Origin of the sequence: Mesorhizobium sp. M0074, from assembly GCF_040322975.1 — a bacterium.
Lineage (GTDB): Bacteria > Pseudomonadota > Alphaproteobacteria > Rhizobiales > Rhizobiaceae > Mesorhizobium.
This window is the reverse complement of sequence record NZ_JAMYUM010000013.1, coordinates 54,888-109,280: the sequence shown is the minus strand read 5'-3', so window position 1 is coordinate 109,280 and position 54,393 is coordinate 54,888. Positions and strand designations below refer to the sequence as shown.

Sequence of the window (54,393 nt, the reverse complement as noted above, 5' to 3'; positions counted from 1 at the left end):
TCGAAGACGGAGCCGACCAGGGTGCCGACGATCGGCGCGCGCCACCAGCTCTGCCGGCGCAGCCGGTTGAACACGGTGACGTCGAGCAACTGCGCGGTGAGAAAGGCCGCACCCGACGCCGCGGCAATACGCACCAGCCGGTCGGCGGCGGTCTCGAATTCGATCAGGCCGTGGCGAAACAGCAGCGGTGGGATGACGATCGAGCAGACCACCGCTGTCATGAAGCCGACAAAGACGATCCTGCGCGCCACCGCCGGCCCATAACGGCGATTGGCGAGATCGGTGACCAGGAAGGAGAACGGATAGGTGAAGGCGCCCCAGGTCAGGATGTCGGCCAGCGACAACCCGCCGATTGCACCCTGCATCGGGAACTGCACGAGGATGTTCGAGGCCACGACGACGAGCGCCATGGCCGCCACGAAGGGCAGGTACCGCGAGAGGAAAATCATTTTTTTATCCTGGGTAATGGAACCAGCGGAACGCGATCCGGAACCCGGTCGCGCCCTGGAAGGCGGCCGCCGCCGAAAAACTCAGGCGGCCGGCTGTTCGGCGAGCTTCTTGGCGATCTGCTTCTTCAACAGGCGGGCGCGCTGCGACAATTCCTTGGCATCGGCCTTGGCCAGGAAGGCATCGAGGCCGCCGCGATGCTCGACCGAACGCAGCGCGTTGGCCGAAATGCGCAGGCGCACATTCTGGTTCAGCGCTTCCGAGATCAGCGTCACATTGACGAGATTGGGCAGGAAGCGACGCTTGGTTTTGTTGTTGGCGTGGCTCACATTGTTGCCGGACATGACTGCCTTGGCAGTGAGTTCGCAGGTGCGGGACATGGTTCTAACCTTCGGTTCTCGGTCCTGGCCAAACATTCGACCCGCGCCGGGTGGCGCGCGGTTTCGGTCAGGCGGCCTTATGGAAAAAGTTGGCGTTCCATAGTTGCATTTCGCCGAGGCGTCAAGCTTGGGGTTGGTTAGTTCCAAGGGAATCAATCAAAAGATGACCGATGCCGGCGCTGCCCCTCATCCGCCTGCCGGCACCTTCTCCCCGTATAGTGACGGGGAGAAGGGGCTGGGCCGCAGGCTCGGCGCTTTCTGCAACTCCGCAAATTGGCGAAACCCTTTGCAAGGCGACCTTCTCCCCGTCCCTATACGGGGAGAAGTGCCCGGCAGGGCGATGAGGGGCTGCGCAAACCTGTCGCGATTTTCCAGGTGGCCACATTTTGTTCTTGCTTTGTGCCGGCAGCTATGCTACTAATTTCGGTATGGTGCTAATTGGCTCCAACGACCCGCCCGCCGAGGCGGGTTTTTTATTTTGGCCGTCGACCAGCCCCAACGTTGCCTGCCGACGGCGCCTTTCACATTAAGGCCGGAATTCAGCCTATAAGCGGTCGCACAGGGACATGCCAGACCGGAGCCGCCCGTCCGGTCGACAATCAAGGACCCGCCATGCCTCGTTCTTTCCTCCATGCCCTGGTCGTGCTGATGGCCGTCGCGCTTTCGACGACGGTTTCGGCCGCTGAGCCGCAATCCTTCACGGGCGAATATTCGGTGTCGTTCCTCGGCCTCTCCGTGGCCAAGGCGAAATTCTCCAGCCATTACGAGGGTGACACCTATTCGATCGAGGGCAGCGTTTCCGCCGCCGGGCTCGCCACTTTGTTCGACGATACGCGAGGCACGATCTCGTCGAAGGGCAAGATTTCGGGCAAGCAGTTGCAGCCGCAAGCGTTCCACGCCGACTACACGTCCGGCAAGAAGGCATCGATGATCGACATCCAGTTTGCCAACGGCGTCGTCACCTCGACCAAGGTCGTGCCTGAGCCGAAGAAGCGCAATCCCGAGAATTGGATACCGCTGGTCGGCAGCCATCTCGTATCGGTCCTCGATCCGATGGCCGCCACCGTCATCCATGCCGACAGCCTCGACCAGGTCTGCGGGCGCACGGTGAAGCTCTATGACGGCGAAATGCGTGCCGATCTGAAACTGAGCTACGAGTCCAAAGGGTCGATCTCGGTGACCGGCTACAAGGGCGATACGGTCACCTGCAGGCTGGGCTTCGAGCCGGTGGCCGGCTACCGCAAGAATCGCAAGGCGCTGAACTACCTGAAGAAACGCAGCCGCATCATGGTGACGTTTGCACCGGTCGGCCAAAGCGGCGTATATGCGCCGATCCGCGCCACGGTCAGCACGCAAATCGGCCCGTTGACGATCAGCGCGGAGCGGTTCGAAGCGAACGAATAGGCGTGATGGTGCGCCGCCAACGATGGGCAGGGGGCGACGGGTATGGCGCGCGCAACACTGATCGGCTTCTCCGCGGTCGCCATGTGGGCGCTGCTGGCGCTGCTTACGGATGCTTCGGGCGCCGTGCCGCCGTTCCTGCTTTCGGCAATCACCTTTACGATCGGCACTTGCGTCGGGCTGGTTGCCCGGCTGTTCATGCCGGCAGCCGATGGCGCCGCGAAGATACCGCGCCAGGTTTGGGTGATCGGCATTGCCGGCCTGTTCGGCTACCACTTCTTCTACTTCACCGCGCTGCGCAATGCGCCGGCCGTCGAGGCCAGCCTGATCGCCTATCTGTGGCCGCTGCTGATCGTGCTCGGATCGGCGCTGATGCCTGGCGAGCGGCTGGCCTGGAACCACGTCGCCGGCGCGCTGCTCGGCCTTGCCGGCACGGTCCTGATCGTCACCAAGGGCGGCGGGCTTGCCTTCGACGCGCGTTATGCCTTCGGCTACGCCATGGCCGGCGTCTGCGCGGTGCTGTGGTCGTCCTATTCGCTGTTGTCGCGGCGCTTCCCGTCGGTGCCGACCAGCATCGTCACCTGGTTCTGCGCCGTCACCGCGGCGCTTTCGCTGGTCTGCCATCTGTTGCTTGAACAGACGGTGCTGCCCGCCGGCGCCGGCCAGTGGCTGGCCGTGCTCGGCCTGGGTCTGATGCCGGTGGGGGCGGCGTTCTATGCCTGGGACATCGGCGTCAAGCGCGGCAGCATCCAGGTGCTGGGGGCGGCGAGCTATGCCGCGCCGCTGCTGTCCACTCTGGTGCTGATCGCCGCCGGCTTCGCCGAGCCGTCATGGCGCATCCTCGCCGCCTGCGTGCTGATCACCGGCGGCGCGGCACTGGCGGCGAAATCGCTGTTCCTCCGCAAGAGGGCCGCGAGCGAGGCAAACGCATGATGCCGTTTCCCGGCGGCATCGATGCCAATGCCAATGCGACGCTGCTGTTTTCGCTGGCGGCAGCGGTGATTTACGCGTTCAGCCTCGGCATGCCGCCGCGCCTTTCGCTGTCGGCGGCAAGGACATTGGCGGTGGCGATGCTGGCGGTGCTGGTCGCACAGCAGGGCGGCCCATGGCTGCTCGTCGCCGCGCTCGGCGTCAGTGCCGTCGGCGACGCCTTCTTGTCGCGCGACGGCGAGAAGGCATTTCTTGGCGGCACGGCCAGTTTTCTTGCCGCGCACGTGCTTTACGTCGTGCTGTTCCTGCGTGCCGGCGGCGGCCTCGGGCTGCTTTCGACCGAGCCGTGGCGGGCAGCGATCGTGCTGGCGATGATCGTGTCGGTGCTGGCCATGCTTTTCGCGCTCCGGCGCCGCATCGGCCCGGCCTTGCGTTTGCCGATTGGCATCCATGCCGCGGCACTGCTTGCCATGAGCCTTGCGGCGCTCACCCTGAACAGCGTCGGGGTCGTAGGCGGCGTCGTCCTGCTCATCCTGTCCGACGGGCTGCTCGCCGCGGAAAATTTCCTGCTGCCCGCCATCTCGCCGCACCGCATTTGGGTGCGCTATGGGGTCTGGGCACTGTACTACGCCGGCCAGCTGGCGATCACGCTGGGTTTCCTGCTGGGCTAGGTGCCTAGGGCGTGCCCGGCAGCCAGCCTGGTTCGGCAAGTTCGAAGGCGGCGAAATCGAAGCCCGGCGCCACGGTGCAGCCGACCAGGGTCCATTCGCCGAGGCTGCGTGCCGACTGCCACCAGCCTGCCGGCACGACGATCTGCGGCCGCTCGCCCGCGGCAAGCGCCGTACCGAGGATCTCCTCGATGACGGTACCGCCTTCTCGATGTATCGACAGCGCCAGCGGCGCACCGTCATAGAAATGCCAGACCTCGGCCGCGTCCTTGACCCGGTGCCAGGCCGACAATTGGTCCTTCTCGAGGAGGAAATAGATCGCCGTCGAATGGCCGCGGGCGCCTGCCGCGCCGTCGCGAAAGGTCTCGGCATACCAGCCGCCTTCCGGATGCGGCTTCAGGCCGAGCAGGGCGATGATTTCGGCGGAACTGGTCATCGCTGTTGCGCTCAGAAATTGTCCTTGCGCTTGCGGATCTCGGCGAACACTTCGGCGTCGGAGGCGTTCTCGAGGCCGAGATGCCTGCGGATCGCCGGATCGTGCCAGCGCAGGAACGGATTGGTCGACAGTTCCTCGCCGATGGTCGTCGGCAGCGTCGGTTTGCCGTCGGCGCGCAGCGCCTCGACCTTGGCGGCGCGCTCTTTTAGCGCCGAATTGGTCGGGTCGACGGTCAGCGCGAAACGGGCATTGGCCAGCGTATACTCATGGCCGCAATAGACGACCGTCTCGGCCGGCAGCGCCGCGAGCTTCTTCAGGGATTCGTACATCACCGGCGGCTTGCATTCGAGCAGCCGCCCACAGCCGAGCGCAAACAGCGTGTCGGCGGCGAATGCCACTTTCGACGCCGGCAGATGATAGGTGACATGGCCGGCGGTATGGCCGGGTGTGGCGATGACCTCGATCCGCTCGTCGCCGAGATGGACGACCGAGCCTTGCTCGACGGTTTCGTCGATGCCGGGAATCTTCGCCTTTTCGGCTTCCGGCCCGACAATGCGCAGCTTGAAACGCTCCTTCAGCGCCAGATTGGCCTCGACATGGTCGAGATGGTGGTGAGTGGTCAGGATCATCGTCGGGGTCCAGCCGGTGCGCTTGATCGCCGCCAGGATCGGCGCCTCCTCGGGCGCATCGATGAGCGCCGTCTGACCGCTTTTCGGGTCGTGCACCAGCACGCCGAAATTGTCGCTGCGGCACATGAATTGTTCGATCTCGACCGGCATCGCATCTCTCCCTTTATTGCCGCAGACATAGGGCGCCTGCCAGCCGATGTCATCTGCCTTTGTTGAACTTGGACTGCTTCGAAGCTACCGTCCCGCGCATGCATTCAGACATTGTCGATCTCCGTTCGTTTTATTCGACCACGCTCGGCCGCCTGGCCGAACGCTCGATCACCATGGCGCTGTCCTCGATATGGGCCGTCGTGCCCAACGAGCGGCTGGTCGGCCTCGGCTACACCTTGCCGTGGCTGGAGCGCTTCGGCAGCGATGCCGAGCGCGTCTTTGCCTTTATGCCGGCAACGCAGGGCGCGGTGGTGTGGCCGGCGACGGGGCCGACGGCGACCGCCCTGGTCTTCGATGAGGAACTGCCGCTGGTCGATTCCTGCATCGACCGCATGCTCCTCGTCCATTCGCTCGAACATGTCGAGAACCCACGCGAGACGCTGAACGAGATCTGGCGGGTGCTGTCGCCGGCCGGCCGTGTCGTCATCGTCGTGCCCAACCGGCGCGGCGTCTGGGCACGCTTCGAGCGTACGCCTTTCGGCAATGGCCGGCCGTTCTCGCGCGGCCAGCTGACCGAATTGCTGCGCGAAGCGAATTTCACGCCGGCGGCGTGGTCCGATGCGCTGTTCTTCCCGCCGTCGCCGCGACGTTTCATGATGCAGTTCCACAATGTGCTGGAACGTGCCGGCCGGCGCTTCTGGCCGATCTTTTCGGGCGTTATCGTCGTCGAGGCGCAGAAGCGGCTCTATCAAGGCGTGCCGGTCGCCCAGCGCGCGTCCCGCCGCGTCTTCGTGCCGGTTCTCTCGCCGCATGGCGCGCCGACGCTTGGCCGGCTGTCGCGGGCCGAACACCCGGCACCGCCAGGATGACGCGTTCGTGATCCGAGACGTGCTTTTTCACGCCTATCTGACGATATCAGGTTTGCTGTCCGATTGAAGGCCGTGCGGCCGATCCCTATGACCGGTTTGGCATTGCTGCGAATGCAAGGATTTAACCGATGGATGATCGTCCGGATGTCGAGGCCAGCGCCCAGAAGCTTGCCACGTCGATCGAAGCCAGCAGCCTGCGTGAGCAGCTGGCAACAATCAAATTGGCACTGACCAGCTCGCCGGTGCGAAAACAATTGCTTTGGGCAGCGATCGGCATCGTCGCCGTCATCGTGGCGAGCTCGATCGGGCAGGTTCTGCTCAATCGCTGGAACCAGCCTTTCTACGACGCGCTGGCGCGGCGCGACATGCCGGCTTTCCTGCATCAGCTACTGGTCTTTGCCGGCATCGCCGGCGGGCTTGTGGTGCTCAATGTCGGCCAGACCTGGCTCGACCAGATGCTCCGCCTGAAGCTGCGCGAGGCGCTGACGCTCGACCTGATCGACGAATGGATGCGGCCGGCGCGTGCCTTCCGGCTGACCCATGCCGGCGCCATCGGCGTCAATCCCGACCAGCGCCTGCAGCAGGATGCCGGGCATCTCTCCGATCTTTCCACCGGTCTTGGCATCGGCCTGCTGCAGTCCTGCATCCTGCTTGCCTCGTTCGTTGGGGTCCTGTGGTCGCTGTCTTCCGGCTTCGTCTTCCACATAGGCGGCCATTCGCTGGCCATACCCGGCTACATGGTCTGGGCGGCGATCCTTTATGCTGGCACCGCCTCCTGGTTGAGCTGGCTGGTCGGGCGACCGTTGATCCGCTTCAACAACGATCGCTATACGCGTGAGGCGGAGCTGCGCTCCTCGGTGGTTCGCGTCAACGAGAATGTCGATGCCATCGCGCTGGCGCATGGCGAGGCCGATGCCAGGCGCCGGCTCGAATTCGATCTCGGCACGGTGCTGGGCGCCATGCGGCGCATCTACAGCGCCCAGATCAATCTTTCCTGGGTTACCGACACCTATGGCTGGATCACTGTCGTCGCGCCGATTCTGGTCGCCTCACCGGTCTATTTCGCCGGCGATATCAGCTTTGGCGGCTTGATGATGGCAGTCGGCGCTTTCAACCAGGTCCATTCGTCGCTGCGCTGGTTCATCAACAATATCGGCGGCATCGCCGATTGGCGCGCTACGCTGATGCGGGTCGCCGACTTTCGCATCGCACTTGGCGACACCGACGCGCTGCACCATACGGAAAGGCGCATTTCGTTCGGCGAAAACCCGGACGGCAGCCTGACCTTCGAGAAACTCGAGGTCGCCTCGCCGGAGGGATGCACCAAGCTTGCCGAGCCGCATGTCGAAATCCGCGCCGGCGACCGGGTCATGATCACCGGAGATCCGGGCGCCGGCAAGACGCTGTTCTTCCGGGCCATTGCCGGTCTGTGGCCATGGGGCAGCGGACGCATCGGCATGCCGGCCGGAGAAGCGCCGATCTTTGTTCCGCGTACCCCCTATTTCCCGCTCGGCAAGCTGCGCGAGGTGCTCAACCATTCAGACGGCGCGGCGGAGGCGAGCGATGCCGAGATCTCGGAGGTGCTGGCCGATGTCGGGCTGCAACGCCTGTCGTCCTCGCTCGATCGCTCGGCGCGCTGGGAGCGTGAGCTCAGCGACGACGAGCAGCGTCTGCTGGCCTTTGCCAGGCTGGCCTTGCGACGGCCGAAATGGGTGATCATCGACGAGGCGCTGGACGCGTTCGACGGCCCAACGCTGAGGCAAGTGCTGTCGATGCTGGAGAAGCGCCTTCCCGACGCCGCGATCCTCAATATCGGCCGCGGCCAGCACAATGCCCGCTTCTTCCGGCGGGCGTTGACCATCGTCAAGGATGCCGGCCAGCCGCCACTCAAGCCGGCCCGTATCAGGGCAGGTGCCATCGAACCGCCCCCGGTTGTCGTTTCGGCTGGCCGAAAGAAATAGAAGGCAAGCTTTATTTCGCCGCGATCGCGGCGAAAAACTGTCGCGATCGTTTCAGATGGGAACGTTCCGATCGGCCATGCTTGACGCTCTCGCCCTGCTCGCCTGCCTTGCCTGCACCCCGGCGGCACCTGCGGCCGCGCCGGCCAATGCAATTGCCGTCGATGTCGAGCTGGTGCTGGCCGTCGACATCTCGCAGTCAATGGATGAAAGGGAGTTTGCCCTGCAGCGCGCCGGCTATGTCGCGGCGCTGCGCCACCCCGACTTCATCAACGCCGTGCGTGCCGGCACCTTCGGCCGCATCGCCATCGCCTATTTCGAATGGGCCGGCACCATCCGCGACGATGCGGTCATTGCCTGGCAGGTCGTCGACAGCAAGGAGAGCGCCAACGCTTTCGCCGACAAGATCGCGGCCCGCCCGTTCAGGAGCTTTCGCGGCACCTCGATTTCCGGTGCTGTGGCTTTCGGCGCCGAGCTTTTCAACGGCACGGCCTTCACCGGCAAACGCCGCGTCATCGACGTCTCGGGGGACGGCCCAAACAACACCGGCTTGCCGGTCACAACGGCACGCGATGCGGCGCTGGCGAAGGGCATCGTCATCAACGGGCTGCCGATCCTGATCAGCCCGTCACCCACCTTCAGCCATCTCGACCGGTATTATGCCGAATGCGTAACCGGCGGGCCGGGCTCGTTCGTGCTGCCGATCTATGCTGCTTCCGAATTCGCCACCGCCACTCGCCGCAAACTGATCCTCGAGGTCAGCGGCATCGAGTATCCCAAGGTGGATCCGAGGACGATCCGCATCGACGCACCGATCGACTGCCTGCAAGGCGAGCGCGACCGGCGGTTTTTCTCGGACCCATATTTCCCGGAACTCGACCGATAAGGCTGGCCCAGGGGTAAGCTAGGCTGGTGGCAGGCCGAAGGCCGGGAACAGAGATGGCCCGAGCGGCCCTATGAAGATCGTCAAGGAAGCGATCCCGCCCTCGGCTGCGTCGAACACATGCAGGGAATGGGCCCGCCATTCAGGGCCATCGTGGCTGCGGGAATAAACCCCGACCGCCGGCTGGGCATTGGCGCGGGTGGCCAGCGTGCGGAAGCCGCCAAACCTCGGCCAGACGGTCTCGAAGAAACCGCGGATCGCTTCGCGGCCTTGATACCATTCACGCCAAGGCGGCATGGTATAGATGGCGTCCTCACGCAGCAGCTCGATCAAGCCGTCGAGATTGGCGGCCTGCCAGGCCTGCATGTAGCGTTCGAGCAGCAGGCCTTCTTCGGGGCTGGGCCGTGATCGGCTGCCCGGCCGTCCCTGAGGATAGCGCGCTGCAAGGGTTGCGCGGGCGCGCTGCAACGCGCTGTTGATCGAAGCCGTCGATCCGCCCAGCAAACGCGCCGTCTCGACGGCCGACCATCCCAGGACGTCGGCAAGCAGCAGCGCGGCGCGCTGCCTGGGCGGCAGATCCTGGATCGCCGCGACGAAGGCGAGCTGGACGGCCTCGCGGCTCTCGTAACGGGCTTCCGGACCTGGCTCGCTGCCGGCAACGTCTGGAAGCTCGGCGTCGGGGTAGGGCTCCAGCCAGGCGATGTCGGCTACGGGCCCGCCTATGGCCGCCCCGTGCGAGGGCTGCCGTCCGGGTTCCCGGAGAATGCGACGCGCCCTCGACCTCGCCTTGATGGCGTTGAGGCAAGCGTTGGTCGCGATCATGTAGAGCCAACCGCGAACCGAACCTCGCCCGTCGAACTCCGATCTTGCGCGCCAGGCGCGAAGCAACGTGTCCTGGACGAGGTCGTCGGCCTCGTGCAGCGAACCCATCATGCGATAACAATGCAGCTTGAGCTCGCGGCGATGCGCGGCCGTGACCTTCTCGAAGGCCAGCCGATCGAGGATCGGCTGGCGTGCTGGTTCCAGAGGTGGTTGAGCGTCTGTCATGTGGCTTGTGCGGTTACGAGCGAGCGTTGCATTACGCGCCGCTCAGGCGGCCGGGGCAAGCCCGCTACCGCTCACCATGAAGGAACTGCCTTGCGGCTGGCCGGTGGCGAGTGCGACCACCGCCCGTCCGACATCGGCCGGCGTTTGCATGTCGGTCATGGCGGCGATGAAGTCCGCCGGCTGGATGCCCATATAGGCCGCTATGCTGTCGACGCCGGCCTTGCCCACGCCGGTTTCGGGCATGATGCGCATCGGCGCGAGCGCCATGAAGCGCAGGCCGAGGCCAAGCCGGTCGGCCTCCTTCTGGCTATGACCGGCCAGGAACATCTGCATGCGTTTCGCGCCGGCATAGCCGCCGGCGTTCGGTGGTCCGCCGGTCAAGGCCGCGCCGCTGGAGATCAGAACGATCCGGGTCCCCGGCTTGAGCGGACGCCGCAGAGCGGCCCGGCAAAACAGGAACGACGCCTTGACGTCCGTGTCCCAATTTGCCGAGAACGCCTTCCAGTTCTGTTCATGCACCGGCGCAGAAGGCGCCAGCGCACCTGCGCAGATCACCAGCACGTCCGGCTCAAGCGCGGCGAAGACCTTATCCGGGGCGGAGTCCACCGTAGCATCGACCGCGAGCGTCTTCACGCCCGAGACCTCCCAGGCAAATTGCGCCAGGGCCTGTTTTCCGCGGGCGACGGCCAGCACCGTCGCTTTCTCCTTGAGAGCGGCCTCCGCGATCGAGCGGCCGACACCACGGCTGCCTCCGACGACGACGACATTCTGATTTTGCAACGATCCCATGGATCACCTCTCGTTCCCGGCCGCCGGACCATCCAGGCGCGCTCATCGATAAGGACAGCGCAGGTGGGTGGAAATCATCGGTGCCAGGCGGAAATATCTTTCAGGTGACGGCAGCCGCGCGTCGGTTTTTGTATTCAGTGTCATTACCTCTGGGGTAATCGACCAGCGCACTACGTCTCGGCAAAATGCTCCCATCAAGCCGGTTGTCCGGCCTTCGACCACAAGGAGACACGCCATGACCGCCTACGCCGTCGCCCATATGCGCCAGGTCACGCCGGGGCCGCAGATCGTCGAGTACCTGCACAAGATCGATGCCACGCTGGAACCGTTTGGCGGCCGCTTCGTGGTGCACGGAGGCGAGGTGGAAATCGTTGAAAACACCTGGCCGGGCTATCTCATAGTCATCGAGTTTCCCAACCGGCAGCAGGCACGTGCATGGTACGACTCGCCCGCCTATCAGGAGATATTGCCGCTGCGCACCGGCAATTCCCAGTCCGACGTGGTCTTCGTCGACGGCGTCCAGCACCCCCACAAGGCCACGGACGTGCCTGAATAGGGGGAATGATCGGGTACAACCGGCGTCTATGGTGCCGCCATCTATCTGGCGGCACCGAATTTGGATCGCGTCTGCATCGGCAGCTTCACCGCCCCTGCAGCACCTTGATCGCGTTGGACATGTCGCCATGCGACAATGCAGCCAGGTAATCCGAGTAGTTGATCCTCCCGTTCGCGAAGCCGTTCATCAATCGCGTGCAGAACGTGTGTTCCAATCCGGCATCCGGGACGTTCATGAGCGCGGCGAGGTTTGCCCTTTCAACCTTGCCGAACCGCATCTTGAATTTGGTCATGCACCGCTGGATCGCCTGCCGTTTCAGCGCCGGGCTGCCGCTCAACGCGACTTGTCCATTCTGGAAATCGGTCTTCGACGTCGTGCATCCGGAAATCAAAGTGGCCGACATCAAAGCTGTTGCTAATACTAACGTCTTCATTGCTTCCCCCAAACCAACCCGTTTGAGACCTGTTAAAGCAACAAAGAATGCCGGGCAACTTCATTGGATTGAAAATTGAAAATATGGTTTCTTGCGCAGGTCTGAGGTTCGTTGCTTCTGCCTGTCAAACCTATCGTTTCAGCAGGAATACCGCTTGCTGGCCGAAAAAGTTCCAGAACCACCAAGGCATGGAGAAGCCGATCCGCTGGCCGTTGGCGTCGAGCGCGGTTGCCTTTTCCACCGTCGCGCCAAGCTCGTCGCACAGATTGACGAAGTCGCGAATGGTGCAGAAATGGATGTTGGGCGTGTCGTACCAGGAATAGGGCAGGTCCTTGGTCACCGGCATGCGGCCGTTGAAGAGCAGCGAAAGGCGCACCCGCCAGTGGCCGAAATTCGGGAATGAGACGATGGCGCGGTTGCCGATCCGGAGCAGTTCGTCGAGCACCAGCTTCGGATTGCGGGTCGCCTGCAAGGTCTGCGACAGAACGACGAAGTCGAAACCCTTGTCGGGATAGAATTGGAGATCCTTGTCGGCATCGCCTTGAATAACCGACAGGCCGCGCGCCACGCATTCGTTGACGCCGCGCTGCGACAGTTCCAGGCCGCGACCGTCGACCTTCTTGGTCGCCTGCAGCAATTCGAGCAGCAGGCCGTCGCCGGAACCGACATCCAGCACCCGCGACTGCGGCGGGATGAGATCGGCGACGACTTCGAGGTCGACGCGCTGGGCGCGGTTGACGCTCATGCGTTCGCCTCTTGCCTGACGCATGACCCTGATCCGAAAAGCCTGCAACTTTTCGGGGTCATGCGCTGATGCCTGGCACATGGTCCTGATCCGAACAATCCGCAACTTTTCGGGGTCATGCGCCGAGCCCTCTCGCCCGCGCGGCCGAGGCGATGAAGCCCTTGATGGCGGCGAACAGTTCCGGTTCGTCGAGCAGGAAGGCGTCGTGGCCGCGGTCGGTCTCGATCTCGACGAACGAGACCGAAGCGCCGGCCGCGTTCAGCGCGTGCACGACCGAGCGGCTCTCCTCGGTCGGGAACAGCCAGTCGCTGGTGAACGAAACCAGGCAGAAGCGCGTCTTGGTGCCGGCGAAGGCATCGGCCAACCGGCCGCCATGGTCGGCGGCGAGATCGAAATAGTCCATCGCCCGGGTCATGTAGAGATAGGAGTTGGCATCGAAGCGATCGACGAAGGTCATGCCCTGATGGCGCAGATAGCTCTCGATCTGGAAGTCGGCATCGAAACCAAAGGTCAGGGCTTCGCGGTCCTGCAGGTTGCGGCCGAACTTGCGGTGCAGCGCTGCTTCCGACAGATAGGTGATGTGGGCGGCCATGCGCGCCACCGCCAGCCCCTTTTCCGGCCGCTTGCTGTGCTCGAAATACTTGCCGCCATGCCAGTCCGGGTCGGCCATCACCGCCTGCCTGCCGACCTCGTGGAAAGCGATGTTCTGCGAGGAATGGCGGGCGCCGGTGGCGATCGGCAGCGCCGAGAAGACGCGCTCCGGATAGCTGGAGGCCCATTGCAGCACCTGCATGCCGCCCATCGAGCCGCCAAGCACGCTGAACAGCTGTTCGATGCCGAAATGCTCGACCAGCATCAGCTGCGCCCGCACCATGTCGCGGATGGTGATGATCGGCAGGTCGAGCCCGTAGGGCTTGGCGGTGGCGGGATTGGTCGAGGCGGGGCCGGTGGAGCCGAGACAGCCGCCGATGACGTTTGACGAGATGACGAAGAAACGGTCGGTATCGATGATCTTGCCGGGACCGATCAGCACTTCCCACCAGCCCGGCTTGCCGGTCACCGGATTGGTGTTGGCGACATGCTGGTCGCCGGTCAGCGCATGGCAGACGAGGATGGCGTTGGAGCGCGCGTCGTTGAGCGTGCCATAGGTCTGGTAGGCGATCTGGAATGGCGACAGCAGCGTGCCGGCGTCGAGCTTGAGCGGCTTGTCGGCGCCGAAACGCAACACCGGGCTCGACGGCTGGTCGGCCTCGTTGTTGGTTTTTCGCGCGCGCAAAGCGACCATCACATCTCCTTGCCCGGCCTTCAGTTGTCCACCGGTCTGGGCAACAAAAAACCGGCCATGCCTTCGCAAAGCCGGTTACAAGATGCAAACGGCCCTTTAGCAAGTTGTTTAACGTGGCTGCAAGCCGACCGGCCAAATCACCACGGAACTGTAGCCGTTCTTCTATGACTCGCGCATGGCTTCGTCAACGGCAAGTTCTTGATCCCGAATTGCCGGCCCCTCGACATTCCGGGCCACGGCTTGTATTTCCGCTGCGGCTTCCGGATGGAGGCACTCTCGACGGATTTCATGAAATGAGCCAGACACCGGATCAGACACGTCCAAGGCCCCGCGCCGGCATCATGGACATCGAAGCCTATGTGCCCGGCAAGAGCGCGGCGCCTGAAGGTGTCGCCAAGGTCCATAAATTGTCGGCGAACGAGAACCCGCTCGGTCCTTCGCCAAAGGCGATAGAGGCCGCGCGCGCGGTCGCCGACAAGCTCGCGGTCTATCCCGACGGCAGCGCCAGGCGCCTGAGGGAAGCGATCGCCGAGGTGCACGGGCTCAACCCGGCGAACATCGTCTGCTCCAACGGCTCCGACGAGATTCTGGGCCTGCTGGCGCAGACCTACCTCGCGCCCGGCGACGAAGCCATCATCACCGAACACGGCTTCATGGTCTACAAGATCTACATACAGTCGGCCGGTGCCGTCCCGGTGACGGTCAAGGAGACCGATGAACGCGCCGATATCGATGCGATCCTCGCCGCGGTGACGCCGGCTACCCGGATCATCTTCCTTGCCAATCCAAACAATCCAACCGGCACCTACGTGCCGTTCCAGGAGGTCCGCCGCCTGCATGCCGGCCTGCCGCGAAACGTGCTTCTGGTGCTGGATGCAGCTTACGCCGAATATGTCCGGCGCAACGATTATGAAGCCGGCGTCGAGTTGGTGGGCAGCGCGGAAAACGTGGTCATGACCCGCACTTTCTCCAAATTGGGCCTGGGCGGGGCGCGGATCGGCTGGATGTATGCGCCAATGCACGTCATCGACGCGATCAACCGCGTGCGGGGACCCTTCAACGTCAATGCGACGGCAATCGAGGCCGGCATCGCGGCGATCCGCGACCGTGCCCACATCGAACGCAGCGTCGCGCACAACGAGACCTGGCTGGCCTGGCTGAGCGAGCAATTAAGCGGGCTCGGGCTGCGGGTGACGCCGAGCGTCGGCAATTTCATCCTCATCCACTTTCCCGAGGACAAAAAGCATTCGGCGGCGGCCGCCGACGACTACCTCAGTGCGCGCGGCTACATATTGCGGCGCGTTTCCGGCTACGGTTTTCCGAACGCGCTGCGCATGAGCATCGGCACCGAAGAGGCCAATCGCGGCGTTGTCGCAGCACTCGCGACATTCCTGAAAAGCTAGAACACCATGACCTCACCGATGTTCGAAAAGATCGCGCTGGTCGGCATCGGCCTGATCGGCTCGTCGCTGGCCCGCGTCATCCGCCGCGAGGGACTCGCCGGCCAAGTCGCGATTTCGACGCGCAGCGACGCGACGCTGGCACGGGCGAGCCAACTCGGCCTTGGCGACACCTATACGACGGATGCGAAAGAGGCGGTTCGCGATGCTGATCTGGTTATCGTTTCGGTGCCGGTCGGCTCTTCAGGCACGGTCGCCGCGGAGATCGCGCCGGCGCTGAAGAAGGGCGCCATCCTCACCGATGTCGGCTCGACCAAGGCATCGGTGATCGCGCAGATGCAGCCGCATGTGCCTGATGGCGTGCACTTCATCCCCGGCCATCCTTTGGCCGGCACCGAAAAATCGGGACCGGACGCCGGTTTTGCCGAACTGTTCGAGAACCGCTGGTGCATTTTCACGCCTCTGCCCGGTACCGATCCCGCAGCACTGGAAAAGCTCTCGGAATTCTGGCGCCGCTGCGGCTCCAACATCGACACGATGGACCCGCAGCATCACGACATGACGCTGGCCATCGTTTCGCACCTGCCGCATATCATCGCTTACAACATCGTCGGTACCGCCGACGATCTGGAGTCGGTGACCAAGTCCGAGGTCATCAAATACTCGGCTTCCGGCTTTCGCGACTTCACCCGTCTCGCGGCGTCCGACCCGACCATGTGGCGCGACGTCTGCCTGCACAACAAGGACGCCATTCTCGAAATGCTGGCGCGGTTTTCCGAGGATCTGTCCTCGCTGCAGCGGGCGATCCGCTGGGGCGACGGCGAAAAACTGTTCGACCTGTTCACCCGCACCCGCGCCGTCCGCCGCTCGATCATCGAGGCCGGCCAGGATATCGACGTACCGGATTTCGGCCGCCAGGCAGTCGAACACCCGCCGAAGGGATAAGCCGCGGCAGGCCGATCGCAGGCCAGCCTGGCTTACAGCGGTTCATCGTTTCACAGAAACGCCGAACCGCTCTATCTCTTTGTTTTTGCGCAATTCCGGACGGAAAACCGTTTCACACTTTTCCTGGAGTTGCTCTAGTCGAGCGGCTTGATCTTGCCGAGCGGGATGAAGCCGAGCGAGGCCTTGCCCCTGACGATCTTCAGCGGCATCGACGGCTGGTTGCCGAGCAGCGCCAGTCCGGCAAAGCCGGTTTGGATCTGTTTCTTCTGCTCGGGGATGGCGGTGGCGAGGATTGCCGCCACGGCCTTCGGATCATTGAGCCTGATTGTCAGGTCGGCATTTATGAGACCGTCGTCATCGACCGACAGCGGTCCGGAAACGGTGATGCGCGCGGTTCCGGACGACAGATCGAGCTTGTGGATTTCGGCGGCCTGGCCGCGAAGGCTCTTCGGATTTGCCTTGATCAGTGTCACGCCGTTCTTCAGCGTCAGGTCGCCGCTGCCGTCCAGCGGCGGCAAGACGCGCCCGTCGATGGCCGCCGCGTCGATTTCAAGATCGGTGAAATTGCCGGCATAGTCGATGTCCGGGCCGTTTGGGCGCAATTGTCCCGTGGCGGTTCCGGCGCTGAACAGCGAGACGGGATCGGTGTCGTCTGCCGGATCGGTCTGGCCGGACAGGCCTTCTGTCTGCAGCGAGAGGCGCCTCGGCAGCGGCCAGGACAGCTTCATGTCGGCCCGCAGATCATCCCAGTCGATCCAGAGCGGGGTCATGCCGGGAACTGAGGTCCTGAGCGGCCCCCTGAGCTCGGCGGCAGGCGACAGAAGCCGCGTGATCTGCGTGGCGGCGTTGATCTTGCCTGTCGATGCCGCGACGTTGCGGCTGTCGTCCTCGTAAGCCAGGCTGTCGCAGGAAACGGTGAAGCTGAAGGGATAGCCGCTGACCGCGAGATTGGCGCAGTCGGCCCTGATGCCTTTGTCGTCGAGATCGGCGACCGCCTTGTCGGTCGCGCTCTCGACCAGGTCCGCCAGGTAGAACCAGCCCGCGCTGTAGATGCCGAACAGCACGAGAATGAAAGCGGCAAGCCACAACAGGCGGCGACGTTGGCTGGGCGGCGGGCGCTCGTCACTTGACGTCATGCTGCGGCTTTCGTTAACGCGGGTGGCACGGGCGGGCTGTCGCTTGCGGCAACAACAGGTAGACGGACTGAAACACCACCGGTGGGTGGTTCGTCACAATCAGGCTTGGCGATATGGGCGATTTTTGGGTTTTTGGCTACGGCTCACTGATCTGGCGACCGGGATTCGCGCATGTCGAGACGCGGCGCGCCCGCCTGCATGGCTACCGCCGTTCGCTGTGCGTCTATTCTTTCGTGCATCGCGGCACGCGCGAACGGCCGGGCCTGGTGCTCGGCCTCGACCGCGGCGGCTCCTGCATCGGGCTCGCGTTCCGGGTTCCAGGCGAGCTGCGCAACGAGGTCATTACCTATCTGCGCGAACGCGAGCTGGTCACCAACGTCTATCTCGAACGTGTGCTCAGCGTTCGCCTCGACAAGGGTAAAACGGATGGGGGCGAGACGGTCGACGCCGTCGCCTATGTCGTGGACCGCAGCCATGAGCAATATGCCGGTGCGCTCGACGCAGCCGAGGCGGCGGCCGTCGTCCGCGGCGCCGTCGGCCAGTCGGGGAGGAATGAGGATTACGTGCTCAGCACGCTGGAGCACCTCGAAGCACTGGGTATAAGCGACCACTGGCTGGAAGACGTGACAAGACGGGTCGCGACGTAGCTTCGGTGTCGTGAGCGGGCTACATCCTGAAAATCTGTTTTCCAAGATCGGCGCGATCCAGGCTGTTTGCCACGGCAAGCTTGAACTCGGTCAGCGGGTGGAGACCGCCGACAGGAACGTGGAAGCCGGGCTGGCCGAAGGTGTCGATAATCTCGCGTAGCACAGGCCGGTCGGCTTCGGCCAGCGGCGAAAAGAAATAGCGATAGATATTCGCCCTGATCTCGACGCCGCTCAGCAAGACATCGAAATTGTGCAGCTCGAAGCGCTCGGCACTCATGCCGCCATTGATCACCATCTGCCCGCCGAGCGCCAGGGTGCGGATCAATTCGCCGCTGACAGGTCCGCCGACATTGTCGATAATCCCGTTCAATCCGGCGCCACCGGTGATATCCATCACCGCTTCCCGGATACTTGTCTTCAAGTCCGAAAGGTCAAGAATGGCGCCGACGCCAAGCGTCTTCAGGTCGAAGCTTTGGTGCGAGCGCCGCACAAGCGCGATGACGTTGATGCCGCGTCGTTGGGCGAACTGCATCACCATTGTCGAAATCGACGAATAGCCGGCCGTGACAGCCAGCCACTGGCCAGGCCGCACACGGGAATCCACCAGCAGATCCCACGCGGTAATGGGGTTCACCATCTGCCCGGCGCGTTCGACCGGATAGCCGGCAGGCAACGGGATCAGCCATTCGGCGGGAATCGCCGCGTACTCGGCCCAACTGCCATAATAGCTGAATGCGACAAGCGTGCCCGGTTCCAGCAAAACGTCCGCGCCAACGGCTTCGACGATGCCGGCGCCATGGTTTCCCGCGATCTGCCGGGGAAAATGCGGCTTCTTCGGTTCGGGATAGAGGTTCTGGATAAACAGGAAGTCGCCCGGATTGATCGAGGCCGAGACCATCCTGACCAGCACTTCGCCGTCGCCGATCCGCGGCATCGGCAGGTCGTCCACATAGAGCACGTCGCGCGGCGAGCCGATGGCGTCAAATACAATTGCTTTCATTCCGGTCTCCACAACAAACGATCCCGGGCAAACAGTCCGGGCTTGGCCAGACCGTGCCGAGATTTGCGTCGGCGCCGCGGAACCTATGGCCGGCCGGCAAAGGTCTGAATTGGCAGATTTGACAATCTATGTGCTAAACTTGCCAGATTGTTTCCTCAGAGGGTACTGGTTTGGAAATTCGGGACAGCGTCTTGAAGCCCGACACGGCGCGGCGGGTCGCGGTTTTGTGAAGCGCCGGCGGGCTGGAAAAGAGGCTATGCGTTTGACGTTGCCACGGTGCGACATAGGTTAGCTCGGTCGGCGGCTCCCACCCGCCCCAGCATGAATCACCATGGAGATCAGCCTTGCAGAAACGTCGTCTCGGTCGCACCGACCTATCCATCGCGCCATTGGTTCTGGGCGGCAATGTGTTCGGCTGGACCGCCGATGAGAAAACCTCGTTCGACCTGCTCGACCGCTTTGTCGACGCTGGCCTCAACGCCATCGACACGGCCGATTCCTATTCGCGCTGGATTCCCGGCCACGAGGGCGGCGAATCCGAAACCATTATCGGCAAATGGATGAAAAGCCGCGGCAACCGCGACAAGGTTGTCGTTATCACCAAGGTCGGTTCGGATATGGGGCAGGGCAAGAGGGATCTGTCCGCCGCCTACATCGAAAAGGCCATCGACGCCACGCTGAAGCGGCTGCAGGTCGATACAATCGATCTCTATCTGTCGCACTGGCCTGATCCGGCCACTCCCTATGAGGAAACGCTCGGCGCCTACCAGAAACTGCTCGACAAGGGCAAAATCCGTTATGCCGGCGCTTCCAACCTCGACGCCGCCCAGTTGCGGGCCGCACTCGACGTAGCAAGCCTGCGCGGCCTGCCGCGCTACGAGGTGCTGCAGCCGGAATACAACCTTTACGACCGCTCGTCCTTCGATGGTCCGCTGCGTGATCTGTGCGCGGCCGAGGACATCGGCGTCATCACCTATTTCAGCCTCGCCAAGGGGTTTCTGAGCGGCAAGTACCGCAGCGAGGCCGACCTCGGCAAAAGCCTGCGCGGTGGCGGTGTGAAAGGCTATCTCAACACCCGCGGCATGCGCATTCTCTCAGCGCTCGATGCCGTTTCAGCCAGACATTCGGCCAAGCCAGCGGAAGTGGCGCTTGCCTGGGTCATGGCACGGCCCGGCGTCACCGCTCCGATCGCCAGCGCGACGACGCTCGACCAGCTCGACAGCCTGGTGCGTGCCGCGTCGTTGCAGCTCAGCCCGGACGATATCGCCGAGCTCGACAAGGCCAGCGCATAGCCGCGCACGATCGTTCAAGACCGGCGCCGCTGCCTTGCCCTACCGTCCCTGCATCGTCGCAGGATGCAGGGACGTCGCATGGCCGGACAGGGTCTTCTCGATCAGCAGCTATGGCAGCAATTGCTGGCGCTTGTGCTGGCATCGGCCATCGTTATGGGCAGCCCGGGGCCGGCGACGATAAGTGTCACCGCGATCGGCGCCGCATTCGGCCTGCGCGATTCGCTCCGTTATGCCTCGGGAATCGTTGTCGGGACGGTCCTCGTGCTTTTGGTGGTGGCGACGGGCATCATGGCCGTTCTCACCGCGCTGCCGAAGCTCGCAGCGCTGTTGGCGGTCGCGTCAGCAGCCTACATCCTCTATCTGGCGTTCAAGATAGCGACGACGCCGCCACTGGCGGCACGCATTGGTGGGGCGGCGCTTCCCACTTTCCTGGGCGGGTTCCTTCTGGCCGTTGCCAATCCGAAAGCCTATGTGGCGATTGCCGCCGTGTTTGCCGGCGCGTCTTCCGGCACCGGCGGTCTTGCTATTTCAGCCAAGCTGGCGGTCCTCGCCTTGATGATTGTTGCCATTCATCTCTTGTGGCTTCTCGCCGGCGCGGCTTTTGCACGTTTGTTGCGCAAACCCTTGGCGTCGCGGATCATCAATCTGGTGTTTGCCGTGACGCTGGTTGCGACGGCCGCGCTGGCTGCCCTGCCATAAGTCTTTGTGGCATCTGAGGCCGTTGTTTCAGCCTTTCAATTCAGGTTTCGCATCCAGCTCACCAAGCCGTTTCATTGCCGTCGGCGGCATCGGCGGCGGGTTCGGCGTCTGCGCCGCCTCGACGAGAAGCTGGTCGCAGGCGGCCTCCGTCTCGCCGATCAGCCGTTGCATAAATTCGTCCTTGCCGAGGCCGGGCGGGATCGGTGGCAGGAAGCGCGCCTTGATCGTGCCGGGATAGCGCAGGAACTTGCGGCGCGGCCAATAGAGGCCGGCGACGTGAGCGACCGGCACCACCGGAATGCCAAGTTGCGCGTAGAGTTCGACGATGCCGTATTTGTAGACCGGTTCGTCGCCCGGCGCCCGGCGGGTGCCCTCGGGATAGATGATCAGCTGGCGCGGATTGCGCGCCAATTCCTGTTTGGTCGCGGCGATCACCGTCTTCAATGCCTTCGAGCGGCTGCCGCGGTCGACAGGAATCATCCGCATCTTCAAAATGTACCAGCCGAAGAACGGGATCCAGGTCAGCTCCCGTTTCAATATGTAAACGGGATCGTCGAGATACGGCAGGAAAGCGATCGTGTCCCAGAAGGACTGGTGCTTCGGCGCCAGGATGAAGGAGCCTTCAGGCAGGTTTTCCTGGCCGGTGATCTCACTTCTGGTGCCGGCGATCTTGTCGTAGAGCCACATGCTGGTGCGCGACCAGAATTTCGGCACGAACCAGGCGCGATGGCGTGGCGACAGGAAATAATACGGGGTCCAGAGGATCATCTGGACGATCAAATTGAGGTAGAAGGCGAGATTGAACGCCAGCGAGCGGAAATACAGCATACAGCATGTGCCCGGTGAGGAGGTGTGCGTTGGTTACACCAAGCGCCGGCAAAAAGGAAACGCTGCGAGGCGGGCGATCGGCCCGGCCTTGCGATGGGCCGTCTTCTTCACGTTTGCCACGCGGCCTGCAGCAGGCGCTGTCTCAGGCGCGGGGCGGCGAAGTCGAGGAATGCGCGCAGCTTCACCGGCAGTAGCCCTTGGCCGGCATGGACGAGGCTCACCGGCCATGGGTCGGGCTCAAACTCTTGCAGCACCGGGCGCAGCGTACCCGACCGGACTGCGGCGGCGATCTGGTAGGAAAGCAGCCTCGTCACGCCGACGCCGGCAATCGCCGCATCGATCGCTGCCTCAGCGGTGTTGACCCGTAGCCTGGAGCGGACCGGCACGGCGAATTCGGCCTTGCCGGTGGCGAAGGTCCAACTGGCAGCGGTGAGCCCTTCAAAGGTGATGGCACTGTGCGCTGCAAGCTCTTGCGGCGTTTTCGGCGTGCCGTGCTCGGCGAGATAGGCCGGGCTCGCGCAAACGACGCGGCGGATTGAACCCAGGCGGGTGGCGATCAGGCTCGAATCGGCAAGCTCGCCGATGCGGATGGCGAGGTCGATGTGCTCTTCGACCAACTGGGTTATCCGGTCGGCGAGTGTCAGCCGCACACCTACCTCAGGATAGACGGAGAGGAAGCTGGTGACGACCGGCAGCACATGCAGGCGGCCGAAGACGATCGGCGCAGTGACGATCAGTTCGCCGGTCGGGGCATTGTATTCGCCGGCGGCTATTCGCTCGGCCTCGCCGACCTCATCGAGAATGCGACGACAGGCGGCGAGATAGGCGTGGCCTGCATCGGTCAGCGACAGCTGCCGCGCCGAGCGGTTCAACAGCCGTGTCTTCAGGTGCTTTTCCAGGTCCGAAACCTTGCGGCTGACCGTCGTCAGCGGAATGCCGAAGCGGCGCCCGGCAGCCGAGAGGCTGCCTGTCTCTGCCGCGGCAACGAAAAGCGACATGGACTGGAGGCGATCCATAGCTCTCCCGAAAAGTTGCCCTCCCGAAAAACGGAAGGATAGATTGCAGATATGGCATCTGCATCTCGAAGATGGAAGGACCTATTTCCTGACTAGCAATGCAGCGCAGCTCGGCGCTTGAGGAGGCTTCCATGAACGCTCACACCAGCGATGTTGCTTTCACCCCGACGGTGAAGGCGATTCAGGCGCGCAAGGGCTCGCGCCAGGCCTATGCCCGTGTCGAGGAGCGTGGCGGCTGGCAGGCGGCAATCACGCCCGATCTCGCCGCCTTCATCGAGGCGCAGACCAGCGTCTTTCTGTCGACCGCCAATGCGGACGGGCAGCCTTACATCCAGCATCGCGGCGGGCCTGCCGGTTTCCTCAAGGTGCTCGACGAACGGACGATCGGCTTTGCCGATTTTTCCGGCAACAGGCAGTTCATCACCCAGGGCAACCTCAGCGACAACCCACAGGCTTTCCTATTCCTGATCGATTATGCGCACCGGCAGCGCATCAAGATCTGGGGCAAAGCGCAAGTCGTCGAGGGCGATGCCGAGCTGACGGCAAAGCTGATGCCGCAAGACTATAAGGCGCGACCCGAGCAGGTCATCCTGTTTACGGTTTCGGCTTGGGATTCAAATTGCTCGCAGCACATCCCGCAGCGTTTCGAAGCGGCCGACGTGGCGGCGGCGCTGGGCGAACGCGACAAGCGCATCGAACGGCTCGAACAGGAGATCGCACGCTTGCGCTCGGGTGCAGCAGCTAGGGAATAAAAGTGCCGGTGCCGTTCAGCTTCCGCCCGCGGCGTCGGCCAGCGTGACGCCGTTGGGCGATTGCTTCACCGGCATGATGCCGCGCGCCAGCGCCAGCAGGTATTTGTTATATTCGGTGAACAGCACGCGTAGCGCTTCTGGCTTGGTCAGCCAGCCGCCATTCTCGAGGTTGGTGTTGACCACCGGATAGGGTTCGAGCCTGGCGCCGTGCAGCAGCCGGCCCATTTCCAGCAGGCTGCGCGGCATGTGATAATTGTTGGTGACGAGAATGACCGTGCCGTAGGCATGGTCCTCGACCCATTTGGCACTTTCCTCGGCATTGCCGATCGTGTCGAGCGCGGCGCGGTCGATGTCGACGCAGCAGGAAAACAGCCTCTTGTCGCCGCCGGTCGCGGCCTGAAGCTGGCGGCGGCTGGCGGAGGGATGGACGCCGCTGATCAGCAGCCGCTCGCCCTTGCCTAACGCAAGCAGGCCCATCGCAGCGTCGAGGCGCGACTGGCCGCCGGTCAGCACGATGATAGCGTCGGCCCTTGCCGGATTGGCGGGCGTAGTCAGGCGGCTGACGGTATTGGCGAACCAGCCGAAGCCGGCGACAAACAGCGCCATAAAGGCGAGCAGAAGGAGAGCCGAGATGCGCAAAGAGCGGGCTGCCAGCAGCCGCCCATGTTTGGCGAACTGACCCGGCTTGGCAAATTCATCAGGCTCGGCGAATACAGGCGGGCGCGCAACCAGCACTGGCATGCATCCAGCGGTATCGGTCGAGTCCCGAACGTCCATCATGAAATGGTTAATCCCGAAATACGGCCTTTGGTAGGAAAAAAATGCAATTTTCGTGACGATGCGTTTTCATCCGTGATCGATCTTTCCTTTAGCCGGCGTCCGGCTGGCGAATGTCGATGTCGCTGAGATAGGTAACCACGGTGAAATGGGAGGTTGCCGCCGTCAGCGCGCCGATCACCAGCACCATGACAGCGACCCCGAGATAACCCGCCGAGCCGATGGCGAAATTGCCGAACAGGGCGGTCGCCTGGTCGGCCTGCGGCGTTGCCATGTTGCGTGACGACCACCAGGAGAAGACGATGAAGACCAGGATCGCCGCGCCGCCGCCTGCCGCGGCGCCCTTCATGCCGGTGACCAGAAAATGCCGGCGGAATTCGCGCGCGATGAAGCGCGCCTCGGCGCCGACAAAATGCAGCACCTCGATGATGTGGCCATTGCCGGCCATGGCGCCGCGCGTTGCGAACACAACGGTCAGCACCGTCGCCGACAGCATCAGCGCCAGCACTGCGACACCGATCGTTACCGTGGTGCGGGCCATGGCAACCAGCCGGTCGACCCAGGTGCGATGATCGTCGAGCGAGGCACTCGGCAGCTTCGGCGTGATCGCCGCGCGCAGTGCGGCGAAATCGGGCGGACTATTCTCGTCGATGGTGATGATGATCAAGCGCGGCACCGGCAGCTCATCGATGTTCAGGCCCGAGCCCAGCCAAGGCTCGAGCAGCCGGGCCGTCGCTTCGCGGTCGACGATCCGGGCGCTTTTCACGCCAGGGAATTCGCCGGCGATCTGCGAGGCCAGCGCAAGTGCGGCCTCCATGTCGAGGCCGTCGACCGGCTTGATCTGGATTGTCGCTTCGCGCGAGATCTGGTTCTCCCAGACGGAGGCGGTGTCACGCACCAGCGTGACGGCGCCAAACGTCAGGCAGGACAGAAACGTCATGATGGCGATGACCAGCACCAGCGCCCGGCCGGCGATGTTCTGCGCCGGCACGATCGGCGCCATTTTGCGCTGGACGCGGGGCTTTGCCGCCGCGGCGTCCTGACCCTCGAAATGTTCGACGGAGAGCTCAGTCATAGATGTCCAGCCTTCCGCCGGCCAGGATCATTCGCCGTGCGTCGACCTGTTCCATCAGGCCGAGGTCGTGTGTGGCGATCACCACGGCGGTGCCCAGCCGGTTGAGCTCGATGAACAACCGCAGCAAGCGTCGTGCCAGCGGCGGGTCGACATTGCCGGTCGGCTCGTCGGCGAGCAGGATCTCGGGCTGCTCGATCAACGCCCGGGCGATGGCGGCGCGCTGCTTCTCGCCGCCAGACAGCACCGGCGGCAGCACATGCATGCGCTCGCCGAGGCCGACCCATTTCAGCAGCTCGGTGACGTCGGTGCGATAGGTCGCCTCCTCGCGGCCGCGCACGCGCAGCGGCAACGCCACGTTCTCGTAGGTGGTCATATGGTCGAGCAGGCGAAAATCCTGGAACACCACGCCGATGCGTCGTCTCAGATGCGGCAATTCGGTACGCGAGATGCGCGAGCGGTCCTTGCCGAAAATGGTGATCAGGCCGCGCGTCGGCTTCAGCGACATGAACAAAAGCCGCAGCAACGTCGTCTTGCCGGCGCCTGAAGGTCCGCTCAGGAACTGAAAGGAGCGCTTCGGAATGTGCAAGGAGATGTCGCGGAGAATCTCCGGACCCATGCCATAGCGGAGGCCGACATTTTCGAAGCGGATCACTTTCGACGACCTGAAATTCTCGGCGGCAAGATGCCAGCCCTTTCTGTGGAAAGACCATCGGCCGGCATGGTTAACCGACGGTTAATTTGGGGGCTTTTCGAGCGAGTCACAGGGGTTCCGGTGGGGAAGCGTTAACCATTTCCGTTTACCCAAAAGAAACGAACAGCGAACAGGTGCGGTAGTGTTGGGCCATGATGGCTGAGGATCGAACCGCGCGCCCGGTTTCCGGCGAAATCATGACCGATCCGGCCGCCGAGCCGGAACGCATCATGCGCGACGTGACCGCCGAGGTCATCGATGCCGATTATGAGGTGCTGCCCCGCCATTTTACACGTCCAGACTTTGCGCCGCCGCCTGCGCGCATGATGTCCATGCCTTCGATCGAAGGCATGGACATGTTGCGCAAGCCCGAAACCGCCGCCGAACGCCCGTTGTGGGTGCATGGTGGGCCGATCTTCTGGATTGTCGGCGTCGGTGCCGCCTTTGCCGCCTTCTGGATTTCGGGCGGCCATGCGCTGGTTCGTTAGAGCGGCGCCAGAAAATCAACAGGTCACCAGATAAACGATTCGCGACGCGCTGGGACATCCGACCGTTCGCGGGCGCCCTGCGAAGATTTGGCCTTGCCAGACGGCACGACATGCCTAGAAACAGGTTGAAGACCGTTTTCGGTCGGCTTCGCCTACAAGGCGATCATTTCTGGAAGGGCAGCCAATGCCAGTTGTGCGCGGCAAGGACATCGAAGTCCTGTTTTCGGCGTCCGCCATCGCGCGGCGAAACCTGGAACTTGCCAAGGAGATCGCCGGGCACGACTACCACGACCTTCTGGTAATCTCGGTGCTGAAGGGATCATTCATCTTCGCCGCCGATCTTATCCGTGCCATGCACGATGTCGGCCTGTCGCCGGAGGTCGAGTTCATCTTCATCTCCAGCTATGGCGCCGGCACGACCAGCGGTGAGGTGAGGGTGCTGCGCGACATCGACAACGAGGTCGCCGGTCGCGATGTGCTTTTGATCGATGACATTCTGGAATCCGGCAAGACGCTGAGTTTCACCCGCGACCTCATGCTGTCGCGCGGCGCGAGGAGCTGTGCCATCGCCGTGCTGCTCGACAAGCGCATGCGCCGCCAGACCACGCTCAACGCCGACTATGTCGGCTTCGACTGCCCCGATTATTTCGTCGTCGGTTATGGCATGGACGTCGCCCACGCGTTTCGCGAATTGCCCTTCGTCGGCATCGTCAAGGGCGACGCTTGAGGCCTTTTGATAATTCTACTCCGGCGGCCACCTGCCGGTGCTCTCGGACTCGAACGTCCGCTCCGCTCCGGTTCTCGAAAACCACGCCATCTGACTCGGCGGAGCGAATTCTGAAAAGGCCGCATCGACCTTCAGCGCCTTCAGGAAACATCAACTTTTCCCCGCCAAATATCCTGCCCATGGCAAAGCTCCTGATCGTCGAGGACGATGAATCCGTCCGCACTCTCGCCGCTCGCGCGCTCGAACGCGCCGGGCATAATGTCACTGTTGCCGCGGACGGCGCACATGGCCTTTCTCTGATCCGGACGGCGCAAGGGAGCTACGACCTTGTGCTGTCCGACATCCGCATGCCGGAGATGGACGGCATCGAGATGGCCAAGGCGGCAGCGGCGCTGTTCCCGGCGATGAAGATCATGCTGATGACCGGCTATGCCGACCAGCGCGAGCGCGCCGAGGAATTGGACGGCATTATTCTCGACGTCGTGCAAAAGCCGTTCACGCTGGCTGAAATCCGCGCCCGCGTCGAACAGGCGCTCGCCTGCTTCGCCTAAAGCCCAAGGCCGACCGCCTCAGGCAGGGTCGCAGGTCGCCGTAATGGCTGGCGCGCCGCTCAGGCGCCGGCTGGCATTGAGCGCAAACAGGCCGGCGCCGATGATGAGGGCTGCGCCCGCCGCCGTCGCTGGTCGCGGCACTTCGGCAAAGAACAGAAAACCCCATAGCGGCGACCAGATGATACCGGTGTATTCGAAGGTGGCGACGCTGTTGGCGGGCGCCAGCCGGTAGGCCTGCGACAACAGGATCATGCCGGCCGAGGCAACGAAGCCGCATGCCCCCATCTTGAGGAGATCCGGCGTCGCCGGCCAGACCCATGGCCGGACGAGGAATTCGAGGCTCGGATGCACGGCGTGGTCAATGCCTGCCAGCCAAAACAATGCCGCCGCCAAGGCGGCGCCGACCAGATAGGCGCCGTTCTGATAGAAAGCCATGACAGTCGAGGATTCGGTGTCGCCGATCTTGCGTGCCATCAGCTGCGAGAAACCGTAGAGCAAAGCCGAACCTAGCGACAGCAGCGCTGCCCAGTCGAACAAGCCGGCGCCCGGGCGCATCATCACCAGCACGCCGAGCATGCCGACCAGGACGGTGGCGAGCGCCTGCCAGGACACGCGTTCGCCGAGATAGGGGCCGGCCAACGCCATGATGAACAGCGGCGCCATGAAATAGAGCGCCACCGCGTCAGCCAGCGGCAGGGCGGCGATTGCCAGGTAGTAGGCCGTGTAGGAGGTGAACTGGATGAAGGCGCGCATCGTCAGCATGCCGAACCGCTTCGACAGGATCGCCTGGAATCCGACATCGGCGTGGACAAGGAAAACCAGGATCGGCAGGGCGACGATCGAGCGGATCGCCATCACCTCGGTGACCGGATAGTGGCTCGACACCGCCTTGACCAGCGGGTCCTGCAGCGAAAAGACCAGCACGCCGAGACAGAGGCTGAGGATGCCGAGCACAAGCCGATTCTGCATAGGCGCTCCTGTCTCCCGCGTGCGCGGCCGAAAGCAGGCCTGCATCCGGGTAAAAAGAACCCGCCACCGTTTCGGGCAGCGGGTACGAGTGAGGACTTTTGATTGGTCCGCAGCCGATTTCCCGGCCGCATATCCAATGGGTAAGGCGACTATCGTCCGCCGTTTGACATGTTGCAAACGAATTGGAATGATGCCAGCAATCAGATTTTCTTATGGCGGGCACATGCGACCCAATCTCGACAGCGACCTGTTGCGCACCTTCGTGGCGGTCGCCGACACCGGCAATTTCACCAAAGCGGCGGAGCGGGCCGGCCGCACCCAGTCGGCGGTCTCGATGCAGATGAAGAGGCTCGAAGGCATGATCGGCGACAGCCTGTTCGAGCGCGGGTCGCGCGGTGTAGCGTTGACGCAGCGCGGCGGCGAACTCATAGCCAACGCCAGGCGCATCGTTTCACTGCTCGACGAGACGGCGGCATCGATGGTCGCGGCGCCGCTTGGCGGGCCGGTGCGCATCGGTATCCCGGAGGAATATGGCCACGCGATCCTGTCGCGGGCACTCGGCGCCTTTGCCAAGCGCCATCCTCAGGTCGACATCACCGTCCGCTACGCGCATTCCGGTGCGCAGATCGCGGCGCTCGCTGCCGGCGAGCTCGATCTGGCGGTGGTGTTCGAATGGCAGGATCTGTCCGGCGGTGAGGTGCTGATGCATGACCCGACCGTATGGGTGACGTCGGAGCTGCATCACATGCATGAGGAGCGGCCGGTGCCGATCGCGCTCTACAACCGTGCCGGTTGGTGCAAGGATTTCGCTATAAAGTCGCTGGAACAGCGCGGTCTCGCCTATCGTGTCGCCTACACCAGCGATACCAATGGCGGCCTGCGGCTCGCCGTCACCTCCGGGTTGGCGATTGCGCCGATCTCGCGCAGCAACATCCCGGCCGGCTGCCGCGAGCTTACGGCCGCCGACGGGTTCGGCGACATCGATTCCTCGAACGTGGTGCTGCGGCGCAATCCGAACGCTTCCGGCGAGGCCATCGACGGCATGGAAGAGGCGATCCGCGAGGCGTTCACCAACCGTTAAAAGTGCCGCTCAGTCCGGCGGTGGCGGCCTCCACGGACCGCACGGCGATCTTCCGAATATTGGGGGGCAGCCTTACTTCAGCTCCAGCAACCGCTCCAGATAGCTGCGCTCGATATCGGGGCTGAGTGCGTTGCCGAGCCGCTTGCGGATCGCTTCGAGGATCTGGCGGGCACGCTGCACATCGATCTCGTCAGGCACTCTCACCGAACTTCCGTCATCGGGACCCTCGCTGGTGCGGGGCCGCCCGAGCGGGTCACGGTCGGCATTCTGCTGGCGTCCGCCCTGCCCGTTGCCGCCCTGGTCGCCTTGCATCGCCTGCAGTTGCTTCATCATGTCCTTGGCGCCCCTGCGCAAGGCTTCCAATGCGCGGCCCTGGTGACCGACGGCCTGATCGCCTTCGCCCTCGCCGAGCGCCTGTTCGGCATTGCCCATGGATTTGCCGGCCTCGCCAAACCCCTCATTGGGGTCGAGGCCCATGCCTTCGAGGCTCTTCCTCAATTGATCGAGCTCGCCCTGCAGCTTGCCCTGGCCTTCCTGCAGTTGCTTCAGCGCATCAGCAAATTCCTGCGGCGTCATCGGCTTCGGCCGGCCGAGCGGATCGCGGTCGTCACCCGGGCCGGGTTTGCCCTCTTCGCCCATCGGGCCTGGCTCACCGTTCTCGCCGAGCTGCTCGTCGCGGTTCTGCCCGCGCTGTTGCTGGCCGCGCTGCATCTGGTCCATACGGAAAGTGTCGTTCATCATCTCCTGCTGGCGCCGCATGATCTCGCCCAGCTTGTCCATCTGCTGGCGCATCTCGCTGTCTTGCTGGCCGCCTTGCTGCTGGCGGCCTGCCTGCAGATTGTTCATCATGTCCTGCAACTCGGACAGCAATTGCTGCGCCTGGTCGCGATTGCCGGATTTCGCCAGGTTCTCGATCTGGTCCATCATGCGGTCGATGTCGCTCTGGCGCAGTTCCTGACCGTTCTGCTGCATCTGTGGCGCATTCGGATTCTGCTGCGCTCGCGCCGCGAATTCCTGCAGGAACTGGTTCATCGCCTCGCGCAGTTCCTTCATCGCCTTCTCGATCTCTTGGTCGCTGGCGCCGTTCTTGATCGCATCCTGCAGCGCCTGTTGCGCCTGGCGCAGCCGCTTCTCGGCCGCCGACAGATTGCCTTCCTCGATGCCGAGCGCGATCGCCCAGAGGTAAGCGACCTCGTCGCGCAACTGGTCGTCGCTGTCTGCCATCTTCAGCCGGGTGCGGGCGCTCATGATGGCGAGGTAGTGCGCCATGTTGTCGAACGTGTCTTCCGGCCTGAGCGTGATTGCATCCATCAGGTCGATCACGCGGTCCTTGGCATAGGCGTCGAGCGCCAGTATGCGGCGCTGCTCGACCACAGCCCGCGCCAACGGGTTGGAGAATGGCCGCTCCGGCATCACCAGCGTCTTGGTTTCGCTGGTCGCCGTGTGTCCGGCACCGTCGGTGGCGACAAGCGACAGCTTGATGTTGCCACCTGCCCAGACATGGTCGGTCAGGTCCTTCGTCGTCTTAGCGGCATTGGCCTTGCCGCCGCGGCGCGGCAACGTCAGCGGCATTTCCGGCGGGCCATAGAGCGGATGCGCGTTGGGCACTTGCGGATCGGCCAATGCGAAAACCGCCTTGGCGGAGGCCGCGCCATAGTCGTCGTCGATCTGGTAGTTGAGTTCGAAGGCGCCGTTGACGGCGCGCTTCGGCTCGCCGACAAAGCGGATCTGCGGCGGCTTGTCGGGAATTATGGCGAAGGCCCAGCGGCCGAGCTCGCCGTCGCTGGACTGCAGCGTCAGCGTGCCGTCGGCCGTTAACTTGCCGCTGAACTGGCGCACGGTGGAAGGCGTTGCCGGACTTGCCTCAGTCCTGGCGGCTTGCGGCCCGGTCGGATCGATGGCGCGGGTGTTGCCGCCGGTGTCGGCGTAGCTCAGCGTTTCCTCGCCCGAACCGCCGGTGACGCGCAGCGACACATCGCTGCCCTCCGGAACCGTGAAGGTCGGCGGCGCTTGAGTGGCGTTGTTGGCCAGGACCGGGGCGTTCAGGAATACCGGCGGCCTGCCGGTATAGGCCGGCGGCGTCACCCAGGCATCAATGCGCGGCGGCACGATGTCGCGGGCGGCACGGGCAACAAAACCGTCGCTCAGCCTGCCGCCCGATGGCCCGAAGGAGAAGGCAAAGGCAGTGACCAACAAAAGCGCGGCAACGGCGCGCAGCGCCCACGGGTCGCGTTCCGGCACGCGTGTGCGCGGCACGTCGCCGCCAAGCTCGCCCAGCCGGTCCGCCATGCGCCGCTGATGCTCGCGCCACAGGGCTTGCGAAAAAATGCTTTCCTTGCCGCTCGGGCGATCGGTCTGGACCTGCACCGGGCTGTGCAGCAATCGGTTGGCCGACTCGATGCGGCGGTCGACCTCGGCACTGGATGGCGTGCGGAAGAAACGCAGTGGATAGAGTGCGGCAAGCGCTGCGACGCCGAACGCCGTGATAAGACCGATCCGCGCCAGATCGGGCAAAAATGGGAACAGGCCGAGCCACGAAATGCTGAGGAACAGGCTGGCGACAATGATCAGTGGCAGCAGCAATGGCCAGCCGCGTTCGACGATTATCGAGACCTGCGTCCCCAGCCGGCTCAAGGCAAGGCGCCTGGCCAGACTGCGATCGCTGGTGAAAATGGGTCGTTGTGTCATCGGCCCTTCCTGGCCCGGCGGGATAGCCCAGGCCTCACGAGTCTATCGCATGGGCCCGAAAAGTCGATTTTCGGGAAGCACGATGCGAAGACCTAAAATCTTAGCGCGTACTTCGTGCGTCCAAGCGGATGCACATCGCCCCAAGGATACCAACAAACACGGCGAAGGCGAGGCGGTTCCCCAAAACGTGAACAATAATGCCCCGGATATTGTCAGAATTTCGCCGGATTGGAGTTTGCGCCGCAGACCAGTACGGCAACGCGCTCGCCTGCAGCCGGTGCGTAGCGGCCGGACAGGAGCGCCGCGAAGGCGGCCGCACCGCCCGGCTCGGAGATGATTCGCACGCGGTCCCACAGCGCCGCCTGGGCGGCGATAATGTCGTCGTCGCCGACCAGGATCGAGCGCTCGACGAATGCCTCGGCGATAGGAAACATCATTTCGCCGACACGCTTTGGCGCGAGCGAATCGGCGGCGATGCCCTCAGCCGGCGCGTCGACGGGTCGGCCCGCCTCGAAGGCGCGATGAAGCGTCGGCGCACCCTCCGGCTCGACCGCGATTATCCTGATGCGGCCGGAAAACCAGGCAGCGATGCCGCCGATCAGCCCGCCGCCGCCGACGGCGACCAGCAGGGTGTCGAGCTTCGGCAGGTCGGCCTCGATCTCGAGGCCGAGCGTGCCTTGCCCGACCAGCGTCTCCTCCTGGTTGAAGGCGTGGATCTGCAGCGCGCCGGATTTTTCGGCGAAGCTCTCGCTGGCGGCCAGCGCCTCGGCATAACGGGCGCCGCCGACGATCAGCTCGGCGCCGTAGCCGCGGATGCGGTCCAGCTTGGCCTGCGGGCTCACTTCGGGAACAAAGATGGTCGCCTTGTGGCCGAGTCGCATGGCGGCATAGGCGACGGCGGCGCCGTGATTGCCGCCCGACGCGGCGACGACGCCGGCCGCAGGAACCGGCCGTTCGAGGAGATTGGTGAACGCACCACGCGCCTTGAACGAGCCGGAATGCTGCAAGCACTCAAGCTTCAGGTCGACAGGCAGAGGCGGGCGGCCGAAATCGGCCATGTCGACGCGTAGCACCGGCGTGTGGCGCACGAAGGGCCGGATGCGGGGTTCTATCGCCGCAATGCGCTCGCGTGTGATCGTGTGGCCGTGCAGCATGCTTTCACTCCCAGAGTTGACATTCAGAGTTGACATTACTTAGTAACTTGGCAAAGTGCCTAAATGCAACAGGTCGATGTCTTCAAAGCAATCGCCAACGAGCGCAGGCTCCAGATCCTCGATTGGCTGAAGGACCCGCGCGCGCATTTTCCGCCGCAGGCGGACGGCGATCTGGTCGAGGACGGCGTCTGCGCGCTGCTGATCGCGGAAAAGCTGGGGATCACCCAGGCAACGCTCAGCGAGCATATGCGCGTGCTCACCCAGGCAGGGCTTTTGCGCAGCAAGCGCATCAAGCAGTGGATATTCTATCGCCGGAATGAGGACAGAATCGCCGAGACCAGGGCGCTCATTCAGCACCGGCTGTAGCTGCAGAGTTCTACTCCAACCAGTCCGGCACCGAGTCCAGTCCGATCAGCTCGTCATAGGTCTGGCGCGGGCGCACAACGTGGAAGCGGTCGCCGTCGACCAGCACTTCCGGTACCAGCAGCCTGGTATTGTAGGTGCCGGCCTGAACGGCGCCATAGGCGCCGGCGGTGGAGACAGCGATCAGGTCGCCGGATTTCAGCCGGGGTAGGTCACGGTCGAGCCCGAGATAGTCGCCGGTCTCGCAAACCGGGCCGACGACGTCGACCTTCATGCGTGGTGCAGCGGCCGGCTGCTGCGCCACCGGCCTGATGTCGTGGAAAGCGTCGTAAAGCGTCGGCCGGATCAGGTCGTTCATCGCGGCGTCTACGACGAGGAAGTTCTTGGCGTCGCCCTCCTTCACGAAGATCACCTGCGAGACCAGGATGCCGGCATTGCCGACGATCAGCCGGCCTGGCTCGAACATCACTTTCAGCCCAAGTTTGGCAACATGCTTCCTGACGATCCGGGCATAGGCATCGGGCAAAGGCGGCGGGTTGTTGTCGACGCGGTAGGGAATGCCAAGGCCGCCGCCGACATCGATGTGCTCGATGGCATGACCGTCGGAGCGCAAGGCGTCGACCAGTTCCACCAGCAGCGCAAAGGCGTCGTCGAAGGGCTGCAATTCGGTGATCTGGCTGCCGATATGGGTGTCTATGCCCGTGACCTTGATGCCCGGCAGCTCAGCCGCGCGCGCATAGACCTTCCGCGCATGCTGCCACGGAATGCCGAACTTGTTCTCGGCCTTCCCAGTCGAAATCTTCTTGTGCGTCCTGGCGTCGACATCCGGATTGATGCGCAGCGAGATCGGCGCGACCTTGCCCAGCGCGGTGGCGCGGGCCGACAGCAGCTCCAGCTCCGGTTCGGATTCGACGTTGAAGCAGAGAATGCCGGCCGAGAGTGCGAAATCCATTTCGCGCGCGGTCTTGCCGACGCCCGAAAACAAGATCTTGCTTGCCGGGATGCCGGCCGCCAAAGCGCGGCGCAATTCGCCCTCCGAGACCACGTCGGCGCCGGCGCCGAGCCTTGCCAGCACCCTCAGCACGGCCTGGTTGGAATTCGCCTTCATGGCATAGCAGACGAGAGCATCGAGCCCGGCAAAGGCCTCGGTGAAGACGCGAAAATGCCTGGTCAGCGTCGCCGTCGAATAACAGTAGAACGGCGTGCCGACGCTGGCGGCGATGTCTGATATCGCCACGTCCTCGGCATGCAGCGCGCCGTCGCGGTAGTCGAAATGGTTCACGAGATTGGTCCGAAATCAGAGCAGCGGGTCGAGGATGAATTTCTTGTCCTCGACAGGTTTTTCCGGCTCCGGCGGCAAAGGTTGCTTGGCCTTCTCGGCGTCCTTGCGGGCCTGCACGGCTGCCGCGTACGGCGTGTCGAGCGCAGCCTTCCTGCCGCAGGCCGCAACGGTGGCCATTGCCGCCAGCAGCGTCAGCGTCACCAAAATCCTGCTTCCGGTCATCGTGCCATCCGTCCGAAACTGTTGCCCGCAGCCGCTTCTAGCCGAGTTTTGCGGCCATTGCACCCCGCGTCTTACGCCTTGGCGAGCCGCTTTTTCCAGTAGCGGATCTGCTTGCGCACCTCGGACGGCGCGGTGCCGCCGAAGCTCGTGCGGCTCTTTACAGAATTCTGCACGGCAAGAACCGAAAACACGTCGGCGCTGATACCGGGGTGAATGGACTGCAGATCCTCCAGCGAAAGCCTGTCGAGCCCGATCTTCCTGTCCTCGGCCAGCGCCACCGCCCGGCCAGTGATATGGTGCGCCTCGCGGAACGGCAGGCCGAGCGTGCGCACCAGCCAGTCGGCGAGGTCGGTCGCAGTCGAATAGCCGGCGCCGGCCGCCTTTTTCATCGCAGCAGTGTTCACCATCATGTCGCGCACCATGCCGGTCATTGCCGCCAGCATCAGGTCGAGCGTCTCGGCCGCGTCGAAGACGGATTCCTTGTCTTCCTGCATGTCCTTGCCATAGGTCAGCGGCATGCCCTTCATCACCGTCAGCAGGCCGACGAGATGGCCGGTGACGCGGCCGGTCTTGCCGCGCACCAGTTCGGCAGCGTCCGGGTTCTTCTTCTGCGGCATGATCGACGAACCCGTCGAGAAACTATCCGATAGCCTGACGAAGCCGAATTGCGGCGTCGACCAGATGATGATCTCTTCGGCCAGCCGCGACAGATGCGTCGCGCAGATCGCCGCCAAGCCCAGGAACTCGAGCGCGAAATCGCGGTCCGAAACACTGTCGAGCGAATTGCGCATCGGCTCGCGGAAGCCAAGCGCCTTCGCCGTCTGGTGCCGGTCGATGGAAAAGCTGGTGCCGGCAAGGGCGGCGGCGCCGAGCGGGCTTTCATCCATCCGCTCAATCGCATCGCGGACGCGCGACAGGTCGCGTGCAAACATCTCGACATAAGCCATGCAGTGGTGGCCGAAGGTCACCGGCTGCGCCGCCTGCATGTGGGTGAAGCCCGGCATCACCGTTGCCGCATGCTCCTCGGCCCGATCCAGGAACGCCGTGATCAGGCCCTTCAGCGCCTCGGCGACACGAAAGCATTCGTCCTTGACCCACAGCCTGAGGTCGACCGCCACCTGGTCGTTGCGCGAGCGGGCGGTATGCAGGCGGCCGGCGGCGGGGCCGATCAAATCGGCCAGACGGGCCTCGACATTCATGTGGATGTCTTCCAGCCTGGTCGAGAACTCGAAGGTGCCGGCCTCGATCTCTGCCAGGATCGTGTTCAGCCCGTGAGCGATTTTTTCTTGATCGGCCGCCGAAATAATGCCCGTTTGCGCCAGCATCTGGCTATGGGCGATCGAGCCGCGAATATCCTGCGCATAGAGTTTGCGGTCGAACGAGATCGACGCGTTGATCGCTTCCATGATTGCGGCCGGACCCGAGGCAAAACGTCCGCCCCACATCTGGTTGCTGGCCTTCTTGTCGTTCATCGCTATAACCCGTGCTCCGGAGCAGTTTTTGCAAAATGGCAGACGGCAATAGATTTTTCCCGGCTTTGCGTCTCATCCTCGCCGCTTTGGTTGCGGGCGTGCTGGCCGGCGCGGTCGCGGTATATGTCAGGGAAAGCAGTTCTGGCAACAAGGCGCCCGCGCAAGTGGCCGCCGGCGGCGGCAAGGACGACGTCGCCTGCGCCGCCAAGACCGACCGTGCCAAGAAGATCGCCGCCGCTGCCACCGGCCAAGTTGCCGCGCTTTTGCCGGCGGATCCGCCGCAATCGCTGAAAAGCCTTGCCTTCAACGGCCCCGACGGCAAGCCGACGACGATCGCCGATCATGCCGGCAAGACGGTGCTGCTCAATCTGTGGGCGACATGGTGCGCACCTTGCCGCGCCGAAATGCCGGCGCTCGATGCGCTGCAGAAGGAGATGGGCAGCGATGCGTTTCAGGTTGTTGCCGTCAACGTCGATGCCGGCGACGATGCCAAACCGAAGAAGTTCCTGGAGGACACCGGCGTCAAGTCGCTCGGCTACTATCGCGATGCCACGATGGCGCTGTTCAACGACGTCAAGACGCGCGGCCTGGCGCTCGGTCTGCCGGTCACCATGCTGATCGATGGGCAAGGCTGCCTGATCGCCCATATGAATGGCCCGGCCGAATGGTCGGGGCCGGATGCCAAGCGTCTGGTCGAGGCGGCGCTTCAGCCGGGATAGGCTCAGACCGTGCGCAGGCGCGGCTTGAGCACGGCAATGCTTGCGCCGCGTCGGCTGGCGGTGCGGATTGCCGGAGAGGCCACGCCCGTCAGTTCCCCGAATGTCTCGATCGGAGCCGGTTTGCCGAGGTAGTAGCCTTGCCCGATCTCGCAAGCCTCGGCGTCCAGGAACTGCAATTCACCCGGCGTCTCGATACCTTCTGCCAGAACCGGTAGGCCGAGACCGCGTCCAAGCCCCAGCACGGCGCGAACGATCGCCGCGAACTGGGCGTTCTTGTCGACCGATTTGATGAACGACCCGTCGATCTTGATCTTGTCGAAGGGAAAGGCGCTGAGGTTGGACAGCGAAGAATAGCCGGTGCCAAAATCGTCCATCGCCACATGCACGCCAAGCGCCTTGACCTGCCTCAAGGTTGCCAGCGCGCGCGGCATGTCCTTCACCAGGGCCGTTTCGGTGATCTCCAGTTCGAGCCTGCCGGGGGCCAGGCCGGATCTCGTCAATGCGTCGTGCACCTTGCGGCTGAAGTTCGGATTGTGAAGTTGCACGGCGGAGACGTTGACGGCGACCATCAGCGGGTTTGTCCAGCGAGCAGCATCGTTACAAGCCGTCGTCAGCACCCAGTCGCCTATCTGCGCGATAGCGCCACTGTCCTCGGCCACGGGGATGAAAACGGCCGGAGAAATGTCACCCCGCTCAGGGTGCTGCCAACGGACCAGGGCTTCGAAGCCGATCATCCTGCCGCCGCGGATCTCCTTCTGCGGCTGATAGACGAGGTGGAACTCCTTGCGGGCGATCGCCTGGCGCAATTCATGCTCCATCACGCGCTTGTCGCGGGCCGCGGTGCCCATGGCTATCTCGAAAAACCGATAAGTGTCCCTGCCTTCGGTTTTGGCGCGATGGAGTGCCGTGTCGGCATGGCTGATCAGGCCGGCCTGGTCTTCGGCATCCAGCGGAAAGAAGGCGATGCCGATGCTGGCCGAGACGAGGCCGGAGCCGACCGAAACCCTGTTTTCCTCCCGGATCGCCGCCAGCAAGTCCTCGGCTATCCGGCCTGCGGCCAGGGGGTCGGGGAGGTTCGGAGCTATGATGGCAAATTCATCGCCGCCGAGACGCGCGAGCATCTGTCCGTGGCGCGGGATGCCGGAAATGCAGTGCGCCAGCTTCTGCAGCATAGCATCGCCGGCCCGTGGCCATAGAGGTCGTTGACTTGCTTGAACCGGTCAAGGTCAAGCAGCAGGAGCGCCAGATGTCCATCCTTGCCGCCACGATCCATCGAGGCGAATTCTGCTTCCAGCCGGGAAGAAAAGCTCCGCCGATTGGCAAGCCCGGTAAGCGGATCGAAATGCGCGAGGCGGAGGATCTCTTGTTCTGCCTTCTTGCGCTCACGGATGTCGCGAACGGCAAGCACCGTATGAGGCCTGCCGCAGTAGGTTATTTTCCTGGCGATCAGCTCGACAGGAATTCTCGCCCCGTCGCTGCCTCTTAACTTCGCTTCCTGCGCCTGTTCGCCGAAGCCGGACATATCGGCTGCGCTCTGTCCGTCGAAAAGCTCGCCGAATTGCATCGTGTTCAGGGTGGCTGTCGCTGTTCCGGTCAGCTTCGCCATACTGTCATTGGCGCTGACAATGCGGGTGCCATCGCAAACGATCAGACCTTCCACCGCCGCATTGGCGAGATCGTGCATGCGATCGGCCTCGAGCTTCTGGCGGCGAAAGCGCAGGTCGATCCATAGCGCGGCACCCGATAGCACAAGGATTATCAGGCTGGCGACCGCTGCGGCAAAGGCCTGGGAAATGGGCTCGATGGAATGTTCGGATATTTCAATCGAGGAGTCCGGAATGATCGACACCGCGGCCATCGCGATGAAATGCAAGCTGCAAATCGCCAGCGTCAAAAGCGCGGCGCCGCCGAAAGTCGCGAGCGCTGACGGACGGCGCAAGACGACAAGGAGCGCCAGTGCCGCGAGGGTCACGCCGGCCAGAAGCGATATCGCGACAAGGAGCAGGTTCCATACGACCCGGCCTTCGACCTCGAAAGCTGCCATGCCGATGTAGTGCATCGTCGCGATGGCGCCGCCCAGAATGGCGCCACCGACGAGGAAATGGTCGATGCCGCGGCGCAAGGTGGCGACCCACATCCCAAGCGCGGTCATGATAACGGCGGCGGCAAGCGAAAAGGCGGATAATCCCGGATTGTATGCGTTCGGGATTCCCGGCGTAAACGCGGTCATGGCGATGAAATGCGTCGCCCATATGCCGAACCCGGTCGAGGCCGCGGCGATCATCAGCCAGACAAGCCGGTTTCGCTCGGTCGATCGGCCGACATGCTTAAGGAGATTAACCGCTGAGAAGCAAGAAATTCCACAGACGAGTGCGGCGAGCGCAACCAGTCTCGGATCGTGCTGACTTACAATACAATTATAGACCGTCAGCATCCTGGTTCACTCGGTCTGCCAAAACTAACAGGGGAGGTGTGACTGATTAGCTCTTGGAGATTTTAACGAATGGTTAACCCGCGGGCCATGAGGCGGGTCTTTTCGGGGGAAAACCGACGCGCCGCTGCGCCGAAAAGACGGTGATGTGATTTCTGGCGCCCGGTTTCGGTAGCGAGTGCACTTTAGGAAGGAATGATGTTCATTGATCCGCAATAAAACCGTTGTCCGATTGTCATCAGCGCCACATATTGGCTTTGCGGAAGTGCCCCTTTCGCCAATGACAAACGGGAGATGAAACATGAAGTTCTTCGGCTTTGCGGCCGGTATCGCCGCGACCGTGACCCTGCTTTCCACCACCTCCGCCTTCGCCGTCACGCAGATCAGCTGGTGGCACGCCATGACCGGCGCCAACGCCGAGGTCGTCGCCAAGATCTCCAAGGATTTCAACGCCAGCCAGAGCGACTATGAGCTCGTTCCGGTGTTCAAGGGCACCTATCCGGAGACGCTGAATGCCGGCATCGCTGCCTTTCGTGCCGGGCAAGCGCCCGATATCCTCCAGGTGTTCGACGTCGGCACCGGCGTGATGATGGCGGCCGAGGGTGCGATAAAGCCGGTGGCCGATGTGATGACCGGCGCCGGGATGACTTTCGACAAGAGCCAGTATCTGCCCGGCATCGTCGGCTATTATTCGAAGCCGGACGGCACCATGCTATCGTTCCCCTACAACTCTTCCTCGCCGATCCTCTACTACAACAAGGACATCTTCCAGAAGGCAGGCCTCGACGTGAACAATCCGCCCAAGACGTGGAACGAGGTGTGGGAAGCTGCCAAGAAGATCAAGACGAGCGGCGCCTCCCCTTGCGGCTATACCTCGACCTGGCTGACCTGGATCCACCTGGAGAATTTCGCGGGGTGGAATGACGTGCCTTGGGCCACCCAGCAGAATGGCCTGGCCGGCGGTGATGTCGAACTCAAGATCAATGCGCCGATTTTCGTCAACCACTTCCAGGCGCTCGCTGACCTGGCCAAGGACGGCACATTCAAATATGGCGGACGCACCTCCGAAGCCAAGCAGATATTCCTCGCCGGCGAATGCGGCATCTTCACCGAATCGTCGGGCGGCCTCGGCGATATCGTCAAGTCCGGCATGAACTATGGCATCGGCCAGCTTCCTTACGACAGTGACGCCAAGGGTGCCCCGCAGAACACGACGCCGGGCGGTGCCAGCCTCTGGGTGTTCGGCAACAAGTCGGACGAGGAATACAAGGGTGTCGCCGCCTTCTTTGCCTATCTGTCCAAGACCGATGTGCAGGAATATCTGCACCAGAAGTCGGGATACCTGCCTGTGACGCTCGCCGCGTATGAGGCGACGAAGAAATCAGGCTTCTATGACAAGAACCCCGGCCGCGAGACACCCATCCTGCAGATGATCGGCAAGTCGCCGACCGACAATTCGAAGGGCGTGCGCCTGCCGAATCTGCCGCAGGTGCGCGATATCCAGAACGAGGAGCTGGAGAAGATGCTGGCCGGCCAGCAAACCGCCCAGCAGGCACTCGACAATGCGGTTGCGCGCGGCAACGCGGCGATCAAGGAAGCGCTGGAGAACTGACGGGATTATCTCGGTTAGTCGGTTGGAATATCGCCCACGCGAGCTCGCGTGGGCGATACCTGGATAGCGAGGGAAATCAGCCTGTCTCCACGCGTCGTCTTTCCCAACAAGATCCTGCCCTACCTGCTGGTGGCGCCACAACTCGCCATCACCCTGGTTTTCTTCTACTGGCCGGCCGGTCAGGCGCTTTACCAGTCGATGCTCAGGCAAGACCCGTTCGGGCTGAAGAGCAGGTTCGTCTGGTTTGCCAATTTCCGGAAGGTGCTGGCCGATCCGGCCTACCTCAACTCGATCAAGGTCACAGTAGTGTTCTCTCTTGCGACCGCGATCGTTGCCATGGTTGTGGCCCTGCTGCTCGCGGTCATGGCCGAGAAGGCCGTGCGCGGCAAAGGCCTCTACCGCACACTGCTGATATGGCCTTACGCCGTGGCGCCGGCGATTGCCGGCATGCTTTGGCTTTTCCTGTTCAATCCCTCGATCGGCTCGTTGGCCTATTTGCTGAGAAGCCTCGGCATCGTATGGGACCCGCTGCTCAACGGCACCCACGCCATGATCCTGCTGGTGTCGGCTGCTGCCTGGAAGCAGATCAGCTACAACTTCCTGTTCTTCGTCGCCGGCCTGCAGGCGGTGCCGAAAACGCTGATCGAAGCGGCGGCCATGGACGGCGCCGGCGAAACCAAGCGCTTCTGGACCATCGTCTTCCCGCTGCTTGCGCCGACAACCTTTTTCCTGCTGGTCGTCAACACCGTCTATGCCCTGTTCGACACGTTCGGCATCGTTCATGCCGTCACCGGCGGCGGGCCGGGCAAGACGACCGAGACGCTGGTCTACAAGGTCTACAATGACGGCTTCGTCAATCTGATCCTGGGCGATTCGGCGGCGCAGTCGGTCATCCTGATGGCCATCGTCATTGCGCTCACAGCGATCCAGTTCCGCTATGTGCAACGCAAAGTCCATTACGGCTGAGGGTAGCGATGATCGGCCAGTCCCCGCTCCGCACCTTCATCGCCCATGCCGTGCTCATCCTCGGCATATTGATCGTGGCTTTTCCGATCTACTACACCTTCGTTGCCTCGACGCACACGCTGCAAACGATCCTCAGGCCGCCCCTGCCGCTCTTGCCCGGCGGCCAGCTATGGAACAATTACAGCGAGGCGCTGTTCGGCGGCATCGGTCGTATCGGCGGGGTCAGCGTCGGCAGGCTGCTCCTCAACACCACGATCATGGCGCTCGGCGTTGCGGTGGGAAAGATCTTCATCTCGATCCTGTCGGCCTACGCGATCGTGTTCTTTCGCTTTCCGCTGCGCATGACCTTCTTCTGGCTGATCTTCATCACCTTGATGCTTCCAGTCGAGGTGCGCATCCTGCCGACCTACAAGGTGATGGTCGATCTCGGCATGATCGACACCTATGCCGGCCTGATCGTCCCGCTGATCGCCTCAGCCACCGCAACGCTGCTGTTTCGCCAGTTCTTCATGACCATACCGGGCGAATTGGTCGAGGCGGCGCGTGTCGACGGTGCCGGGCCATGGCGCTTCTTTTTCGATATTCTGGTGCCGCTGTCGCGGACAAACATCGCCGCGCTGTTCGTGATCCTCTTCATCTATGGCTGGACGCAGTATCTTTGGCCGCTGCTCGTCACCAACAGCAACGACATGAATACCATCGTCATCGCGCTGAGAAAGATGGTTTCCTTCGCCGATGCCGACACCCAATGGCACCTGGTGATGGTCACGGCAATGCTGGCCATCGTGCCGCCGATCCTGGTGGTCGTGCTGATGCAACGCTGGTTCGTGCGCGGTCTGGTCGAATCCGAAAAGTGAGAAGCCGATGGCGACCGTGGATCTGAAGGATGTCAGGAAAATCTATCCCAGCGGCGTCGAGGCCGTGAAGGGCGTTTCCATCGCCATTCCCGACAAGGAGCTTTGCGTGCTGGTCGGCCCCTCCGGCTGCGGCAAGTCTACGCTGCTGAGGATGATCGCCGGGCTGGAGACGATTTCTGCCGGTACAGTCGCCATCGACGGCAAGGTGGTCAACGCCATTGGCCCGACCGAGCGCGACATCGCCATGGTGTTCCAGAACTACGCGCTCTACCCACATATGAAGGTCTATGACAACATGGCCTATGGCCTGCGCAACCGCGGCACGCCGAATGACGAGATCGACAGCAGGGTACGCTCGACTGCCAAGGTGCTGGAGCTTTCGGCGCTGCTCGACCGGCGCCCGCGCGAGCTTTCCGGCGGTCAGCGCCAGCGCGTCGCCATGGGTCGCGCCATCGTGCGCAACCCGAAGGTCTTCCTGTTCGACGAACCGCTGTCCAACCTCGATGCGAAATTGCGCGGGCAGATGCGCATCGAGATCAAGAATCTGCAGCGCTCGCTTGGCGTCACCTCGGTTTATGTCACGCACGACCAGCTTGAGGCGATGACGCTGGCCGACATCCTCGTCGTCATGAACGCCGGCCTGGTCGAGCAGACCGGCGCGCCGCTTGATGTGTACGAGAAACCGGCCTCGACCTTCGTCGCTTCGTTCATAGGCGCACCGCCGATGAATCTGCTGGCGCTCACAGGGGCCTCCCCAAGCTCGGTATTGGCGGACGGTACTGTGATTGGCTTGGCGCCTCGACAGGGCAAGGCAGTGACACTAGGCTTTCGTCCGGAGGACGCCGATATCACCTTCGCGGCAGAGGCGCCGGCCGGCGCGCTCGCGCTGCCGGCAACAGTGGAAGCGGTCGAACCGGTCGGTGCCGAAAGCTTTCTCCATTGCGTGGCAGCCGGCAGCCGCATCGTGGTGCGCGTCTCAGGCCGCGCCAGCGCCAAGCCAGGCGACCAATTGCGCGTCGTGGCTAGGTCCGAAAAGCTGCATTGGTTCGATCAGGCGGGCAAACGGGTCGATTGAAGTCGGCCTTGCGCAAAACCGTTCAGGCAAACACATGCGCCTTGCCCGACACGGTCAGCCGGACGATCTCGCCGATCGCCGGCGCGTCCATGCCCGGCTTGCGCAGGATCAACGGCGTATTGCCGATGGCGGCGGCGTCGGGCGGATCGGGGCTGTTCAACAGACGCACCGCGATGGTGCACATCGAGCCGGCGAACTCCGATTCCGTCACCTCGCCGAACAGCATGTCCGGCGTGCCGGACATGCCTTCACGCGATGTGCGTTTCAGCAACACCTGCTCCGGCCGCAGCATGATGCGGGCGACGTCGCGCCGCTCCGAGCTGTCGACAGCGATGCGGCCGAGCGGCGAGATGGCGAAGCCATCGGCGATCCTTGCCGGCAGGACGATGGCGTCGCCAAGGAACTCGGCGACCATCCTGTCCTTCGGCTTGAAATAGAGCTCGCGCGGCGTGCCGACCTGCGAGAATTTGCCGTCGCGCATCACCGCGACCTGGCTGGCGAATGACAGCGCCTCGGCCTGGTCGTGGGTGACCAGGATGGTGGTGATGCCGGCGGTTTCAAGGAGCTCGGCCACGGCCTTGCGCATCGAGGCGCGCAGGCCGGTGTCGAGCGCCGAGAACGGCTCGTCGAGCAGCATCAGCCGCGGCTTCATGGCCATGGCGCGGGCGAGCGCGACGCGCTGCTGCTGGCCACCGGAGAGTTCGTGCGGACGGCGCTTCAGGATACCTTTGTCCAGCCCGACGACATAGGCGAGCTCGGCGATGCGCTCACTGCGCTTTTCCTCGTGACGCCCCATGCCGAAGCCGATATTGGCGGCGATGCTCAGATGCGGGAATAGAGCGCCGTCCTGCGCCACCAGCCCGATGCCGCGGCGATGCGCCGGCACGGCCGTGTCGCCTTCGGCCAGCACCTCGCCATCAAGCACGATGCGGCCCTGGTCCGGCGCCTCGAAGCCGGCGATCAGCCGCAGCAAGGTGGTCTTGCCGCAACCGGACGGCCCGACGACAGCCGTACGGCTGCCGCTGGCCACGCTGAGGTCGACGCCGGCAAGTGCTGCGACCGGCCCGTAGTGCTTGTGGATGCCGCTCAGCTCGAGAAAGCTCATCGCCCGGCCATCCGCTTCGACTGGACGTAGAGCAACCAGGTCAAAGGCAGCGACATCGCCACCATGATCAGGGCATAAGGCGCCGCCGACGCATAGTCGATCTCGCCGCTATAGGACCAGAACGCCATGGCCAGCGTGCGGGTGCCGTTGGGCGCCAGCATCTGGGTTGCGGTCAATTCGTTCATGATACCCAGCGCGACCAACGCCATGCCGGCTGCGGCGCCCGGCGCCGACAGGCGGATGGTCGTCGACCACAGCGCCTTGAGCGGCGACCGGCCGAGGCTGGAGGCGGCGCGTTCGAGCTCGACCGGCGCCTGTGCGATCGACGCCCTGAGGCTAATCAGGGCGCGCGGCAGGAACATCAGCGCATAGGCGACCAGGATGGTGAACAGGGTCTGGTAGAGCGGCATGGCGATACGCACGGCGATGGTGACCAGCGCCAGGGCGATGACAACGCCGGGCAACGCGCCGACGATATAGTTGCAGCCCTCCAGGACGCGTTGCAGCCGCCCCGGCGCGCGGATCGAAATCCACGCCATCGGCATTGCCGCGACGGTGGCGAGCAGCGCGCCGGCAATTGCTAGGAACAGCGTTTGGCCAAGCGCCAGGCCGATCTCGTCGAGCCGCCAGACATCGGCGCCGCCGGCCATGAGCCAGCGGCCGATAGTGGCGAACGGCACGCCGAGCGCCAGCAGCGTGGTAATGGCAGGCAGCAGCAGGCAAGGAATGGTGGCGCGCCCAAGGCCCGTGCGCTGCTGCTGGCGCGCAGCACCCGAACCGACGCGGGCATAGCGCTCCTCGCCGCGCACCAGCACCTCCAGCCCGAGCAGCACAAGGCAGCAGGTCACCAGCACGCCGGCCAGCATGTTGGCGGCGGGACCGTTGAAGGTCGACTGAAACTGGTCGACGATCGCGGTGGTGAAGGTGTCGAAGCGGATGAAGACATAGAGCCCGTATTCGGCCAGGAGATGCAGGCCGACCAGCAGGGAGCCGCCGCAAATGGCGAGCCGGAGCTGCGGCAGCACGACACGCCTGAACACACGCCACGGGCCGAGACCAAGGGCTGCCGCTGCATCCTCGAGAGCGGGATCGAGCCGGCGCAATGCCGCCGCCACCGGCAGATAAAGGAAGGGGAAATAGGCGATGACCGACACAAGCACGCCGGCCCACAGGCCGTGCAGTCTGGGCACCATGGTGACCCAGGCGTAACTGTGGACGAAGGCCGGAATGGCGAGCGGCGCCACCGACAGCCAGGCCCATAGGCGGGCACCCGGCAGATCGCTGCGCTCGGTCAGCCAGGCCAGCATGACCGACAGCACGATCGAGATCGGCACCGCCAACACCACAAGCAGGCTGGTGTTGACCAGAAGTTCGCCGACGCGCGGCCTGAACACCAGCGCCGCCACCGTTTCCCAGCCGGTCTGCACCGCCACCCAGACGATGAAGGCAAGCGGCAGCAGCGCGAAAAGCGAGACAAAGACGGCAGCCAACGCAATCCATGAGACCGACCAACGACGTGCCCGCACGGCCTTGGCGTCGGCCGGCAAGCCTGGGCGTGCGAGATCGATCGCGGATTGCATCAGATCAGACGTTGCGCCAGCTCCGCCCGGAGGCGGAAACGATCGGCGGCGGATAATCTCGCGGGTAGCTTGTGGTCATAGGCAAATGCCATCTTGAAAACAGAGCGCTCCTGTGGAAAGCGAATTCCCACAGGAGCGCAGTCGGTTGCCCTTTTAGGACGAACGCCGGCTAAAGCAAGCCGGCCGCCGTCATCAGGTCGGTCACCTTTTTCGAGTTCAGCGTCGTCGGGTCGACTTTCGGCGCCTGCAGATCGGCCAGCGGCACCAGCTTCGGATTGGACTCGGCGCCCTTGCCGACTGCGTATTCGAACGAATCGCCTGTTTTCAGCACGTCCTGGCCGCCATTGCCGGTGACCCATTTCAGGAAAGCCTGCGCTTCCTTCGGGTGCTTGCTCGAGGCCAGCACGCCGCCGCCGGAAATCGAGACGAAAGCACCGGGATCCTGATGCTTGAAATAGTGCAACTCGACGTTCTTGCTGTTCTCGCCGGTCTTGGCCTGATCGCCGTAGTAGTAATAGTGATAGATCACGCCGCCTTCGACCTCGCCGGCATTGACCGCCTTCATCACCGTGCTGTTGCCCTTATAGGCGGTAAAATTCTCCTTCATCGCCTTCAGCCATTCGGCCGTCGCCGCCTCACCCTTGAGCTGCAGAAGCGCGCTGACGATCGCCTGGAAATCGGCGCCGGAGGGCGAAGCGGCCCAGCGGCCCTTCCAGCTCGGATCGGCGAGATCGAGCAGCGATTTGGGCAGCTGGTCGGCGCTCAGCTTGGTCTTGTTGTAGGTAAAGACGGTGCTGCGCGCGGCGACGCCGACCCATTTGCCGCTCGCCGGCTGGTACTCCTGCGGAACCTGGGCCAGCGTCTCGGTGCCGACCGGTGCGAACAGGCCGGCCGCCTCGACTAATGCCATGGCCGGCGAATTCTCCGTCAGGAATACATCGGCGGGCGAAGCGGTGCCTTCCGCAACGATCTGATTGGAGAAATCGCTGTCGCCGCCATTGCGGACGGTAACCTTGATGCCGGTTTCCTTGGTGAATCCCTCCGCCCAGGCCTTGGTCAGGTTTTCGTGCTGGGCGTTGTAGACGACGATGCCCTCGTCCTCTGCTATTGCCGGGCCGGCGATCAGGCTGATTGCAAGTGCTGTCGCACCGGCAAGGGCGGAAAGAGCATATTTCATGGCGTCGTCCTCGATTTCGATGGTCTTTGGCTTGGCACGCTGCACCTACCAATACCTGACTGGTGCAGTCAACATTGCTGGCCCACTCAATCGCTCAAAAGGAGCAAACTTTCGTGATGCTCAGCTAATTTGCCTTGGACATTATTTCGCCGGCCCCGTAACAAATCAGCGCCGAGACGCGAATATCGGGGAGTGAACTCTTGTGAGCGGCAAGGACGAAGCCGAGCTTTCACGCCTGCTGCGGGCCGCGATCGCCGGAGACGAAAGGGCCTATGCCGACTTTCTGCACCGGATCGCCGCGCTCGTTCGTGGCTTTGCCCGGCGCAAGATCGTGCAGGGCGGGGTGGATCCCGAGGATGTCGTGCAGGAAACCTTGCTGGCCATTCATGTGAAACGACACACCTGGCGCCATGATGCGCCGGTGCTGCCTTGGGTCTATGCAATAGCCCGCTTCAAGCTGATCGATGCGTTCCGGCGGCGCGGTCGGCGGATCGAGATCGAGATCGACGAAATCGCCGAGACCTTTGCCGAGCCGGAATCGGAGACGGTGAGCGAGCGCGACATCAACCGGGCGCTCGACAGCCTGTCGCCGGCACAGCGTTCCGTCGTCTCGGCCGTATCGGTCGAAGGCCGGTCAATCGGTGAGACCGCGGCCAAATTCGGCATCAGCGAGACGGCTGTGCGGGTGTCACTGCACCGCGGGCTTGCCGCCATTGCCAAACGGTTCAGGGCGGGGCGGGAATAACATGAGGACCGAAGATCTCATCAAGGCGCTCGACGCCGATGCCCGCAGCAAGGCGCTGCCGCTAGGCACCACCTGGTGGCTTGCCACCGGCGCGGCCATCGTGATCGCGGCCGCGGTTTTCTGGCTGACGATCGGCCCGCGCCCCGACATTGCGATCGCCATGCACACGATGCGGTTCCTGTCCAAATTCGTCTTCACGATTGCTCTTGCCGCCAGCGCCTTTGTCCTGGTGCGTGGGCTGTCGACGCCCGGTGCATCGACCGGCCGGGCGGTGAGCTGGATGGTCGCCGCGCCGCTGCTGGTGATTGTGGCTGTGATTCTCGAACTCTTCGCCGTGCCTGCGTCCGACTGGGGCACGCGCCTGGTCGGCACGAACATGGTCATCTGCATGACCTTCATTCCGTTGATCGGGATCGGCCCGCTTGCCGTCTTTCTCGCGGTGCTGCGCCATGGCGCGCCGACAAGGCCGGTGCTTGCCGGTGCGGCCGCGGGCCTGCTTGCCGGCGGGCTGGCGGCGACCTTCTATGCGGCGCATTGCTTCGACGATTCGCCGCTTTTCGTCGGCACCTGGTATACGATCGCGGTCGCCATCCTTGCCGTGCTCGGGGCGCTCGGCGGACGACTTTATGTGCGCTGGTAGCGAGGCGATCAGCGTGTCGGAACGGGATGCTCGCCGCGATAGTCGTAGAAGCCGCGCCCGGTCTTGCGGCCGAGCCAGCCGGCCTCGACATATTTGACCAGCAGCGGGCAGGGGCGGTATTTCGAATCCGACAGCCCGTCATGCAGCACCTGCATGATCGACAGGCAGGTATCGAGCCCGATGAAATCGGCAAGCTGCAGCGGCCCCATCGGATGGTTGGCGCCGAGCTTCATGGCGGTATCGATGGCGTCGACCGAGCCGACACCTTCATAGAGCGTGTAGATCGCCTCGTTGATCATCGGCAGCAGGATGCGGTTGACGATGAAGGCCGGGAAATCCTCCGAGACGGTGATCGTCTTGTCGAGCTGCTTCACGTAGGTTTTTGCCGCCTCGAAGGTCTGGTCCTCGGTGGCGATGCCGCGCACCAGTTCGACCAGTTTCATCACCGGAACCGGATTCATGAAATGTATGCCGATGAAGCGTTCCGGCCGGTCGGTCTGCGAAGCCAGCCGTGTGATCGAGATCGATGATGTGTTCGTCGCCAGGATGGCCTCGGGGTTGAGCTGCGGGCAGAGCTGGGCATAGATCTTGCGCTTGACCGTCTCGTCCTCGGTCGCTGCTTCGATCACCAGATCGGCGCCCGCAAGGTCGGCCATGACCGGTGCCGCCGAAATGCGCGCCATCGCCTCATTGCGCAGCTTTTCCTCGAGTTTGCCGGAGCCGACCTGACGGGCCATGTTGCCGCTGATCGTAGCGATGCCCTTTTCGATGCGGTCGGGCGAAATATCGTAAACCAGCACCTTATAGCCCGCCAGCGCCGACACATGGGCGATGCCGCCACCCATCTGGCCCGCGCCGATGATGCCGATCGTCTCGATCTTGCTCATTACCCGATCCCGTCGAGGCCTTTGCGGCCCGTTTTTTGTGCAGTGCAAACTAAAAGGGCGGGGCGACTTCGTCTACCCCACCCCTCAGAATTTAATACGCTTTGGCAGAAGGCGTCAAAGCGCCTTTTGCAGTTCCGGCAGAATGACGAAGAGATCGCCGACGAGACCGTAGTCGGCGACCTGGAAGATCGGCGCTTCCTCGTCCTTGTTGATGGCAACGATCACCTTCGAATCCTTCATGCCGGCAAGGTGCTGGATGGCACCGGAGATGCCGACGGCAATATAAAGGTCGGGCGCTACCACCTTGCCGGTCTGGCCGACCTGCCAGTCGTTCGGCGCATAGCCGGCATCGACGGCGGCGCGAGATGCGCCAACCGCCGCACCGAGCTTGTCGGCGACCGGCAGGATGACCTCCTGGAACTTCTCGGAGGAGCCCAGCGCACGGCCGCCCGAGATGATGATCTTGGCCGAGGTCAGCTCCGGACGGTCGGTCTCGGAGAGCTTGTTCTCGACAAAGCTCGACAGGCCGGGATTGGCCGCCGCCTGGACCGTCTCGACCGGCGCGGAACCGCCCTCGGGTGCTGCCTGGAAGGAAGCGGTACGCACCGTGATGACCTTCTTGGCGTCACTGGACTGCACCGTCTGGATGGCGTTGCCGGCATAGATCGGCCGCTTGAAGGTGTCGGGCGACACGACTTCGATGATTTCAGATATCTGGGCGACATCGAGCAGCGCTGCCACGCGGGGCGCGACGTTCTTGCCCGACGAGGTCGCCGGCGCGATGATCGTCTCGTATGGCTCAGCAAGCGAAACGACGAGTGCCGCCAGCGGTTCGGCGAGACGCTCGGTCAGTTCGTCGGCGTCGGCGAGCAGCACCTTGGTGACGCCCTTGAGCTTGGCGGCGGCATCCGCTGCCGGCTTGGCACCTTTGCCGGCAACCAGCACATGCACGTCCGAACCGATCTGCAGCGCCGCCGAAAGCGCCTTGGCGGTCTGGTCGGAAAGCGCAGCGTTGTCGTGTTCGGCAATCAGAAGAATAGCCATGATGTTTTCCTGACTTTCGTCTTCGAGGCTCCTGAAATCCGGTCAGGCCGAGTCGAAAACGGTTGGTTTCGAGAACCGGAGCGGAGCGTACTTCAGTACGTGAGCACCGGAAGCGGAGAAACCGGCCGTTTGCAGGCCGGCCTCATCGGATTTCCTTAGAGCACGCCGGCTTCGTTCTTCAGCTTGTCTACCAGTTCGGCGACGCTCTTGACCTTGACGCCCGCCTTGCGGCCGCCCGGCTCCTCGGTCTTGATCACTTTAAGCCGCGGCTTGACGTCGGCGCCGTAATCGGCAGGGCTCTTCTCGTCGAGCGGCTTCTTCTTGGCCTTCATGATGTTGGGCAGAGACGCGTAGCGTGGCTGGTTCAGCCGCAAATCGGCCGTGACGATCGCCGGCATCTTCAGTTCCAGCGTCTGCAGGCCGCCATCGACCTCGCGCGTCACCGTGGCCTTGTCACCGTCGAGCACGATCTTGGAGGCGAAGGTGCCCTGCGCCCAGCCGAGAAGTGCGGCCAGCATCTGGCCGGTCTGGTTGGAATCGTCGTCGATCGCCTGCTTGCCGAGAATGACAAGGCCGGGCTGTTCTGCCTCGACGACGCCCTTCAGCACCTTGGCGACGCCCAGCGGCTCAGTCTGCTCGTCGGTCTTGACCAGGATGGCGCGGTCGGCGCCCATGGCGAGCGCCGTGCGCAAGGTCTCCTGTGCCTGCTGCGGCCCGATCGACACGACGATGATCTCTTCGGCCTTGCCAGCTTCCTTCAGCCGGATCGCCTCTTCGACCGCGATCTCGTCGAACGGGTTCATCGCCATCTTGACGTTGGCGAGTTCCACCGCCGAACCGTCCGCCTTAACCCGGACCTTGACGTTCGCATCCACAACCCGCTTCACGGGCACAAGGATCTTCATTTGCCTGTCACCTCTTTCACGATAGTCTCTTCACGCTCGTCGGGCGCGCTATAGCAGCGTGCACCTCTTCAGAGTTGTCGAAAGCCGACATTCCGGACGGAATTCTGGTCTTCGCCACGCCAGTAGGGTGGCGCTTCCGTAGTTGCGGCGACCCCGCGCGTCAATATCCGGGGCGCACTCGGATCCTCGGCGAAGCACTCAAATCGGTTCAGTCCGGACCGGAAACGGTCCCCCGGCCCCAGCGCGGCGCCGGCTGCGCAGGTTGTGGGTCGCTTGGCGCCGGCTCCACGGCTACGGGCACCGGACCGGCGACCACGGCCGGCTCCTCGTCTGCGCCGGCGAGTAGCGGTACGCCGCGGCTGCGCAAGACAAGCACCAGCACGGCTCCAGCGATGATGCCGCCGATATGGCAGGCCCAGGAAACCTGATCCTCGCCCCCCTGGGCGAACATGAAGATCTGGAACAGGATCCACAGGATCAGCGGGATGAAGGCCGGGATGCGCAACGGGATGCGCGCGAAGACCAGCACCCATACCTTCACCCGCGGATAAAGGATCAGATAGGCGGCGACCACACCGGCGATGGCGCCCGACGCGCCAATCAGCGGCACCGGCGAATCCCAGGCAACCAGACCCTGGAAGAAAGCGCCGGCGATGGCGCAAAGCAGGTAGAAGACGAGGTAGCGGACATGGCCGAGTGCATCCTCGACATTGTCGCCGAACACCCACAGGAACAGCATGTTGCCGCCGAGGTGGAAGATATCCGCGTGCAGGAAGGAATAGGTCAGATAGCTCAGGCTCTCCGGAATGACGACAAATTGCGGAGCGAGCTCGACGCTGTCATGCACAACCGACGGGATGAAACCGAGGCCCAGCACCGCGGCGTTGGCGAAATCCTCGCCGCCCAGTGTGGTGACAAAGTAGATCAGCACGTTGAGCGCGATCAGGCTGATCGTCACATATTGCAGCTTGATGTGCCGCAGCCGGTTGGTGTCGTAAAGCGGGATGAACATCGGGCCTCTCCCGCTTCCGGCGGATTCAGCGGTTCTTGCCGGGAACCCATAGCACGTCGGCATTTCCGTTGTCATTGACCGCGCGTGCGGCGACGAACAGAAAGTCCGAGACACGGTTGATGTATCTTATCGCCTCGCGGTTGACGTGCTCGTCCGGGTCTTGCGACAGCGCCACCATGATGCGCTCGGCGCGGCGGGCCACCGTGCGGGCGAGGTGAAGGGCAGCCGCTGCCGGCGTACCGCCGTTGAGCACGAAGGATTTGAGCGGCTCAAGGTCCTTGTTGAGGAGATCGATATCCTGTTCGATGCGGTCGGTCTGCGAGGCGATGATGCGCAACGGCTCGTAGTCGAGCGGCTTGCCATTATCGGGAACTGCCAGATCGGCGCCGAGGTCGAAAAGGTCGTTCTGGATGCGGCCGAGCATCGCATCGATCGCCGGATTTACTGCCGCGGTATGAATGCGGGCCATGCCGATGCAGGCATTGGCCTCGTCGACCGTGCCGTAGGCGTCGATGCGAAGGTCGGATTTCAGCCGCCGCTCGCCAGAGCCGAGGCCTGTGGTGCCATCGTCGCCAGTGCGGGTGTAGATCTTGTTGAGCTTGACCACGGGTTACCTCCCGGCTGGTGGCTGCTGCGTCACTTACGAGTGAAATACACCGCCAGCATGATCAGCACCAAGGCCACGAACTGCAACAGCACGCGCGTCTGCATCAGCTTGTTGGAGGTCATGCTGGAGCCGCCGCGCATCATGTTGATGAGGCCGCGGATCAGCACGAT

General features: G+C 63.4%; 56 protein-coding genes, 1 pseudogene and 1 riboswitch (2 of these 58 running past the window's edge). Of the genes and pseudogenes, 25 read left to right on the top strand and 32 right to left on the bottom strand.

Annotated elements, in window-relative coordinates; all coding sequences use genetic code 11:
• Together NKJ73_RS18930 and rpmB are read right to left on the bottom strand one after the other, a co-directional pair.
• Positions 1–449, bottom strand: partial view of a queuosine precursor transporter gene (locus NKJ73_RS18930; protein WP_352570583.1) — the 5' portion only. It extends 232 nt beyond the left edge of the window; 449 of the gene's 681 nt are visible here — the first part of the coding sequence; it begins with the start codon at positions 447–449; its stop codon lies off the left edge, out of view.
• Positions 450–530: 81 nt separating this feature from the next.
• Complete coding sequence (gene rpmB / locus NKJ73_RS18925) at positions 531–827, bottom strand: 50S ribosomal protein L28 (protein WP_006328411.1); 297 nt, start codon at positions 825–827, stop codon at positions 531–533.
• Between the two features lie 612 nt (positions 828–1,439).
• On the opposite strand from rpmB, the gene NKJ73_RS18920 reads away from it, so the two are divergent.
• From NKJ73_RS18920 to NKJ73_RS18910, 3 genes are read left to right on the top strand one after another with little or no spacing between them, the layout of a single operon-like run.
• The gene (locus tag NKJ73_RS18920) at positions 1,440–2,231 is read left to right on the top strand and encodes a DUF3108 domain-containing protein (RefSeq protein WP_352457610.1); all 792 of its coding nucleotides are present in this window, start codon (positions 1,440–1,442) and stop codon (positions 2,229–2,231) included.
• A 42-nt stretch (positions 2,232–2,273) separates the two neighbouring features.
• The gene (gene yddG, locus NKJ73_RS18915; protein ID WP_352570582.1) at positions 2,274–3,161 is read left to right on the top strand and encodes an aromatic amino acid exporter YddG; all 888 of its coding nucleotides are present in this window, start codon (positions 2,274–2,276) and stop codon (positions 3,159–3,161) included.
• A complete protein-coding gene (locus NKJ73_RS18910) occupies positions 3,158–3,829 on the top strand; it encodes a lysoplasmalogenase family protein (protein ID WP_352570581.1) in 672 nt (223 codons plus the stop codon). Before yddG ends, NKJ73_RS18910 begins: the two co-directional genes overlap by 4 nt.
• Before the next feature lie 4 nt (positions 3,830–3,833).
• Here NKJ73_RS18910 and NKJ73_RS18905 read toward each other — a convergent pair whose 3' ends face one another.
• Together NKJ73_RS18905 and gloB are read right to left on the bottom strand one after the other, a co-directional pair.
• Entirely contained in the window at positions 3,834–4,262 is a 429-nt protein-coding gene (locus NKJ73_RS18905; protein ID WP_352570580.1) for a cupin domain-containing protein, read from the bottom strand.
• 11 nt (positions 4,263–4,273) lie between these two features.
• Complete coding sequence (gene gloB, locus NKJ73_RS18900; RefSeq protein WP_352570579.1) at positions 4,274–5,041, bottom strand: hydroxyacylglutathione hydrolase; 768 nt, start codon at positions 5,039–5,041, stop codon at positions 4,274–4,276.
• A gap of 98 nt (positions 5,042–5,139) precedes the next feature.
• Between gloB and NKJ73_RS18895 the strand changes: the two genes are divergently transcribed.
• The 3 genes from NKJ73_RS18895 to NKJ73_RS18885 all read left to right on the top strand — a co-directional run bounded on the left by NKJ73_RS18895 (position 5,140) and on the right by NKJ73_RS18885 (position 8,754).
• A complete protein-coding gene (locus tag NKJ73_RS18895; RefSeq protein WP_352570578.1) occupies positions 5,140–5,910 on the top strand; it encodes a class I SAM-dependent methyltransferase in 771 nt (256 codons plus the stop codon).
• A gap of 128 nt (positions 5,911–6,038) precedes the next feature.
• The gene (locus NKJ73_RS18890; RefSeq protein WP_352570577.1) at positions 6,039–7,871 is read left to right on the top strand and encodes an ABC transporter ATP-binding protein/permease; all 1,833 of its coding nucleotides are present in this window, start codon (positions 6,039–6,041) and stop codon (positions 7,869–7,871) included.
• Between the two features lie 76 nt (positions 7,872–7,947).
• Positions 7,948–8,754, top strand: a complete 807-nt coding sequence (locus NKJ73_RS18885; protein ID WP_023677905.1) for a DUF1194 domain-containing protein — start codon at positions 7,948–7,950, stop codon at positions 8,752–8,754.
• Positions 8,755–8,772: 18 nt separating this feature from the next.
• On the opposite strand, the gene NKJ73_RS18880 is transcribed toward NKJ73_RS18885, so the two are convergent.
• On the bottom strand, positions 8,773–9,798 hold the full coding sequence (locus tag NKJ73_RS18880) for an RNA polymerase subunit sigma-70 (RefSeq protein WP_352570576.1): 1,026 nt from the start codon (positions 9,796–9,798) through the stop codon (positions 8,773–8,775).
• Positions 9,799–9,840: 42 nt separating this feature from the next.
• Complete coding sequence (locus tag NKJ73_RS18875; RefSeq protein WP_352452472.1) at positions 9,841–10,587, bottom strand: SDR family NAD(P)-dependent oxidoreductase; 747 nt, start codon at positions 10,585–10,587, stop codon at positions 9,841–9,843.
• A 235-nt stretch (positions 10,588–10,822) separates the two neighbouring features.
• Here NKJ73_RS18875 and NKJ73_RS18870 point away from each other — a divergent pair, with 235 nt between their 5' ends.
• Positions 10,823–11,143, top strand: a complete 321-nt coding sequence (locus tag NKJ73_RS18870; protein ID WP_352570575.1) for a DUF1330 domain-containing protein — start codon at positions 10,823–10,825, stop codon at positions 11,141–11,143.
• 85 nt (positions 11,144–11,228) lie between these two features.
• On the opposite strand, the gene NKJ73_RS18865 is transcribed toward NKJ73_RS18870, so the two are convergent.
• The 3 genes from NKJ73_RS18865 to metX all read right to left on the bottom strand — a co-directional run bounded on the left by NKJ73_RS18865 (position 11,229) and on the right by metX (position 13,606).
• Complete coding sequence (locus tag NKJ73_RS18865) at positions 11,229–11,576, bottom strand: hypothetical protein (RefSeq protein ID WP_352471436.1); 348 nt, start codon at positions 11,574–11,576, stop codon at positions 11,229–11,231.
• Positions 11,577–11,706: 130 nt separating this feature from the next.
• Positions 11,707–12,321, bottom strand: a complete 615-nt coding sequence (gene metW, locus NKJ73_RS18860) for a methionine biosynthesis protein MetW (RefSeq protein WP_352570637.1) — start codon at positions 12,319–12,321, stop codon at positions 11,707–11,709.
• Between the two features lie 115 nt (positions 12,322–12,436).
• The gene (gene metX / locus NKJ73_RS18855) at positions 12,437–13,606 is read right to left on the bottom strand and encodes a homoserine O-acetyltransferase MetX (protein ID WP_352570574.1); all 1,170 of its coding nucleotides are present in this window, start codon (positions 13,604–13,606) and stop codon (positions 12,437–12,439) included.
• A gap of 76 nt (positions 13,607–13,682) precedes the next feature.
• A riboswitch (SAM riboswitch) is annotated at positions 13,683–13,760 on the bottom strand.
• Positions 13,761–13,899: 139 nt separating this feature from the next.
• On the opposite strand from metX, the gene hisC reads away from it, so the two are divergent.
• On the top strand, positions 13,900–15,009 hold the full coding sequence (hisC, locus tag NKJ73_RS18850) for a histidinol-phosphate transaminase (protein WP_352570573.1): 1,110 nt from the start codon (positions 13,900–13,902) through the stop codon (positions 15,007–15,009).
• Positions 15,010–15,015: 6 nt separating this feature from the next.
• Complete coding sequence (locus NKJ73_RS18845; RefSeq protein WP_023677912.1) at positions 15,016–15,951, top strand: prephenate/arogenate dehydrogenase family protein; 936 nt, start codon at positions 15,016–15,018, stop codon at positions 15,949–15,951.
• Between the two features lie 134 nt (positions 15,952–16,085).
• Here NKJ73_RS18845 and NKJ73_RS18840 read toward each other — a convergent pair whose 3' ends face one another.
• Positions 16,086–17,087, bottom strand: a complete 1,002-nt coding sequence (locus NKJ73_RS18840; protein WP_352570572.1) for a DUF2125 domain-containing protein — start codon at positions 17,085–17,087, stop codon at positions 16,086–16,088.
• Positions 17,088–17,200: 113 nt separating this feature from the next.
• Here NKJ73_RS18840 and NKJ73_RS18835 point away from each other — a divergent pair, with 113 nt between their 5' ends.
• Positions 17,201–17,734 carry a gamma-glutamylcyclotransferase gene (locus NKJ73_RS18835; protein WP_023677914.1) on the top strand — a complete coding sequence of 178 codons (534 nt, stop codon included), beginning with the start codon at positions 17,201–17,203 and terminating at the stop codon, positions 17,732–17,734.
• 19 nt (positions 17,735–17,753) lie between these two features.
• Here the strand turns inward: NKJ73_RS18835 and NKJ73_RS18830 are convergent, their stop codons facing one another.
• Positions 17,754–18,734: a quinone oxidoreductase family protein gene (locus NKJ73_RS18830; protein ID WP_352456700.1), complete on the bottom strand. Its 981-nt coding sequence runs from the start codon at positions 18,732–18,734 to the stop codon at positions 17,754–17,756.
• A gap of 344 nt (positions 18,735–19,078) precedes the next feature.
• On the opposite strand from NKJ73_RS18830, the gene NKJ73_RS18825 reads away from it, so the two are divergent.
• Together NKJ73_RS18825 and NKJ73_RS18820 are read left to right on the top strand one after the other, a co-directional pair.
• Positions 19,079–20,026, top strand: coding sequence for an aldo/keto reductase (locus NKJ73_RS18825; protein ID WP_352570571.1), 948 nt, complete (start codon positions 19,079–19,081; stop codon positions 20,024–20,026).
• Between the two features lie 78 nt (positions 20,027–20,104).
• Positions 20,105–20,725, top strand: coding sequence for a LysE family transporter (locus NKJ73_RS18820; protein WP_352570570.1), 621 nt, complete (start codon positions 20,105–20,107; stop codon positions 20,723–20,725).
• Positions 20,726–20,752: 27 nt separating this feature from the next.
• Here NKJ73_RS18820 and NKJ73_RS18815 read toward each other — a convergent pair whose 3' ends face one another.
• Both NKJ73_RS18815 and NKJ73_RS18810 read right to left on the bottom strand, forming a co-directional pair.
• A complete protein-coding gene (locus NKJ73_RS18815) occupies positions 20,753–21,553 on the bottom strand; it encodes a lysophospholipid acyltransferase family protein (protein WP_352456697.1) in 801 nt (266 codons plus the stop codon).
• Between the two features lie 107 nt (positions 21,554–21,660).
• Positions 21,661–22,569, bottom strand: a complete 909-nt coding sequence (locus tag NKJ73_RS18810; RefSeq protein WP_352570569.1) for a LysR family transcriptional regulator — start codon at positions 22,567–22,569, stop codon at positions 21,661–21,663.
• Between the two features lie 131 nt (positions 22,570–22,700).
• On the opposite strand from NKJ73_RS18810, the gene NKJ73_RS18805 reads away from it, so the two are divergent.
• Positions 22,701–23,321 (top strand): pyridoxamine 5'-phosphate oxidase family protein, encoded by a 621-nt coding sequence (locus NKJ73_RS18805; RefSeq protein WP_352570568.1) that lies wholly within the window; start codon positions 22,701–22,703, stop codon positions 23,319–23,321.
• Positions 23,322–23,336: 15 nt separating this feature from the next.
• Here NKJ73_RS18805 and NKJ73_RS18800 read toward each other — a convergent pair whose 3' ends face one another.
• The 3 genes from NKJ73_RS18800 to ftsE form a co-directional block, all read right to left on the bottom strand.
• Positions 23,337–24,101, bottom strand: a complete 765-nt coding sequence (locus tag NKJ73_RS18800) for a YdcF family protein (RefSeq protein WP_352570567.1) — start codon at positions 24,099–24,101, stop codon at positions 23,337–23,339.
• An 88-nt stretch (positions 24,102–24,189) separates the two neighbouring features.
• On the bottom strand, positions 24,190–25,173 hold the full coding sequence (locus NKJ73_RS18795; RefSeq protein WP_352570566.1) for a cell division protein FtsX: 984 nt from the start codon (positions 25,171–25,173) through the stop codon (positions 24,190–24,192).
• Positions 25,166–25,825 (bottom strand): cell division ATP-binding protein FtsE, encoded by a 660-nt coding sequence (gene ftsE, locus NKJ73_RS18790; protein ID WP_352570565.1) that lies wholly within the window; start codon positions 25,823–25,825, stop codon positions 25,166–25,168. Before ftsE ends, NKJ73_RS18795 begins: the two co-directional genes overlap by 8 nt.
• 236 nt (positions 25,826–26,061) lie before the next feature.
• Between ftsE and NKJ73_RS18785 the strand changes: the two genes are divergently transcribed.
• The 3 genes from NKJ73_RS18785 (at position 26,062) to NKJ73_RS18775 (ending at position 27,630) form a co-directional block, all read left to right on the top strand.
• Positions 26,062–26,352: a hypothetical protein gene (locus tag NKJ73_RS18785; RefSeq protein ID WP_352570564.1), complete on the top strand. Its 291-nt coding sequence runs from the start codon at positions 26,062–26,064 to the stop codon at positions 26,350–26,352.
• A 184-nt stretch (positions 26,353–26,536) separates the two neighbouring features.
• Positions 26,537–27,079, top strand: coding sequence for a hypoxanthine phosphoribosyltransferase (hpt, locus tag NKJ73_RS18780; protein ID WP_254816654.1), 543 nt, complete (start codon positions 26,537–26,539; stop codon positions 27,077–27,079).
• 179 nt (positions 27,080–27,258) lie between these two features.
• On the top strand, positions 27,259–27,630 hold the full coding sequence (locus NKJ73_RS18775) for a response regulator (RefSeq protein WP_352570563.1): 372 nt from the start codon (positions 27,259–27,261) through the stop codon (positions 27,628–27,630).
• An 18-nt stretch (positions 27,631–27,648) separates the two neighbouring features.
• Here NKJ73_RS18775 and NKJ73_RS18770 read toward each other — a convergent pair whose 3' ends face one another.
• Positions 27,649–28,599, bottom strand: coding sequence for a DMT family transporter (locus NKJ73_RS18770; protein WP_352570562.1), 951 nt, complete (start codon positions 28,597–28,599; stop codon positions 27,649–27,651).
• 223 nt (positions 28,600–28,822) lie between these two features.
• Here NKJ73_RS18770 and NKJ73_RS18765 point away from each other — a divergent pair, with 223 nt between their 5' ends.
• Positions 28,823–29,680, top strand: coding sequence for a LysR substrate-binding domain-containing protein (locus NKJ73_RS18765; RefSeq protein WP_023677927.1), 858 nt, complete (start codon positions 28,823–28,825; stop codon positions 29,678–29,680).
• A gap of 72 nt (positions 29,681–29,752) precedes the next feature.
• On the opposite strand, the gene NKJ73_RS18760 is transcribed toward NKJ73_RS18765, so the two are convergent.
• Both NKJ73_RS18760 and NKJ73_RS18755 read right to left on the bottom strand, forming a co-directional pair.
• On the bottom strand, positions 29,753–32,368 hold the full coding sequence (locus tag NKJ73_RS18760) for a TIGR02302 family protein (protein ID WP_352570561.1): 2,616 nt from the start codon (positions 32,366–32,368) through the stop codon (positions 29,753–29,755).
• A gap of 212 nt (positions 32,369–32,580) precedes the next feature.
• Positions 32,581–33,522, bottom strand: a complete 942-nt coding sequence (locus NKJ73_RS18755; protein WP_352570560.1) for a threonine/serine dehydratase — start codon at positions 33,520–33,522, stop codon at positions 32,581–32,583.
• Positions 33,523–33,585: 63 nt separating this feature from the next.
• On the opposite strand from NKJ73_RS18755, the gene NKJ73_RS18750 reads away from it, so the two are divergent.
• Positions 33,586–33,888 carry an ArsR/SmtB family transcription factor gene (locus NKJ73_RS18750; protein ID WP_352570559.1) on the top strand — a complete coding sequence of 101 codons (303 nt, stop codon included), beginning with the start codon at positions 33,586–33,588 and terminating at the stop codon, positions 33,886–33,888.
• Between the two features lie 10 nt (positions 33,889–33,898).
• Here the strand turns inward: NKJ73_RS18750 and lysA are convergent, their stop codons facing one another.
• The 3 genes from lysA to argH all read right to left on the bottom strand — a co-directional run bounded on the left by lysA (position 33,899) and on the right by argH (position 36,861).
• The gene (lysA, locus tag NKJ73_RS18745; protein ID WP_352570558.1) at positions 33,899–35,167 is read right to left on the bottom strand and encodes a diaminopimelate decarboxylase; all 1,269 of its coding nucleotides are present in this window, start codon (positions 35,165–35,167) and stop codon (positions 33,899–33,901) included.
• Between the two features lie 15 nt (positions 35,168–35,182).
• Positions 35,183–35,389 carry a hypothetical protein gene (locus NKJ73_RS18740; RefSeq protein WP_023677931.1) on the bottom strand — a complete coding sequence of 69 codons (207 nt, stop codon included), beginning with the start codon at positions 35,387–35,389 and terminating at the stop codon, positions 35,183–35,185.
• Between the two features lie 71 nt (positions 35,390–35,460).
• Positions 35,461–36,861 (bottom strand): argininosuccinate lyase, encoded by a 1,401-nt coding sequence (gene argH, locus NKJ73_RS18735; RefSeq protein WP_352570557.1) that lies wholly within the window; start codon positions 36,859–36,861, stop codon positions 35,461–35,463.
• Positions 36,862–36,896: 35 nt separating this feature from the next.
• Between argH and tlpA the strand changes: the two genes are divergently transcribed.
• Entirely contained in the window at positions 36,897–37,580 is a 684-nt protein-coding gene (tlpA, locus tag NKJ73_RS18730) for a thiol:disulfide interchange protein TlpA (protein WP_023677933.1), read from the top strand.
• A gap of 2 nt (positions 37,581–37,582) precedes the next feature.
• Here the strand turns inward: tlpA and NKJ73_RS18725 are convergent.
• Positions 37,583–40,014: pseudogene (locus tag NKJ73_RS18725) on the bottom strand (bifunctional diguanylate cyclase/phosphodiesterase).
• Positions 40,015–40,312: 298 nt separating this feature from the next.
• Here NKJ73_RS18725 and ugpB point away from each other — a divergent pair.
• The 4 genes from ugpB (at position 40,313) to ugpC (ending at position 44,521) form a co-directional block, all read left to right on the top strand.
• A complete protein-coding gene (gene ugpB / locus NKJ73_RS18720; RefSeq protein WP_352570556.1) occupies positions 40,313–41,623 on the top strand; it encodes a sn-glycerol-3-phosphate ABC transporter substrate-binding protein UgpB in 1,311 nt (436 codons plus the stop codon).
• An 81-nt stretch (positions 41,624–41,704) separates the two neighbouring features.
• Positions 41,705–42,589 (top strand): sn-glycerol-3-phosphate ABC transporter permease UgpA, encoded by an 885-nt coding sequence (ugpA, locus tag NKJ73_RS18715; protein WP_352570635.1) that lies wholly within the window; start codon positions 41,705–41,707, stop codon positions 42,587–42,589.
• A gap of 8 nt (positions 42,590–42,597) precedes the next feature.
• Entirely contained in the window at positions 42,598–43,446 is an 849-nt protein-coding gene (gene ugpE / locus NKJ73_RS18710) for a sn-glycerol-3-phosphate ABC transporter permease UgpE (protein WP_352570555.1), read from the top strand.
• Positions 43,447–43,453: 7 nt separating this feature from the next.
• On the top strand, positions 43,454–44,521 hold the full coding sequence (ugpC, locus tag NKJ73_RS18705) for a sn-glycerol-3-phosphate ABC transporter ATP-binding protein UgpC (RefSeq protein WP_352452447.1): 1,068 nt from the start codon (positions 43,454–43,456) through the stop codon (positions 44,519–44,521).
• A 22-nt stretch (positions 44,522–44,543) separates the two neighbouring features.
• Here the strand turns inward: ugpC and NKJ73_RS18700 are convergent, their stop codons facing one another.
• The 3 genes from NKJ73_RS18700 to NKJ73_RS18690 all read right to left on the bottom strand — a co-directional run bounded on the left by NKJ73_RS18700 (position 44,544) and on the right by NKJ73_RS18690 (position 48,383).
• On the bottom strand, positions 44,544–45,626 hold the full coding sequence (locus NKJ73_RS18700; protein ID WP_352570553.1) for an ABC transporter ATP-binding protein: 1,083 nt from the start codon (positions 45,624–45,626) through the stop codon (positions 44,544–44,546).
• Positions 45,623–47,206, bottom strand: a complete 1,584-nt coding sequence (locus tag NKJ73_RS18695) for an ABC transporter permease (protein ID WP_352570552.1) — start codon at positions 47,204–47,206, stop codon at positions 45,623–45,625. The genes NKJ73_RS18700 and NKJ73_RS18695 overlap by 4 nt, the downstream gene beginning before the upstream one ends.
• Before the next feature lie 169 nt (positions 47,207–47,375).
• Entirely contained in the window at positions 47,376–48,383 is a 1,008-nt protein-coding gene (locus NKJ73_RS18690) for an iron ABC transporter substrate-binding protein (protein ID WP_352570634.1), read from the bottom strand.
• Between the two features lie 202 nt (positions 48,384–48,585).
• Here NKJ73_RS18690 and NKJ73_RS18685 point away from each other — a divergent pair, with 202 nt between their 5' ends.
• Positions 48,586–49,128, top strand: a complete 543-nt coding sequence (locus NKJ73_RS18685; RefSeq protein ID WP_352570551.1) for a sigma-70 family RNA polymerase sigma factor — start codon at positions 48,586–48,588, stop codon at positions 49,126–49,128.
• Position 49,129: 1 nt separating this feature from the next.
• A complete protein-coding gene (locus NKJ73_RS18680) occupies positions 49,130–49,768 on the top strand; it encodes an NrsF family protein (protein ID WP_352570550.1) in 639 nt (212 codons plus the stop codon).
• Positions 49,769–49,776: 8 nt separating this feature from the next.
• On the opposite strand, the gene NKJ73_RS18675 is transcribed toward NKJ73_RS18680, so the two are convergent.
• From NKJ73_RS18675 to NKJ73_RS18650, 6 genes are all read right to left on the bottom strand, one after another.
• Positions 49,777–50,655, bottom strand: coding sequence for a 3-hydroxybutyryl-CoA dehydrogenase (locus NKJ73_RS18675; protein ID WP_352570549.1), 879 nt, complete (start codon positions 50,653–50,655; stop codon positions 49,777–49,779).
• A 114-nt stretch (positions 50,656–50,769) separates the two neighbouring features.
• The gene (locus NKJ73_RS18670; RefSeq protein WP_023677946.1) at positions 50,770–51,699 is read right to left on the bottom strand and encodes an electron transfer flavoprotein subunit alpha/FixB family protein; all 930 of its coding nucleotides are present in this window, start codon (positions 51,697–51,699) and stop codon (positions 50,770–50,772) included.
• A 155-nt stretch (positions 51,700–51,854) separates the two neighbouring features.
• Positions 51,855–52,604 (bottom strand): electron transfer flavoprotein subunit beta/FixA family protein, encoded by a 750-nt coding sequence (locus NKJ73_RS18665; protein ID WP_023677947.1) that lies wholly within the window; start codon positions 52,602–52,604, stop codon positions 51,855–51,857.
• A gap of 208 nt (positions 52,605–52,812) precedes the next feature.
• Positions 52,813–53,616 (bottom strand): rhomboid family intramembrane serine protease, encoded by an 804-nt coding sequence (locus NKJ73_RS18660; protein WP_352570548.1) that lies wholly within the window; start codon positions 53,614–53,616, stop codon positions 52,813–52,815.
• Positions 53,617–53,641: 25 nt separating this feature from the next.
• On the bottom strand, positions 53,642–54,223 hold the full coding sequence (locus NKJ73_RS18655; RefSeq protein ID WP_023677949.1) for a cob(I)yrinic acid a,c-diamide adenosyltransferase: 582 nt from the start codon (positions 54,221–54,223) through the stop codon (positions 53,642–53,644).
• Between the two features lie 29 nt (positions 54,224–54,252).
• Positions 54,253–54,393, bottom strand: the 3' portion of a protein-coding gene (locus tag NKJ73_RS18650; protein WP_023677950.1) for a twin transmembrane helix small protein. It continues 51 nt past the right edge of the window; the window shows 141 of its 192 coding nt (coding positions 52–192); its start codon lies beyond the right edge, outside the window — the gene reads right to left on this strand; its stop codon occupies positions 54,253–54,255.

Bases quoted from the DNA above. Each gene is read 5' to 3' on its own strand.
- rpmB (WP_006328411.1), bottom strand. From the start codon at position 827: ATGTCCCGCACCTGCGAACTCACTGCCAAGGCAGTCATGTCCGGCAAC.
- NKJ73_RS18920 (WP_352457610.1), top strand. From the start codon at position 1,440: ATGCCTCGTTCTTTCCTCCATGCCCTGGTCGTGCTGATGGCCGTCGCG.
- yddG (WP_352570582.1), top strand. From the start codon at position 2,274: ATGGCGCGCGCAACACTGATCGGCTTCTCCGCGGTCGCCATGTGGGCG.
- NKJ73_RS18910 (WP_352570581.1), top strand. From the start codon at position 3,158: ATGATGCCGTTTCCCGGCGGCATCGATGCCAATGCCAATGCGACGCTG.
- NKJ73_RS18905 (WP_352570580.1), bottom strand. From the start codon at position 4,262: ATGACCAGTTCCGCCGAAATCATCGCCCTGCTCGGCCTGAAGCCGCAT.
- gloB (WP_352570579.1), bottom strand. From the start codon at position 5,041: ATGCCGGTCGAGATCGAACAATTCATGTGCCGCAGCGACAATTTCGGC.
- NKJ73_RS18895 (WP_352570578.1), top strand. From the start codon at position 5,140: ATGCATTCAGACATTGTCGATCTCCGTTCGTTTTATTCGACCACGCTC.
- NKJ73_RS18890 (WP_352570577.1), top strand. From the start codon at position 6,039: ATGGATGATCGTCCGGATGTCGAGGCCAGCGCCCAGAAGCTTGCCACG.
- NKJ73_RS18885 (WP_023677905.1), top strand. From the start codon at position 7,948: ATGCTTGACGCTCTCGCCCTGCTCGCCTGCCTTGCCTGCACCCCGGCG.
- NKJ73_RS18880 (WP_352570576.1), bottom strand. From the start codon at position 9,798: ATGACAGACGCTCAACCACCTCTGGAACCAGCACGCCAGCCGATCCTC.
- NKJ73_RS18875 (WP_352452472.1), bottom strand. From the start codon at position 10,587: ATGGGATCGTTGCAAAATCAGAATGTCGTCGTCGTCGGAGGCAGCCGT.
- NKJ73_RS18870 (WP_352570575.1), top strand. From the start codon at position 10,823: ATGACCGCCTACGCCGTCGCCCATATGCGCCAGGTCACGCCGGGGCCG.
- NKJ73_RS18865 (WP_352471436.1), bottom strand. From the start codon at position 11,576: ATGAAGACGTTAGTATTAGCAACAGCTTTGATGTCGGCCACTTTGATT.
- metW (WP_352570637.1), bottom strand. From the start codon at position 12,321: ATGAGCGTCAACCGCGCCCAGCGCGTCGACCTCGAAGTCGTCGCCGAT.
- metX (WP_352570574.1), bottom strand. From the start codon at position 13,606: ATGGTCGCTTTGCGCGCGCGAAAAACCAACAACGAGGCCGACCAGCCG.
- hisC (WP_352570573.1), top strand. From the start codon at position 13,900: ATGAGCCAGACACCGGATCAGACACGTCCAAGGCCCCGCGCCGGCATC.
- NKJ73_RS18845 (WP_023677912.1), top strand. From the start codon at position 15,016: ATGACCTCACCGATGTTCGAAAAGATCGCGCTGGTCGGCATCGGCCTG.
- NKJ73_RS18840 (WP_352570572.1), bottom strand. From the start codon at position 17,087: ATGACGTCAAGTGACGAGCGCCCGCCGCCCAGCCAACGTCGCCGCCTG.
- NKJ73_RS18835 (WP_023677914.1), top strand. From the start codon at position 17,201: ATGGGCGATTTTTGGGTTTTTGGCTACGGCTCACTGATCTGGCGACCG.
- NKJ73_RS18830 (WP_352456700.1), bottom strand. From the start codon at position 18,734: ATGAAAGCAATTGTATTTGACGCCATCGGCTCGCCGCGCGACGTGCTC.
- NKJ73_RS18820 (WP_352570570.1), top strand. From the start codon at position 20,105: ATGGCCGGACAGGGTCTTCTCGATCAGCAGCTATGGCAGCAATTGCTG.
- NKJ73_RS18815 (WP_352456697.1), bottom strand. From the start codon at position 21,553: ATGCTGTATTTCCGCTCGCTGGCGTTCAATCTCGCCTTCTACCTCAAT.
- NKJ73_RS18810 (WP_352570569.1), bottom strand. From the start codon at position 22,569: ATGGATCGCCTCCAGTCCATGTCGCTTTTCGTTGCCGCGGCAGAGACA.
- NKJ73_RS18805 (WP_352570568.1), top strand. From the start codon at position 22,701: ATGAACGCTCACACCAGCGATGTTGCTTTCACCCCGACGGTGAAGGCG.
- NKJ73_RS18800 (WP_352570567.1), bottom strand. From the start codon at position 24,101: ATGATGGACGTTCGGGACTCGACCGATACCGCTGGATGCATGCCAGTG.
- NKJ73_RS18795 (WP_352570566.1), bottom strand. From the start codon at position 25,173: ATGACTGAGCTCTCCGTCGAACATTTCGAGGGTCAGGACGCCGCGGCG.
- NKJ73_RS18785 (WP_352570564.1), top strand. From the start codon at position 26,062: ATGACCGATCCGGCCGCCGAGCCGGAACGCATCATGCGCGACGTGACC.
- hpt (WP_254816654.1), top strand. From the start codon at position 26,537: ATGCCAGTTGTGCGCGGCAAGGACATCGAAGTCCTGTTTTCGGCGTCC.
- NKJ73_RS18775 (WP_352570563.1), top strand. From the start codon at position 27,259: ATGGCAAAGCTCCTGATCGTCGAGGACGATGAATCCGTCCGCACTCTC.
- NKJ73_RS18770 (WP_352570562.1), bottom strand. From the start codon at position 28,599: ATGCAGAATCGGCTTGTGCTCGGCATCCTCAGCCTCTGTCTCGGCGTG.
- NKJ73_RS18765 (WP_023677927.1), top strand. From the start codon at position 28,823: ATGCGACCCAATCTCGACAGCGACCTGTTGCGCACCTTCGTGGCGGTC.
- NKJ73_RS18760 (WP_352570561.1), bottom strand. From the start codon at position 32,368: ATGACACAACGACCCATTTTCACCAGCGATCGCAGTCTGGCCAGGCGC.
- NKJ73_RS18755 (WP_352570560.1), bottom strand. From the start codon at position 33,522: ATGCTGCACGGCCACACGATCACACGCGAGCGCATTGCGGCGATAGAA.
- NKJ73_RS18750 (WP_352570559.1), top strand. From the start codon at position 33,586: ATGCAACAGGTCGATGTCTTCAAAGCAATCGCCAACGAGCGCAGGCTC.
- NKJ73_RS18740 (WP_023677931.1), bottom strand. From the start codon at position 35,389: ATGACCGGAAGCAGGATTTTGGTGACGCTGACGCTGCTGGCGGCAATG.
- argH (WP_352570557.1), bottom strand. From the start codon at position 36,861: ATGAACGACAAGAAGGCCAGCAACCAGATGTGGGGCGGACGTTTTGCC.
- tlpA (WP_023677933.1), top strand. From the start codon at position 36,897: ATGGCAGACGGCAATAGATTTTTCCCGGCTTTGCGTCTCATCCTCGCC.
- ugpB (WP_352570556.1), top strand. From the start codon at position 40,313: ATGAAGTTCTTCGGCTTTGCGGCCGGTATCGCCGCGACCGTGACCCTG.
- ugpE (WP_352570555.1), top strand. From the start codon at position 42,598: ATGATCGGCCAGTCCCCGCTCCGCACCTTCATCGCCCATGCCGTGCTC.
- ugpC (WP_352452447.1), top strand. From the start codon at position 43,454: ATGGCGACCGTGGATCTGAAGGATGTCAGGAAAATCTATCCCAGCGGC.
- NKJ73_RS18700 (WP_352570553.1), bottom strand. From the start codon at position 45,626: ATGAGCTTTCTCGAGCTGAGCGGCATCCACAAGCACTACGGGCCGGTC.
- NKJ73_RS18695 (WP_352570552.1), bottom strand. From the start codon at position 47,206: ATGCAATCCGCGATCGATCTCGCACGCCCAGGCTTGCCGGCCGACGCC.
- NKJ73_RS18690 (WP_352570634.1), bottom strand. From the start codon at position 48,383: ATGAAATATGCTCTTTCCGCCCTTGCCGGTGCGACAGCACTTGCAATC.
- NKJ73_RS18680 (WP_352570550.1), top strand. From the start codon at position 49,130: ATGAGGACCGAAGATCTCATCAAGGCGCTCGACGCCGATGCCCGCAGC.
- NKJ73_RS18675 (WP_352570549.1), bottom strand. From the start codon at position 50,655: ATGAGCAAGATCGAGACGATCGGCATCATCGGCGCGGGCCAGATGGGT.
- NKJ73_RS18670 (WP_023677946.1), bottom strand. From the start codon at position 51,699: ATGGCTATTCTTCTGATTGCCGAACACGACAACGCTGCGCTTTCCGAC.
- NKJ73_RS18665 (WP_023677947.1), bottom strand. From the start codon at position 52,604: ATGAAGATCCTTGTGCCCGTGAAGCGGGTTGTGGATGCGAACGTCAAG.
- NKJ73_RS18660 (WP_352570548.1), bottom strand. From the start codon at position 53,616: ATGTTCATCCCGCTTTACGACACCAACCGGCTGCGGCACATCAAGCTG.